The sequence below is a fragment of the Collinsella sp. TF08-11AT genome (assembly GCF_003437035.1).
Lineage (GTDB): Bacteria > Actinomycetota > Coriobacteriia > Coriobacteriales > Coriobacteriaceae > Collinsella.
The window spans coordinates 230,686-271,071 of sequence record NZ_QSRL01000002.1 but is presented as its reverse complement, the minus strand read 5'-3'; the positions used below and the strand labels follow the sequence as shown (position 1 = coordinate 271,071).

Sequence of the window (40,386 nt, the reverse complement as noted above, 5' to 3'; positions counted from 1 at the left end):
CGGGTCGAGCGTGCAGGTGAACACCTTCCCGTAGGTGGCGCTGCCCTCGCGCAGGTCGACCCATGCGCCGAAGACCGAGCCGCGCGCCACGGAGATGAACTTGTCCCAGGGCTCGGCGTGGATGCCGCGGGTGACGCCGCGGCTGTCGTTGTAGGAGATGTTGTTCTGGACGACGCGGAGGTCCGGGATGCCCAGGGCGCACATCTTGGCGCGCTGCCAGTTCTCCTTGAACCAGCCGCGCGAGTCGCCGTGGACGGCCAGGTCGACGACCTTGAGGCCCGCGATGCCGGTCTCGGCGACGGAGAGGTCCTTCTCGAATGCGATGTCTGCCATAGTTCTATCCCCTCCTACTGGCCCTGGGCGCGGTAGCGCGCCTCGGTGGCCTCCTTGGCCGGGCGCCACCAGGGCTCGTTGGCGACGTACCAGTCGATGGTGGCCTTGAGGCCCCCGGCGAAGTCGGTGTGGGCCGGCCTCCAGCCGAGCTCGCGCTGGAGCTTGGTCGAGTCGATGGCGTAGCGGCGGTCGTGGCCGGGGCGGTCGGCGACCCAGTCGAAGTCCTCGGGGTCCTTCCCCATCGCCTCGAGGATCATGCGCAGGACCGTGATGTTGTCCCTCTCGCCGTCGGCGCCGATGAGGTAGGTCTCCCCCGTGCGGCCCTTCGTGAGGATGTCCCAGACGGCCGAGGAGTGGTCCTCGGTGTGGATCCAGTCGCGGACGTTCTCGCCGCGGCCGTAGAGCTTGGGGCGGACGCCGTCGACTATGTTGGTGATCTGGCGCGGGATGAACTTCTCCACGTGCTGGTAGGGGCCGTAGTTGTTGGAGCAGTTGGAGATCGTGGTGCGAAGCCCGTAGGTGCGGGTCCAGGCGCGCACGAGCATGTCGGAGCTCGCCTTGGTGCTCGAGTACGGCGAGGACGGCTTATAGGGCGTCTCCTCGGTGAACTTGGCCGGGTCGTCGAGCGCCAGGTCGCCGTAGACCTCGTCGGTGGAGACGTGGTGGTAGCGGACGCCGTGCTTCCTCACGGCCTCCAGCAGGCGGAAGGTGCCCTCGACGTTGGTGCGCAGGAACGGCTCCGGGTCGGCGATGGAGTTGTCGTTGTGGGACTCCGCGGCGTAGTGCACGATCGCGTCGTGGCCCGGGACGATGCGTTCCAGCAGCTCGGCGTCGCAGATGTCGCCCACGACGAGCTCGACGCGGTCGGAGGGCAGCCCGGCGATGTTCTCGGGGTTGCCGGCGTAGGTCAGCTTGTCCAGGACGGTCACGTGCACCTCGGGGTGGTTGTCCACGACGTAGTGCACGAAGTTGCTGCCGATGAAGCCGCAGCCGCCCGTGACGATGATGTTCTTCGGTTCGAAGAGCTCTTCAGACATGTTTCTATCTCCCATTGGATCGGATTAGTACTCGCGCGGGCTGTTGACGATCTCGCCGGCGGCGACCTTCTTCAGGTGCCGCCCGTAGACCGACTTGCCGTAGGCCTTCGCTGCCTCCTCCAGCTCGGCGGTCGTGATCCAGCCGTTCTCCCAGGCGATCTCCTCGGGAACGGACACGGGAAGGTCCTGGGAGTGCTCGACGGCGCGGACGAACTCGGCGGCCTCGTGCAGGCTCTCCATGGTGCCGGTGTCCAGCCACGCGTAGCCGCGGCCCAGGGTCACCACGGACAGCGTCCCCTCCTCCAGGTACATCTGGTTGAGCGTGGTGATCTCCAGCTCGCCGCGGGCCGAGGGCTCGACCTCGTGGGCCTTGGCGGCCACGTCGCCCGGGTAGAAGTACAGGCCGGTGACGGCGTAGGAGCTCTTGGGCTCGGCGGGCTTCTCCTCGATGGACACGGCCCTCCCCTGCGCGTCGAACTCCACGACGCCGAAGCGCTCGGGGTCGTCCACGTGGTAGCCGAACACCGTGGCGCGGCCCGACTCGGCGTTCTGGACGGCGCGCGTCAGGTGGCGGCTGAGGCCGTTGCCGTAGAAGATGTTGTCGCCGAGCACGAGGGCGCACGGCTCGCCGGCGATGAACCCCTCGCCGATGGTGAAGGCCTGCGCCAGGCCGTCCGGCGAGGGCTGCTCGGCGTAGGAGAGGTCCACGCCGTAGCGCGAGCCGTCCCCGAGCAGGCGCTCGAAGTTGGGGAGGTCCGTCGGCGTGGAGATGACAAGGATGTCCCGGATGCCCGCCAGCATGAGGGTGGACAGCGGGTAGTAGATCATGGGCTTGTCGTAGACCGGCAGCAGCTGCTTGGAGGTCACGAGCGTGAGCGGGTACAGGCGCGTGCCGGACCCGCCGGCGAGGATGATGCCTTTCATAAATAATTCTCCAAAGAAATCACTAACAAGGCTCTAGATTGACTATAAACACCCTATCAAAAATAGAAGCCGAAGAAATAACTCATCTGAATACTTCTCTCGAAGCCTCGATGGAAACACTGCCTTTCTGATTCTAGGCCCAGAATTGAATAACTGGAGCACCTTAAGCTTATCAGGGTCCATCCGCATACCGTACAACCGTTCGAGCTTTCTAAGTTGCGATGAAATCATATGAAGGTTTCCGGATCCAAAAAAATATTCATACCTATATTTTAGTAGAGAAAGGAAGCCAGCCCCAGTAGGGCTAACGTTGTTTCCGGTCCTCCGATAATCAAGACAACAGTAGTCATCAAAAATAACTGAACCAATAGAATATGCAATCAAGGCTATCCACCAATCATGCCAGGTAACGTCATCACAACCAGAAGCCAAATACTCATTCAGAAGCATTTTATTGATAACAAGCGTATTGCCCGAAGTTTTATTTTCAAAGAGAGTTCTTTGAAAGCTAAGGTGGCCGTCATTTAAACGAGAAATACAAGTTGGATTAAGCTCCCCGTCGCAGAAACGGTATTCGGAACAATAGGCGATTGGTTCACGCCTATTCTTATATGACTCCAATCGTGTAACCGCGCGCTCGATTTTATGGGGATACCACACATCGTCCTGATCACAGAAAGCGAGATAATCACAATCAGCGGCAGCAATTTGAGCGGCGGTATAAAACGACTGTACGACACCTAGATTCTCGCCGAACTCACATTGGACACGCATGTCATCTTTGTAAGTAGCCAGAAGGTCACGCGTTCCATCAGTAGAGCCGTCGTCGCGAACTAGAAGACGGATACCGGGATAGGTTTGGCTAAGAACGCTGTCAATTTGATTTTTGAGATGGTCAAGTCCATTAAATGTGGATAAAACAACGACTACATTCGGACAATCAGCATCATAAATCATATAACTACCACTTGATATCAACGTGCAATTTATTAATCATAAAATTATAAATTGTAAAAAACAGCGGCATCATCTGAATTTTAAATAACGCATTGACTACCAATAATTTGAAATAGGAATTACCGTGCTGAACAGCATAAGGGAAATTGATATAGGGTGAATTCCTCCAAGTTGTAAATTCTTGATCCAAGAATTTAGTAATCGACCTTAAATAATCGGATAAAACTGAAGAGTTAGACGAGGAGGCAATGCGAAATGCAAAAGACACTCCTAGGTGAAGAAATGCAATAGCGTCCAGCGCCTCAATATAACTAGGCGATTCGGTTACATATCTCGTTTTAATCTCCAAAAAGGAGTTCTTGATTGCGTCAATTTGAGAAACTTTCACTGAATTAATAATTGAACCGGGGCGCACCATATAGCAAACAAGAGACTTCGGAACAAAGGTAACCTTTCCTTTCATTTTGTTATATGCAATTAGATGAAAGCATAGGTCATCTAGAACCGCCGGGGGGTCGGAAAGATCTTTAAGAGATTTCAAAATTCCAGCCCTAAAACATTTATTCCATGGCGCCCCGTTTAGCTCGACAAGTCGTCCAGGCTCGTCTTCAATTCTAAAATCACTCCTATTGGAGCACATCTCCCTCGACAGAACCTTTTGTGAATCCAAATCAATGCGATCGAACCCACAAACGGCCACATCTGCATCTGAGCAGGACGCCGAGTTATACAGGTCCTCAGCAAACGTAGGGAGCGCATAGTCATCGCTATCCAAAAAACCAATATACTCGCCATTGGCTATATTAATGGCATCCCAACGCCCAGCCCAGACACCCTCATTTTTCTTATCTATAATTACAATCTTTGAGGCGTACTCCTTTTGGTAAGACTTTAAAATAGATAAACAATTATCTGGCGAGCCATCATTGATGAAAATAAGCTCTATATTATCAAGTGTCTGATTAACCAGAGATTCGATACATCGCGGAAGGTATTCTTCAACTTTATAGCAAGGAACTATTATGCTCATAGCGATACGTGAACTCACAAACAAACCTTTCATATCGAATATTTAGTTCAGTTTAATAGATAATCGATAACAGGCTAAGGTTACACAGATAAAGGATATAGGGATGATAGAATGTCTAGACCATTAGTTCAGATTGTTATGGCTGTTTTTAACGGTGAAAACTATCTAAATGAACAAATCAAATCAATCCAAAATCAATCATTTAAAAACTGGGAATTATTAATTTCTGATGACAACTCTACCGACCGCTCTTTAGAAATAGCGACTGCCGCCGCAGTGAATGACCACAGAATAAAAATAGTTCTAAATGGACGGTCGTTCGGATGTGCTAGAGATCATTTTTTGGCGCTTACGCAATTAGCAAATGCACCATATCTTATGTATTCTGACCAAGACGATATATGGGACTCCAATAAAATAGAAATCACCTTGGCCGCAATGAAGGAGGCCGAAACAGGAACGAGCTGCAAGCCAATCCTTGTTTCAACCGATTTACGAGTTGTTGACTCTAAGTTAAATGTAATTGATCAATCTTTTTTATCGCTTTCGGGAATGAAAGCCGACAAGCGAGACTTCGGTTACTTTCTATCGTCATGCCTCGTGACCGGTTGCACCATGATGATCAACGAACCGCTGAAGAAACTCGCAGCAAGGCCCGTATTAAACGCTGATAGGATAATAATGCATGATTGGTGGCTTTCTTTGATCGCATCAGCATTTGGCGAATGCATCTATGTTCCTCAAAGCACAATTTCCTATCGTCAGCATGGTAATAATTCAGTCGGAGCACAAAAAAGATCGATATTCAGAGCATTACTCTCTTTAAAACAAATGAATAAACACATGTTAGACACTTTAGAACAAGCGGAAGAGTTTAAAGCGACTTTCTACCAAGATTTGAATCCCACTTATCGAAACAATCTTGATTCATATTTACAGCTTAAAGAGTGCAAACGAAGTCAAATAGTCAGAAAAATTTCCGAAGCAAACGCATGGAGGAACGACGCCATAGGTAACCTGGGAATGATAATTGCATTAATGATTTAATCATGCAAAACCGAGCAAAGTGCAGTAGCGTAATTCTACACTTTGCTCGGTATACGCTACTTCAAGCGTCTACTGACTTGCCGCCTGCCGTCTCTCACACCGTTGAAAATTGCCACGATTTTGTGGACTTTATCTTCCTCAAACAACATGATAACAATCAAATCGTAAAACAGCTTTTTGTAAAAAGAAAAGCCGGAAAAATCATTGATTAGATGATGATAAAAATAATCGTTTCTATAAATATAGAAACGTCTAAATGATGAGTAATTCATGCAAACAAAAGAATGCCCAAAAAAGGAACGTGTTGTTGTATAGCCAAGAGAGTGCTTTAAATAAGCTCCGTCAGAAATATAAGTTGACCAGCCGTTCTCTTGAAGATCGAAACAAAATACATTATCAACTCTATCAATAAACAGCCAAGTCCTAAAGCCCCCAATTGATTTCCATGCCTCGTATCTCAAAACAGAACCTGATGTAATACACCACTCGCTATACCCAGAGGACCCGTATATCTGGCCAGTATTGCTATCAAAAAAGCGGCAACCAACAATGCCAATATTAGAGGATTCAGGAACAGAGGAAAACAGGCTACTGAGGTAGTCATCGACAACATCCGAGTCCTGATCCAGCGTAAGAACCCAATCCTTGTTATAGTCATGCGCAATTTCAACAATGCTGTTCAGTGCGGACGCAATACCCAGATTTTTTAAATTTGGTCTATAGATAACTCTACTAGTATCTAGCTCAACCAACTCATCGGCATGACTATCGGCTGAATTGTCAACTAATATAATCAAGTCAACTTGATTTGAAAGATGAGCGATCGTACGGTTTACGAAGGAATAATCTGGATTAAACAACACTATCCCAGCTGCAAAATGCGATTTTATGTATTCCATAGTTACCGCCTTGTAATAGCTAGTGAATGAAATGATAGAAGCTTTCACAGTAATAGACGAGGCAATACAAACGAAGTTTGACCATAATGGAAATTATTGCAAAAGCATATGAGTCAATTTTGCAGTTCTTAAATAAATGCTGAAAAGGGGGCGCAGTAAGTATTTTTTTTACATATGCAGATTTTGATTCTCCTGTTATAGAAACAAAATCAGACGCAGAGGCCCTAAAAATACTAAAATTCAAGGCCTGCTTATAGCATTCATATAAACCCAAGGATACGCTGTGCAGTAAATAACTGCTAGCGTTAGCCGAATGATCCAGAAAGGCTTGCGCCGTATTAGCTAGTTCGATGGCAGCGTTTGGTCGCAACCTCATGGACGAAGACGACTCGTTTTGATAGTATCGATACCAAACCTGCCCAGAGAGAGCAATACATTCGACATTATCAAAAACACTCCAGTTAAAAAGTCGATCCTCTGAAATAACGATGTCTTCGCTAAATCTAATGCCTGTTATTGAAGAAGCTCTATAAAGTGCCGAGCAATTGCTTACGTACATCGCAGGCGATAAACCAATATCGACTAAAGCCAATCGATCGAAAAGCGATGCGCGCAATACATCAACTTTATCCTTTTCTATTAAAATGTAATCGTTTTCACTATTAAAGAATTGACATTGCTCATAGCAGACGCTTCTATCAGCCATTATGTGCTCAAGTCCACCGAAAACTGCATCGATCTCGGTATTTTCAAGGATTTTAATTGCGTCTGATAGAAAATTGAGCTTAAGTTCATCGTCTGCATCAAGGAAAGCTATGAATTCGCCTTGGGCGTATTCAAGTCCAACGTTTCGAGCACTCGAAACGCCACCGTTAGATTTATGAATAACTGTCACATTTTGAAGATGCGCAAAGTTATCATCGAGATAAGAAGCTGTTATATCATTCGAGCCATCGTCAACAACCAGAATCTCGAGAGGAGCCGATTGAAATATGGCGCTACGAATCGATCTGTCGAGCGCATCAACACTAGTATTAAAAACGGGAATTATAATTGAGGTAGTATTTTTAATCATTTTAATCCAGCTTTTAAATTCAATAATAGTTTCTCGATATAGCTATTATTCAGTCTGTTTGAAATCATGATACCCAATACAAGATAAAACAGAAGGCAGCCAATAACATTTACTATCAACTTGATCAGAATGGAATCAACGAAACAAGCAACGAGGTAGCAAACGCCAGCAGAAAAAAGTATAGTCATTAACGATACAAAGGCATATTCAAGCAAATACGCAAAAAACTTAATTGAATCAATATTTTTTGAAACAAACCTCCACTCAACAATTAAAACAATAGCTTCAGCAAGTACTGTGCTAATTGATGCGCCAAGACCCCCTAGCAATCGAATAGATACAAAATTCAAAGCTAAATCAACAAATGCACCGCAATATACAGCTTTGGTATAAATATTATCGAACCCTTTAGGAAGAAGAAACTGGTTACCAAGTACATACGTCACACCCAAAATGGGAATGCGTAAGGACAAAACTCTTAAGGCAGGGACACATGCTAAATATTCAATACCGAGGAATAAAGGAACCAGGGTGTCGGCACAAACGAACAATCCGGTAAATAGCCCCCATGAAATGGCTTGCATGATCCAGAGAGAATAATCAAGCAATTTAAAAGCATCATCATCACGCCGACTCGAATACAGTTCAGTCATTGTAGGAAGTAAAACCGTGCAGAAAGCAGCTAAAACAGCGGTAATAATTGAAACAAGCTTATCTGCATACGTATATAAGCCATTTTCAGCCATGCCTGATAACTGGCCAAGCATGACTTTATCAATTGATGTGTAGACATTAACCGCAATTGCCGGAATAAAGAGACCGAATGATTTTTTCAGCTCAAAACAGATCGCCGAAATAGAAACGATTTTAATCCTCACATTATTAAAAACGCAAAATGCTATTAATAAAGCGGAAGCAAATGAGGAAATGGAACTGATCATGATATAACAACCCACATCATGCATTGTTCTAACAAATACAAAAATAGATATGGTTGTGATAAGTTGGACCAAATAATTAATCAAAGTTGGGATTCGGAACTCGCCAGTTCCGAATAAATACCATGAACAATCAAAAGCACCGGAGATAAGCAGGGGCAACCATAGGTAGTACTCGATATCGGCAGAAGTAAGCGGACCAATCAATAAATAGACAGATAATGACGCAACCGCCATGATCAATTGTCCAAGGTATAGGCTCCAAAATTTAGCGTACAGTTTATCCTTTGCTTGATGGGAAACAGCAGCTATCGCCCTCACTCCATGAGTGGAAATGCCAAGCATCGCAAATAACAAAAAATAAGAAGCAATTGCATTTGTGTATGAAAATAATCCCACGCCTTTAGCCCCGAGCACTCGCGAAATATAGGGCGCTGTAACTAGAGGTAGGACAAGCTGAAAAACCCTGTACGAAACGTTATAAAAAATATTTTGTTTAATATTAGCCAATGTGTCTCCATGAGAAAAGAAAGCCTAAAGGACCTAACAACCCGTCAAGTGAATAGCCTATGCGAGTAGATAAAAAATGGAACTGGAAGAAGGATTTGCAGTAGCCACCGCAAGCACAATACAAAACGAATAAATACCTTATTATCCACTGCAAGGAAATTAACCTTATTTTGCAACAGAGGGTGACATACAAACAGAATGGGGCATTTGGTTCATAAGTTCATCTGAACACCGTCTGCAATCAAACAGAAAGACTCTTCACCTTAAACCGAACGCCAGGCAATTCAGGTGAATCGACCATTCCCAACGACGCGGAAGAGCCAGAAGCACAGAGATACTGCCCTGTAGCCGCGTTTTGCAGAGCGATCTTGCCGCCAGACAATGTACTGCGCCACCGCTGAGAATCCGCACCGCTAGATGTCAGCTGGACCAGCTTTCCCCCATCAGTCAGAGAGAGCACTTTTCCAGAGCCGATGCACTTAATCTCGTATTCGTTGTCCAGCCCAGCAATCTTGCTCACATACCATTTTTGAGCGAACGTACCGTTTGATGCGTATAGCTGGACCGCAGCGCCGTCCCTCATAGATCCGCCGGAAACATTCAGGACTTTTGAACTCGTGTCCGACTCGAAAGAATAGGCACCTTCATCCAAAAACTCACTGACCCGATGAAGCGAGAACTTTTGAGCGGCGGTTCCATTGGGAAGATAAGCGTCCAGATTTGCCTGATTGGAATCAGAGGCTCCAACAATATCCAAAGCCAAGCCAGTTGACTTGCTCACAAAAGAGTACGTGCCGTCGCCATTATCGATCGCAGCAAACAGCCTATTGGCATTATCGGAATCGCAGGCCCACTGCTGAACATTGGTGCCAGGAATAAGATTGCCGCTATCAACATCGAGCGCCTTTTGAGACTTTGCATTACGGATAACATAGTAGCCATCATAATATTCGAAGCTAAACAGCTGAGCAAGCGTTCCGTTGCTGCTGTAAAGCTGGACATTTGCCCCATTGGAGTTTGAGCCGCCGGCAACGTCAATGACCTTACCGGTGGAGCTACAAGCGGGACTGAGCGTGAAATAACCCTTCGGGAGGATGTCATCACATTTTGCGACCGACGGGGACGTACCCAACAGGGCGAAGTGAGAGGCGCCCTCATTAGAGCTTAGCTCAACGTTTACACCATTAGACGCGCCGGATCCTCTCGATCCAAGATATAAACCGGGCCTCAGAGCGCTCTCAATGAGATACGTACCATTAGACTGCTTGGCGGCAATCCACTTTTGAGCATACGTGCCGTTGGGGGCGTACTGGGCAATGTTTGTTCCAGCGGAAGCGTTTCCTCCGGCAACATCAATCACCTTATGAGAGCCAACATTCGTAAACGTAACATAGCCCTTGTCGTCATGTGAAACAACCCAGCGCTGCGCATTGGTCATGTTCGGCCTGTACAGCTGGATATTGGCGCTATTGCCTTTCGAGCCGCCAGCAACATCCAAGACAAACGAGCAGTTCTTGCTGGAGCTTACGAGATACTCGCCGCCTGCCAAATCGGATACGTGTGCCTTGGCCTTAGCGTCTTGCTCGGAGCGCAAGCATTTAAAGCTAGAAGGTGCAAATGCAACCGAAAGCTCACAGGAATCGCCTCTGGAAACCGTGACCAGCTTACCGAAGGCGTTTACGCCTAGAGCACAGCCAGAACCAGCGTTGGCGATACGATACGAGCCATTACCGGCGTCTTCGATAGCCCAGTAATAATTAGACGACGAGGGCGAGCCACTCCCCTGCTTAACAGCAGCGCCGGGAACTATATCCCCGTCCTGGGCATAAAGATAACGATAGGATTTTGCAGACTTGATTGCGTAAAGACCCTTGCCGGCATCGTATTCAAAGCCAAATCCCTGTGCAATAGTCCCGTTAGGGCTATATAGCTGAATAGCGGCACCGCTATCCATGCTACCGCTGGTCACATCAAAGACGCGGCCATCAGGAGCCGTTACGATAGCAGACTGTGAATCAATTGTTTGACCCTTAGAAACATCTCCGGCTGTATACAGGCGGAATCGCTGGGCATCGGTGCCGTTATCATCATAAACTTGAGCATTTGCTCCATTCGAAGTGGCCCCACCGGCAAGGTCCAAGACAAAATCGGTCTTAAGCGCGGAACAGATCTTAACCGAGCCGTCACCGCAATTTACAAGGATCCACTTCTGAGCCCAAGTACCGTTAGACGCATATTGCTGAACATTGGCGCCGGCTTTCTTACTGCCGCCGGAGACGTCTAAAACCTTGCGCGACCCCACATTGGTAATGGTTACATAACCATTCTTGTCATACGTAAACGTCCAGCGCTGAGCCGGTGTAGCGTTAGATGCATACACCTGCAGATTTGCACCGGAATTCGCAGATCCGCCGGAAATATCAAGGACCTGACGCTCGGATAAAGAACCGATGGCGTATTCAGCGTCCTCCTTTACAAGCCCCCTGCTAGAAGCGGCAAGATCGTCAAGCTGCTGACGAACGGTGCGTGCCGAAGCGAGCGTCCATTTTTGCGCATCAGATCCGTTATAGGTATAAATTTGCAGCGCGGATCCACTCACGCCATTGGCGCTAGGAACGTCAATAGCTTTGCCGGACTTAGAATTTATGAATGAATACTTGCCATTACCGCAGTCGATAACAGACCAATGCTGCGCACTGGTGCCGTTAGAAGAGTATTGAGAGATGGCGCCACCGTTGGAAACGGAGCCTCCTTGAGCCTCAAAAGGCTTACCCGAGTTAACGTTTACGATTTCGTATAAGCCATTACCGACCTGCTTAAAGGTAAACATCTGTGCTTGGCTATTGTTGGCAGTGTAAATCTGGAGACGCGCACGATCGTCAGAAGACCCACCGTTGATATCCATGACCAGCTGCGAATTGAGCGCACTCTTAATAACGAAAGCCTTGTCGGTCTCTACGGTCGAGGAAGAGGCAAAAGTAAAACGCTGAGCATCCGATTTGTTCGGAGCCCAAATCCTAACCGAAGTGCCATCCTCAGTGCTACCGTTGCAAAGATCGAGCGCCCAGTTTCCCAGGGCAGACTGGATATAAAAACCACTATCGGCAACACGAATATGCCAAAGCTGACGATTGTCTTGAGCATAAGCGGCTTGAATAACCGAAGAGCCACTTTGCGCTTTGTCGCCCTCAACGGATAGATATTGTCCAGTAGATTCGCTCTTAATTCGATAGGCCCCGGAACCAGCCGACTCAAGACGAAAGCGCTGATTTGAAGACCCTTGAGCATGGAACAAAGAAAGCTGCCCGTCATCACCAACAGTAACGCTCGAGGAATCCTGCGCTATCGAATCGATATAGTAGGTCCCGTCTGCGAAAGCATAATCGGGCAGATTAACTACGTTGACAAAATCAGCCGAGGAAAAAGCATTCATGTCAACAGTATTGGCAGTGATGCCATCAAGTCGCTCCGACGAAGTGTACTGCCATCCGTACTGTCCGGCGCAACTAAACGAAGTTCTGAGCTTGGGGCCGTATTCCGCGATCCAAGACACACGGGGACGCACGCTTGCTGCCTTTAGATAGGTATCCGCGTACCAGCGACCAGAATAAATGGATACGTTGTTAATGCCAAAACCAGAAAGCGTATTAAAATACGCGTTCACAATGCCCTCGTACGCCGATGCGCTATTAGGAGATATTGCATTACCTTTGCTGTCGTAGAACGACTCCAAATCGTAAAAAATCGGCAGCGATAGATCGTATAGGCTGTATTTACTTACGATCTGTTGGGTAAAGTACGCCTCGCTTGCGGCATCATTCGAATTCTGAGCGGTACTAAAGATATACACACCAAAAGGAATTCCCAAGCGGCGAACCTCACGCAAATTGCGCTCAAACTGTTTATCAAAATGGCTCGTCGAATAACCAAAACGCAAAATTACAGCATCAACGCCAGAATTGTTAACCTTATTCCAGTCAATCGACCCCTGCCACTCAGAAACGTCAATGACCTTTAGCGCCGGAGACGCAAACACCTCGCCATACCCGTTATAGAACACTTTGGAGGCGTTCGTGCCGCCCCAATAGGGAGACCCGCTTGCAGAACGATCGTCGAGCGCGGCGGCAAGCGGCTCATCCTCCATCGAGCTGCCAGCGGTATAGTCGTTGGAATCATCCGCGGGATGCGCCTCACCATAGGCAAGCCGCTCCTCGAGAGATGCATCGACCGGGAGCGAACCATCGTCGGCAAAAACAGGGGTTGCCCCCAGGCTGCAAAGCAGACCGAGGGCAACCAATAGCGACGATGCGAGACAAGTTTTCTTGCGCATAACCATCAACCTAAATCCAAACTAACAAAGGGCGATATTGCGATACCAACCCCAAAGCGGCGTATACGTGGTTCCATAATAATTGACCCAGTCATTAAGCCCGCGAACGTTAACTCGACCAATGTTCTCAATAACTTTGCCATCGCCAATATAGATTGCAATATGGCCCCAAATGGACCCTGCCCACGTATTGGAGTGAGACGGAACAGCAATAATCATAACAACTATCCAATTGGTTCGATCACCATCCTGCCAACATGCCCAAAACCTGTCTCAGGCATATACCTCGATTTACGAAAAGAGAATTACACAAACGGACGAGCAGCACCGATCGGGTTGCCGCGCTCGTAAACGCCGTGAACACCGACACCCTGCTTGGGCCAAGAGTCAATCATGCGCCCGCCGCCCAAATAGATGGCAATATGGCCGCGGTAGTAAATGACGTCGCCGCGTTGCATGTTACCAACGCTTACGGGCATAAACGTTCCGTTGTTATACCAATTCATAGAGTTGTACGTCTGCCATGCAAGCCAACGATGGTTATAGGGGTTGTAGATACCCATATCCATACCCGTGGCATAGAGGCACTGCAGCACGAAACCAGAGCAATCGACGGCACCGCCAGGCGCGGTAGAGTAGGGCTCGATATACCTCGTACCAACATACTCATACGCACGCTGGATAAAGGCATTGACGCAGTCGTCTCGTGTGGCATCGATCGCAATACGAGACGGCGTTACATAGGTGAACTCGCCTGTACAATAACTTGGAAGCCTTACCGTCAAGCTACTTACCTGGGGGTAGTTCGCAGGGTTCTGATAACCAATCTTCGCAGGACGTTCGGCAGTAAGAGCGCGCCAAGACTGAGCAGCGGAGCCAGTATAAGACCAGAGCTGGACATTGGCTCCATTCGCGGTGGCCCCGTCGCTTACCTCCAGGACCTTATTTCCGCAAGCGGAAACAATCTTGATTCCACTCTTCCCCATTTCGAAACGCCACTTTTGCGCGTTCGACCCATTCCACTGCCACTGCTGAACGTTCGCTCCATCCGAATCAGAACAGCTATAGACGTCAAGAGGATAGGCGGAACAACAAGCCGTAAGCGAATACCAGCCGTCGCCGACGCCACGAACCCACATACGCTGGCTCAGCGTACTGTTAGAAGCATAAATCTGAACGTTTGCACCATTCGAGCGAGAGCCATTGGCGACATCGAGCCGCTGGTCGGTAGCATGCATGGGAGCAAACTCATAGAAACCGTCAGAAATAAGAGGGACAGACGCGATGGTCCATCCTTGCGCCGCGGACCCATTCTCGTCGACGCAGACAACTGATCCACCAGAACCAGAGATGGACAGCACCTTACCGGTCTTTTTGTTCTTAAGCTCAATCCCCTTCCCAAAGCAGATCTCAATCGACCATTTGGCCTCGTCGGCTTCATTATCAGAGATTTGAAGAATGGCACCGTCGGACTCTCGAGCCGAAAGATACTTGGCAGAATTGGCACATTGGAAGGAATAGCAGCCCTGGTCATCCTTACGAGCCCAGAATTTCTGAGCCAGGGTACCGTTTCCCGTATAAACCTGCAGTGGAGCTTCGTCTGCATAGGAACCACCGGTAACGTCGAGATATTTACCCGTAGAATCCGAACAGATGGAGTAGCAGCCTTCATCGAGCGAAACGGTAAAGACTTCGAAAGTCCAATGTTGTGCAGCACTGCCGGACTCATAGGCAGTCGTCAAGGAACCATCAGGTTTACGTTCCAGCACCAGATTGCTCGCAACGGAACGGATTACACAGCTATCTCCATCGGGCTCAATACGCCACTGCTGATTTGAGCCAAGGCCGGGGAAATCCCACTGTTGAACTTTTGCGCCCGGGAAAATGTCGCCACTATCAAGATCAAGTCCCTTGGTAGACTTCGCCGAACAAATCGAGTAGAAACCCGTAGCGGAATCGAACGAGAGCTTAAAACACTGAGCCATGGTGCCATTTGTGGCATACGTTTGAATACGGGCGCCGTTGGAGACGGAACCGCCCGCCACGTCAAGGCATGTGGAAGGATCGGAAACGGAATTAATCTGATACATGCCATCCGCAACCGATTGGGTGCCTGCCCCGACATGAGGATGCGCATCGATGGCAATGAAACGCTGCGCCGCAGAGCCATTTGCTGTCCAAATTTGAACATTTGCGCCATTAGAGACGCTTCCGCCGCTTACGTCTAAAACAAGGTTTCGTCCAAGGCCGGAATAAAACACGAATGACCCATTTGTCTGCTTAACAGGAATCCAACGCTGCGCGGCGGTGTCATTCACGGCATATTGCTGAATGTTGTTGCCGGACTTTTTACCACCACCCGTGACATCGAGGGCTGAAGAGGTCCCCGCATGAGCAATCGTCACATAGCCGGTAGGCTGACCATTTGAGTCGAGCGCATTCTTGATAACCCAGCGTTGAGCTGCGGTGTTGTTGGAGGCATAGATTTGGATGTTGGCACCATTCGAAGCAGAATCACCAGAAACATCGACAACACTTCGCGGTGATGAGTCCATACCGAGGGCATAAGTTCCATCGGGGATCTGCAAGCCCTGCGCAGCAGCAAAGGCGTCGATATCAGCCTGCGTCCAGGTAAAGCCCTTCGTCTGCGTCAAAGTCCAGGTCGCAGCATCAGTAGAGGTAACGGCAACGCCACTTTCGAACGAAAGATATAACCCATTAGCAGCGTTTTTAATGGTAAATCCCTCACCAGAAGGCTCGAGGATCCAAAAACGATTCTTTGTATATGAACCAGCGTCATCAAGAGATCCGTAGAGGTGGGCGGCGCCGCGGGGTACGACGCTACCGTAATCGGCGTCAATCAACTTGCCCGAAACAAGCGAAGCGATCGTGTAATAGCCGGATGCGCTGTTATACGTAAGACGGAACGCCTGCGCGACGGTACCGTTCTTTGCATACGACTGAAGAGTCGCACCGGACTCAGCAGAAGCGCCTTTCACATCGAGCACCAACCCGGCAGATTCAAAACAATAAACACCGTCGGCGACGTTCTGTCCTAAAGAGTCAACGACCGGATTGGAGTCGATTGCAAAAAACAGCTGTGCGGCGGTCTGATTGGCCTTATATAATTGGAGGTTAGCTCCATCAGCAGGGCTACCGCCCGCGATATCGAGCACGTAATCAAAGTTAAGGGCGGAATGTATCGTCAAGCCTCCATCGGCGTCCTTAACGGCAATCCACTTTTGTGCGCGCGTACCGTTAGCCACATACTGCTGAACGTTACGGCCCGATTCGGCTATACCACCAGAAACATCAAGCACCAAACCGGAACCGGTGTTTTCGAACGTTAAAAACCCGTTCTCGTCCTCATGTACCAACCAGCGCTGAGCTTTAGTCATATTCGAGTTGTACATCTGAACATTAGCGCCATTTGAGGAAGATCCGCCCGCAACGTCCCACACCTTGCGCGAGGCATTGCTGCAAGCAAAAACATAGGTAGCACCGTCAGAAAGCGTCCCCTTGTTTTTAACGGCTAAGTACTCAACGCTCTCAGCATCTTGAGGCGTCGTACCATCGGCCGATTCGACGGCAGATGTCGACGAGTCTTCAGATCGCCCCTCACTAGATAGCACAGTCGAGATATTCGGAGCGAAGCTACCGTCACCGTCATCGGCAGCACCCAATTCGATTACTCGATTAGCATCGGATCCGTTCGTGGACACTTCATCGGCAAATAACGGAGACACTCCAACGGAGGAAACAAAAAGACCCGCAGCCAAAGCCACTACCGAAATAGCAGCTAGGCCGCGGGTATATCGGCTGGAACTCATATCAGACCCCCGATTCAAATTAACACTGAATCTATAATAGTTGATACGAGCCGCAATATTGTTGCAATTGGTTACTTAATAACGACCGCTTGCGCACCTCGTTGCTGGTAGACCCAAGCAATCCAATCTCGATCGCAGGTGGTATAGCCATCGATGGTATCGGAGATCATGACCTTATTTGTTTGAGGGTTATAACCCTTAAGAACAACCGTATGCGAGTTAGCGCAAGCAAAATATCCACCCTGTCGGGCATAGATATTTCCAACGTTGCCCTGATGAACGGTAGTCCAAATAATGACCGGATGTCCATCATCAAGATAATTACAGAGGTCATACAGAGAGGTTCCTGACACGTCGTACGAACGCAGGCTGCTCCCCCTGCTTGCCAGGAAATTATTGGCAGCCCTATTGAGTCCAGGAGCGCAGATCTCGTTACCGTTGTTATAGCTGTGGGGATCTCCCCAGAAGCACCAGACAAAGTCCCAGGAGCTACGGGGAATCCATCGATCGGCCATCTCGCACGGACCAACACCAAAACCGTAATAGTTAAGGACGTTGGTCAGAGCCGCCGATTCGCAGCCGTTGGGAAGACCAACGGAGTACTGATTGTAAACTGGGACAGCCAGATCTACCGCCTCAGGCGTATAGCTCGTCTGGGCAAAGTAGAATCCCTGCGCGTCGGAGCCATTAGCAGCGTAAATCTGGATATTGGCTCCATCATTAAGCGCACCTCCGTTCACGTCCAAAACGAGTGAGTCGTTAAGCGCAGAACGAATGACAAAGGAACCGCCGCCTACGTAGTCAACACGCCAGCGCTGAGCGGAGCTTCCATTCCCCTGCCACTGCTGAACGTTAGCGCCCGAAGCACCCTGAGCATTCAGGACATCAAGATATTTTTTGCTTCGGCAGTTTTGAATCGAAATGGTCCCATCCAAGTTAACGCTGACGTTCCATTTTTGAGCACCAGAATCATTGGAAGACCAAAGCTGCACATTAGCACCGTTTGAACGAGAGCCACTCGCCACGTCTAGCACCTTTGAACGGTTAGAAGCAGCGGCAATAACATAGGTACCCGAATCAACTAACGAGCAGGCAGACAACTTGAAAGACTGTGCCAAGGTGCCGTTAGAATCATACAACCTGATATTAGTTCCGTTGCTTGTTGAGCCACCTGCGGCATCGAGGACCTTACCGGTTGCAACGTTAACGAAGTTGATACCGCCCTTGTCAATCTGTGCGGTCCAAAGCCGAGCATCACCATTATCAAAAGATCGGACGCAGACGTTGCCATCTTCATCTGCCGTTAAGACCTTGCCAGACACCAGGCTTTCAACGGTATACGTATTATCACGGTCGGCAACCTTGGCAACTTTCCATTTCTGAGCAATCGACTTGTTGCTTCCATAGAGCTGAACGTTAGCGCCATCACTGGCAGAGCCGCTCGCAACGTCCAAAACAACAGAGGAGGATGCGGAGTTCGAAATGGTAAAGAAGCCCTCGGGCAAAAGCGAAGTCAGCTTTGTAAAGGCAAGACGCTGCGACGCGGAATCAGACGGGATGTCTCCGTACACATTAGAGTTGGCAACGCTTAGGACTAATCCGGTTGCTTTATTCGTTACTGTATAGGAACCGTCATCGTTACGAACAATGGAAAACAGCTGATTTGCGTTATTGCCGTCACTGCTCCATTGGTGGACATTTGTCCCAGGGCACACATTGCCACCATCGACATCGAGAGCCTTGCCAGACTGGGCGTTCACGATTCGATAGTAGCCATGCTCATATACAAATTTAAAGACCTGAGCAAACGTGCCATTAGCAGCATAAGTCTGGACGTTTGCCCCGTTAGAAGAGGACCCTCCGGAGATATCAAACACACGAGAGGAATCCGATGCCAACGAAATAGTGAACCAGCCGTCCAAACCAAAATCGTCGGACGGGGCTACATTGGGAACGGCCGATACAAAACGAACGTTTTGGGCGGAGGTACCGTTGCTCGCATATGTTTGAATATTGGCGCCATTCGAGGAAGATCCGCCTGCAACATCTAGAACAAGATCGGGCAGAACCGCGGACTGCAACCGGAAGGAGCCACCAGGCACCGAGGGAACGGCGATCCAGCGCTGGGCACGCGATCCATTGGATGAATACTGTTGAATATTGGTACCCAACGTACAAGAACCGCCCGCAATGTCGAGCACCTTGCCAGAGGAAACGTTTTTGATAATCAAATAACCGAGTTCATCATGCGAAATGTCCCACTGTTGAGCCGCTGTCATATTCGACACATACGACTGAACGTTGCCGCCGTTGACTTTAGAGCCACCGTTCACGTCCAGAACCTTAGCTCCTCCGACGCCGAGCGCCAAGACATAGCGTCCATCAGCAATATTGTCAGCATTTTGCTGGGCAAGTGCATCCAGTTGTTCGCGCTGAACGTCTAAATTGAAAAATGTCCAACGTTGAGCAATCGTGCCATTATCCGACCAAGTTCGCACGTTCGTGCCGTTACTTGTATTACCGCCGGCGATATCAAGGCAGATCGACGGATCAAGCGCGGACACCAGCTTGATGGAGCCCCCATCCTTAACGGCAATCCATTTTTGCGCCGCAGAACCATTAGACGCGTATTGCTGGACGTTCGTTCCAGATTGAGCGCTTCTACCAGAAACATCAAGAACAAGACCGGAACCACTGTTGGTTAATGTGACAAAGCCATTTTGGTCATGAGAAACGGTCCACGTTTGTGCACCTGTGGCGTTGAGAGCATATATTTGGACATTCGCACCCGATGATCTAGATCCACCCGCAACATCAAGCGTCTGCCAGGAACTTTTTGCCGAGCGAATATAGTAGGTGCCGTCAGCGAGGTCGGAGGCGTGGGCGGCAGCAAGCTCAGCGAGGATGCCAGCCTTGGGCTTCTCGAGCGTAAACGTCTGAGCAACGGATTCATTGAATTGATAGAGACGGATTTCTATTCCGTTGGAATCGCTGGCGCCAGCGATGTCGATGGCAAAATCATCATCGACGACAGGCGAAAAGACAAATCCGCCGCCAACCTGTCGAGCATGCCATGCAAAGCCCCAAGCGCCATCATTACCACTATTCTGTGTAAGACGCGGATGGTCCGTGAAACGAGAGGCGTCGTTTGGGTAGCAAAGGTACAACCCCGACTTAATGTTCTTAAAAGCGTATTGACGGCTGCCAAGATCAACAAGGACAAACTGCTGTGCAGCCGTCTCATTTCTCCCATATAACTGTATCGCAGCGCCGGCACTCACCGAACCGCCCGGAACATCGAGCACTCGATGCCCCGACAAAGTCGAGGTAAGAAAATAGGTACCCTCGTCAAGGGTCGCATATTTTGTCAGATCAACGCCCTCAGTGGAGTCCTCGGATACACTGTCGAGGTTCTCGTCGCTCGACTCACCCTCCTGGGCAGTATCGCTTGAAAGTGAATCCGAAACAGAGCCGGCGGCATCCTCGGTTTGCTCAGTATCTTCGGCGGGAAGCCCAATCGAAGAAATCTCGGCAAATGCCGTTGAACCCGAATTGAGCCCGATGGGCAGCGCCAGAAGCAGCGCCAGCAAACATCCCACTTGCAATAATGTGCAAGCACGTTTTATATGACGCATGACATCCCCCAGAAGGTCTCGCCAACACCTACGACATAGTGCATCCCCCACGAGTTCGTATTGCTTAAGCATCGCATCATGCAATCCAACATGTGGTAAAAATGCCTATACTTTTGCTTCATTTAATCGCGGTTTAGCGCAATATGCAACTCTTTGCGTCAAAAGAAGGCGGCTCGCCAAACGCGAGCCGCCTTCTACCTTAGTAGTTAACTACCTTCGTTCCGTAGGGGATGTTGTCATAAATCCATTTAGCGTGGTCGGTTGTAAGCCTAATGCACCCAGCCGACGCGCGATGACCCATTGTGTGATCCTTCACATTAAACGTTCCCGTATAACAAGGCTGCGAATGGAATAGATAGTCTCCATAAAACTGCGTGTAGTACCAGCAGGTATATCCATGTCCAAACGAAATGCCCTTTCCGTAAACAGAGAACTCGCCCAATACCGTTGGTGATCCATTTTTGCCCGGAGCACACTGCCAGAAGGACCAGAGCCTCCAATTACCACGAGAGCCCCTAAAAATACCCGTACGGCATCCAACGGTATCAGTCAAAATTAGCCATTCCGTGTTGCTGTTATACCACTGCGCACGGTTATACATAGCTTGTTGATCGGCAGGCAGCGGATGCACGTACGTAGTAGCTCCGAAGGTAAACCGCTGCGCCCTTGAATCGTTACTTGCATGCAGAGCAACGTTCGTCCCGTTTGCGCTGTTGCCTCCAGAGACATCGATTACGAACGCTCCATTCAGAGCGGAAGACAGCTTAAATCCACCGGGTACATAATCGATAAACCAATGCTGGGCAGCACTGCCATTCCTAGACCATTGTTGGATATTGGTTCCAGAAGATGCAGCCCCATCTTTTACGTCAAGAGCCTTGCCACTGGCGGCATTTACGATGTTGTATGAGCCATCACCGTTACGAGAGAAGTTCCATTTTTGAGCACCCGAATCGTTGTTCTGCCAAATCTGAATGTTTGCACCGTCCAAGTGCGATCCGCCAGAAACATCTAAGACCGAACCCGCACGAGAAGCCATTCGGATGAAATACGTACCATTGGCGATGGTTGCCGAAGTGGCACGCAGGCGGAATCTCTGCGCAGCGGAACCATTGGAGGAGTGGACTTGAATGTTGGAAATCGATGCAAAATTACCGCCCTTCACATCAAGCGAAAGGTCTTGGTCATCCGCAGACACAAACTCAATACCATTGCTATCGATTCGCGCCACCCATTGCTGCGCCTTCACACCTGCCGGTGCCATCGTGCAAACATTGGTACCGGAAACAGCAAGTCTGTTAGTTGAGCAAACGGATTCAAACGTATAGGTATTCTTCGCTCCATCCACCTTTTTAAGCAGCCATTTTTGGGCGAAGGAACCATTGCCGGCATAGAGCTGAACGTTGGCGCCGGAGTCAACAGATGCACCCGCGGCATCAAGCACATAGGAGGAATTAGCAGACGGATAGATTTCATAAAGGCCTTCGCTCAGCAGGTCTTCTTGCTCAGCAAAAACAAACGACGTCTGGACGGAATCTCCCGCCGTAGCAGCAACCAGATTTGAACCGGATACCGCGAGCATGAGCCCTGTACCCTTATTGATGAACGAATAGCTTCCGTCTTCATTGGCAACGACGCTAAACAGCTGGTTGTCGTTGGGGCTTTCATCCCACTGCTGAACGTTCGTCCCGGGGACAACGTCGCCCGCTGTAACATCGAGCACCTTACCGGAGCCAGCATTACGAAGAACATAATAACCGTCTCGGTACTCAGCCTTAAATAGCTGGGACAGCGTGCCGTTGCAGGAATATGTCTGAACGTTGCCCCCGTTCTTCAATGATCCACCGGCAACGTCAAAGGCAACAGAGCCATTTGAGGAGGGCGAAATAACGCACCAACCCTTGTCTTTCAAAATGTCATCGCACGGGTCAACTGACGCAGGGCTTGCGGCAATAAAAGTGAAGCGCTGCGCGGCAGTTCCATTCGAAGCATAGAGCTGCACGTTTGTCCGAGAGTTCAGAGAGCCGCCGGCAACGTCAAGCGTGCGCTGTTGCCAAACAGCAGAAAGAAGTCGAACGCTTCCGTCGCCATTCGGTACCGCAATCCACTTTTGCGCATGGTTCGCGTCACCGCAAGCCGTGTATTGCTGGACGTTCGTTCCCAAAGAAGTTGAACCCGCGGAAACATCAAGTACTTTGCCAGACTTTACATTCGTTATCGTGAGATAGCCGTCATCGTCATGCGAAACACGCCAACGTTGAGCGGCAGTCGTATTCGATTGATAGATCTACACGTTTGCACCGCTAGAAGCAGAGCCGCCGACAACATCGAGAACCATTCGAGACAAATCCGGACCGGCAGCTATCGCATAGTCCCCGTCTTTGACAACTTCTCGGTTATCGGAAGCGAGCTTATCGAGCTCGGAACGCACAGCCGTCGGATCCACAAAATAGAAGGCTTGGGCAGCCGTTCCATTTGCACTATACAGCTGAAGTCCGGCACCAGATGCTATAGAACCACCGGGGATGTCTGCGACCTTTTGCCCGTTTAAGCCCGACACAATTCGATAGCGCTCGCCGTCTTTCTCGATGATCCACTTTTGGGCCTTGGTTCCATTGGCGGCATAGGTCTGCAGCTTCGTGCCGTTGGCGTCATTGCCGCCCGCCGCATCCAGAACCGCCCCAGCATCATGAATCGCAATGGTACGATACCCGTCCGACGTAGTTGAGACACCAAACGTTTGAATACCTGAATATCCGAACTTATCAAAAGACAGTGATCCGCCGCCTGCGATCAGAGCAAACGAATCGTTCGAAGCCAACATAGCATACGTTCCGTCGGGAAGGTCAGCGAGATGTGCCGCTGCTCGATCATCGAGTTGCTGTTGCTCAGTTTTGGCAGGCGTTAGCACCCATCGCTGAGCTGCCGTACCATTTGCCTCATACAACTGCACGGCAGAGCCATTTGCGGCAACACCACCCGCCACGTCAATGGCAAACGACTGATTGAGCGCCGAAATAAAGGTGTAGCTGCCATCGGCCTCTTTAATTGCAATCCAACGCTGCGCAAGGGTGCCGTTATCGGACCAAAGCTGAACGGGATTTCTATTGCTCGCGCTGCCGCCGGGGACATCAAGCGTGCAACCCTTGACAGAAGCAATAACAACAAGGCCATTCTGATCGTGAGACACTCGCCAGACCTGAGCATTTGTCTTGTTTCCACTGTACAACTGCAGCTTTCTGCCCGCAGACGCCGTACCACTAGGAACATCAAGTACAAAATTGCTGTTAACCGATGAGCCAAAAGTGTACAATCCATCCGCAAGGTCATCGACGTGCTCGGAAGCAAGACCATAGACAGACTTGGGCTTTTCCGGTTTCACAGCATCAGTCGAATCCGATGCATTAGAATCGGACGTACTGTCCACAGACATAGCTTCGTTGGTAACGAGCTCGGACTCGTTCAACTGGTCTGCAGTCATGGAGGCGTTTGCATCTTGACCGGTAGCCACGTTGTCTTCAGCAAATGCGGGAACGAGACAAATTCCCAACAGAAGCACGATAAACACCGAAGCAAACATAGCCTTTCGATTGCCCATGTCTGTCCCCTTTCATACGGTTGCTTACACTCTATGCCAAGAAGCGCGCCCCATTGACGAGAGATTCGTGGGCAGCGGCAGCTTAACCCCGAAAGGCTAATCAGGTTAAAAGCATGTTGCTATGGCACAATCGCGAAATCTCTGTTGCAAAGTCACCATGGATCGGCGCCCAACCAAGCTCGCGGCGGAGCTTGCTAGCGTCTATGGCGTACCGCCGATCATGGCCGGGACGGTCCTTAACCCAATCAATAAAGTCTTCGTCTTTGCCCGTTGCTTGAAGAATGATCTTGAGTACTTCGAGATTGCTGCGCTCGCAATTGGCTCCGACAAGATAGGCCTCCCCGATCCTCCCTTTGGTCAAAATGAGCCAAACAGCACGAGCGTGATCATCAACATGAATCCAATCGCGTACGTTTAGACTGTCCCCGTACAATTTAGGACGCTCCCCGCGCCGGACGCATGCAATCGAATGCGGAATGAACTTCTCGGGGTGCTGATATGGACCATAGTTATTACAGCAATTAGAAATAGTTGCTTGGAGGCCATATGTGCGAATCCAAGCTCTCACAAGCATGTCCGCTGCCGCTTTGGAGCTTGAATAGGGACTACTCGGTCGATAGGGAAAATCCTCAGTAAACTTGACGGGGTCATCAAGCGCTAGGTCTCCAAACACTTCATCAGTCGAAATGTGATGAAACCTAACTTGATGCTTACGAGCAGCCGCTAGGAGCTGATACGTGCCTTCAATGTTCGTCTTTACAAAAGGCTCTGGATCAATAATCGAATTGTCGTTGTGTGACTCTGCAGCATAATGAACGATTGCATCGTGCCCGGGAACCAATTGATCAAGCAAATCCGAATCGCAGATGTCACCAACAACAAGCTTTACCCTGTCCTCCGGAAGCCCAGCAATGCTGTCAGGATTAGCAGCATAGGTCAGCTTATCCAAGATGGTGACACGCACATTCGGAACGCTGTCCACAACATAGCGGACAAACGCCGAACCGCAAAAACCACAACCGCCCGTAACCAAGATATTGCCGTATTTTCGCTCCATGCGCATCGCCCCCATTTAGCTATGGCTTGTACCATTTTCCCATAATCTGCTTAAAGAGAGTGAAGCAACCCTTTCCGTTGCCTTCACCTAAATGCAACTAAAACCGTTGCTAACGCAATTAGGTATAATTCTTCCAAATCGCCTAGAGAAAGTGTTTGAATGCTGACCGTAATCGTGCCTACTTACAATGCCGAGCCGTATCTTTCTCAGGCTATAGGCAGCCTATTAAACAAAAAGAATATCGTACTGGAAATCCTCGCCATCAACGACGGATCCACCGACAACTCGCTCGCCATTATGCAAGATTTCGCCGCGTGTGACTCACGCGTTCGAGTGATCGATAAGGCAAACCAGGGTTACGGCGCAACCTGCAATCTGGGCATTCGCGAGGCAAAGGGCGACTGGATTGCCATCCTCGAGCCCGATGACTGGATCGAGCCCGGAATGTACTCCGACATGCTTGCCTTTGCCAAGCGCGAATTTGGCGATCCGAACAAGCTCGATATTATTGAGACCCCGTATTGGATCATTCGCAACCCCGATACCCCCCAAGAGGTCAAACTGCATTGCGCATATCGCGGTCGCATTAAACCGCCTCGGCAACCGTTCACCATTCACGACGCTCCACATCTGCTGGCCCATCATCCGTCCATTTGGTCGGCAATCTATCGTCGCGACTTCCTGATGCAAAACAATATTTGCTTTAAGGAAATCCCCGGTGCAGGCTGGGCCGACAATCCATTCCTTGTCGAAACGCTCTGCCAGGCAAAGGCGATCGCTTACTGGCCCAAGCCGTATTACTGCTACCGCGAGGAAACACCCGAAAAAGCGGCAGCTCTGGCCAAGCGTGACCCCTTGATGCCGTTTAATCGCTGGAATGACATGGTCGATATTCTTGAGCGGCTCAACGTCACCGACTCCGCCGTCTGGACACCGCAAATCACACGCGGCTTCACCTATATGGGCATCATGATTGAGCACACCGGAATTGAGGGGCACCCCGAAATCGAGCGGGCAATCCACAAGATGTTCGAACGCATGCCGCAAGAGCTGGTATTTGCCAATCCTCGCGTTACCCCTGCGGCCAAAAAGCTCTATGCCGAGTATATGGGCATCGCCAACCCTAAAATCAGCTACTGCGCATACGCCAAGGACCTCATGGGAGAGGGCCTGTATAACGTATGGAACAAGGGGCCAAGGCAGACTCTAAAAATGATCACATCGCACTTCGGTTCATACAACGCGCGCGCTGGAAAATAGTCTGATGGGCAGAAAAGCAAGCAGAAATACCTCCATCGAGGCGCTGCGCTTGGTCGCGGTCGCCGGGATTGCGATATTCCACACGTTTCAATGGACCTTCCAAGCCGTCTGCACCGGCGTGCCGGAATACGCATCGCTTGCGGCTTTCCCCTATTCGGGACTACTGGGATTCATTAACCTGCTGGGCTGTTGGGCCAACGAGGTCTTCTTTATGATCTCGGGGTACTTCCTTATTCCCTCGGCGGTACGCGCCCTTCAAAACGGGTCTTCCGCGCAGTGCCTCGTTTATAAATCGTTTACACGGTTAAAGAAAATCGTCTTACCCACGCTCTTTTATTGCACCGCGTGCCTGTTTGTTTCAATGTACGTCTATCCCCTACCCGAAATCTCGCTGCACGAGATTGGCTGGCTTACGTTGGGCATCGAGTTTATCTGGGTCTACGCCGCCTCCGTATTGCTTGTACCGATGATTGCGCTGGCAAGGCAGCGAATCGGCAGCAAAAGGGCCCCGTTTGTCGTAGCACTTCTAGTGTTCGCAACATTTGGAATCAACTGCTACATCGCGGCGACGGCAAACGAAGTTGCCGGTGTCGTTTTATGGCGCAAGCTCATGAGCGCTGTTACCTACCTGGTCGCGTTTATTGCGGCTGGAGAAATGCGCTTTGTCCTCGAACACCACGGCAACGCATCCGGCGCTCAAAAATCCAAGATCGCACTAATCGGACTCGTTGCCGCCACCATCGCGCTCGAGCTTCTGCTATCGGCAAATAGCCAGTACGACGCGCTCTGGAAGCTCTCCTACAAGTCCACTTCCGTCATATCCTTTATCTTGGCCGCCGCATCCGTTGCCGCCGCAGCGCTCCATCAGCCGCGCCACGAAGTCCCAGCTGCAGACAAGACAATCATGTCCCTCGCCGCAGGAACGCTCGCTTTCTACGCCGTACAGTCGTTTACCTGCAATGTCTGGCGACCCATCTTTGACAAAGCAATCTACACCATGGCGACAGGCATCCAAACGGGAGAGCCCCATCCAGCCGGCGCCATTTTGCTCGGAATCCTAATGAGCCTTTGCCTCGCGCTTGCCCTGCTCCTCGTGGATATCGTACGCAGGGCCGTGGTCGACGCCATCAAGGCTCGCATGAACAGCTAAGCAGCCTTCCGACTCCGCAGACCACGAAGCGCGCTAACACCCGAAGCAAATAGAATCGCAAAGACAATCGCCCAGTTCTTGCAGCCAAATACCGGAATATGAACGATCGCATGGTCATGCATAACAACGAAATAACCCAAAATGACAACCAGGGGCAGTGCCATGAGCAGCGACTGGATCAACACTTTACGACGACCCTCTTGCGCTCCGCCCCGTATCGAGCAAACGAGCACGGCAATCCAAATCGCCAATACGGCAGCAAACGAAACAAGACAAACGACGTTCGAGATCATCGCATAACCAGCAGTTGAGCAAATGGCGAACAGCTGCGGGCTCATGCAATAAAACTCCTTCAAAATCTGAGGCCAGTCAGCTTGGGGCAACAGTGACGAAGTCCCATGCGCAGACCAAAGACCCATCTCGCCCAGAACGTTCGAAAAGACCTCGTTCCAACCCAGTACAAATGCCGCGACAACCCATTTCATCGCCCAGGTAAACACAAACGAAAGCCCAAACCCAAAGAGCGCCTGCATCATCGTGACGACGCAGCGCTTGGGGCGCTCACCCTCGGGGAGCGCAATGAAGGCAAAAAAGCAATGCAGGGCGACAACTGCGGCAGGAATCGTTAAAAAGTCAAGAAACGAAAACACGGCGCCCGTCGCTATCGACCAAAGGACGAGGCGGCTTGTAAAAGCCCGTGCGTTCGGAGCCGATTCCAAACGAAGGCTCATGCAAGACATCATGATGAGCGCCACAAAGAACGAGATGCACAGCAGTAGATCGCCGATAACATTGAAAAACAGATTTGTCGAGAACAACAGGATTGCAAGGAAACCCAACGTCAATGGCTTTGAAAATCGCTTCCGCAAGGCAACGTAAGCGCAAGCGGAGCCGGCAATCGCCAGGGCAGCCGCAGGCACCACAACAACATCGATACCGCCAATAAACAGGCAGACATTCGTAAGTAGCTGCCATCCATGCCAATACCGGTAGTACTGCTGATGCGTAATCCCGCCGGCTTTCGTAACGTCATCAATCTCGGCAACAGTCATCGTCTTAAACGGAGAACCTTGGTCCTTTTGCCGTGCGACTTCAATGATAAAACGATTGTTATCAAAGCAAACAGGACCAGCTGCAACACGGTGGTCGTAGACATACATGTTAGACAACAGGGCCGAGGACTCCGAACCCTGCGCATGCGACTCGATAACGGGCCTCGGCAGGCAATTCGCCGCGGTATTGCTCAGGACAAATGCGACCTGAAGAACCAAAAACAGAAACATGACCTTGAAGGGAAGGCTATCTGCAAAGGAGGTTAAACGAGTTTTATTCACAGGGCATCCAAACACAAAGATCGCGTCCACAGGAATCGGCACCTATGTAATACCACAATGCGCGCTTGCAACCTCGCCACGCTCACACGTCAACAAGGCTTGTAGCAAACGTTCTTGGTGATTAGCGGGACATTACCCGCGGGTGCCCGCCTACGCTTACAATAGTCGTGTCCCATGGGACACATTGTTTATTCCGCAGGGCCGATATGCTGCCCACGCGAAAGGATATTCTCGTTCATGACTTCAACCCTTCCCGCCTCCATCGATAAGCTCGCCATCGTTGTCGTTACGTACAAGCGCCAGGAACTCCTGGCCAACTTGTTCGACTCCATGACCGAGCTCACGGCAACGCCCTGGCGCATCGTGATTGTCGATAACGAGAATTCGCGCGAGACCGAGGCCATGTGCACCGCATTCAACGAGCGTCTGGCCAACCTGTGGGGCATCGACACCGAGCAGCCCGACGCGCAGGGCGGCACCGACCGTGTCATCTACGCCCCGCAGCTCGAAAACGGCGGCGGTGCGGGTGGCTTCTCCGCTGGCACTAAATGCGCCTACGATCTGGGAGCCCAGTGGTTCTGGGTCATGGACGACGACGTGCTCGTCATCCCCGAAGGCATCGAGCGCTTGGCCAAGTGGACCGACCGCTACGATGTTATCCAGGGTTCGCGCCTGGACTTTGACGGCGGCGCCTTCTTTTGGCAGTACCAGCTCATCCTTTCGCTCGGCATCCCTAACCCCATCGCCAAGTGGGATCTGGGTCCCGAGGGCTACCGCACCATGAACCAACTGTGCTTTGAGGGCGGCATGTTCTCGCGCCGTGTGGTCGACAAGATTGGCCTGCCCGACGCGCGCTTCTTTATCTACGGCGACGATGCCTGCTACGGCTACGTAGCCAGCCAGCACTTCCCTGCCGCCGTGGTCGCCGACGTGGTGCTCAAGCGCGCCCGCGCCGTCTCTAACTGGGATATCGCCGGCAAACGACAGCTCAACTCCACGAGCGACACCAACCGCTACTACATCATGCGCAACCGAGGCTTCCTCGCTCGCTATATGCAGATCTACGGTGACTACCACCCCATGCTGTTCCGCCTGGGCAATGCCGCGACCTTCTGCAAGGAATTCATTCGTCTGGCAGCAGTCGACAAATGCTTTAAGACCGGCATTCCGGCGCTGCGCCGTGGCATGAAGGACGCCCGCAAGATCGTAAAGGATCCCAACTGGAAGCCCATGCCGCCCATGAAGGATACCGAGTAACGGAAGACGGAAACACCTCGGCGCTTAAAGCCGTTGGCACACCGCAGCCACATGCTGCCCGTCAAATCCAAACCCCCAGCGCATGCGACCCACGCCGGGTCGCGGCACACGGATTTCGTCGATGCCGTCGCGCTCTATGTCGAGCAGCGCCTGAACCGCCAACAGTTCCAGGCCCAGGGCATCGACGCCAGGGTCGTACAACATGTTGACCGTAATGAGCGGTCGCTCATCGAGCATGCCGAGCGTGTCGGCCACGTCAAACACCCGACCGGTGGGAATCACCTGGATATCCCAGCGATCCGAGACGCCACTTCGCTTGGAGCTGGGATTGCAATAGCCGGGCAGTCCAAAGCAGAGCCCCTGAAGCGCCAGATGATAGGCTGTCGGCACATCTGATTGGCCCACATCGATGCCCAGATCGCCGATAGCACAGCTCAAAGCTTGCTTTACAGTGTCCTCGTCTCCTCGGCACAGCCCGTCATGGAACGAGTCGATAACTCCAACGTCCTCAACGGCGCACTCAAACCATTCCAGAATTGCAAGACGAAGCGCCTGACGCACTTCGTTATTAGGCAGACGCAGGGAACGAAGGCACGCGCCGTCCTCCGAATGCCCCGTCATATCCGTCGTAAGGAATCCAGACAGATACAGCGCAGTCCAGATATCTTCGGGCTTGGCGGCATCGACCTCCTCGGCATGCATATGCACTGGCGCCTCAATAAACCCATGCGGCTCAACCAAATCGAACAATGTGGACAGGCGAATGAGATTCCAGTCGCCGACGCATGCGCCCAGACAGTCGGCGTAACAATACAGATCCGCCCGAACGGGCGCGACGCAATCGCGATGTGCGTAGTCCACCACGCGCTCCGGGCTCGAGCAATAAAAACCACCAAACAGATAGCCCTCGAGCCACTCACGCGCGTCATCCAGACAGCCGTTGCGACCGATGCAATCCAACAACACTTGGACTTCGTCGTCCGAAAAACCGAACCATCGATCACACCAACTCGACAACGCTGTCGCCGACCGATAGGAAACCCCACGTTGGGACAACGCAAACTCGGCATGACCGGGGCGTTCGCACATCAGACACGTCAATCGCAACGAGTCGCCGGCATCGGCAATGGTGTCGAACAACATTCGGCTGAGCGACTCTAGGGAATCCACGCTACCGTCGTCCTTAGCGTCCAAACGCTTTGGACATACCGCGTCGTAGTCGTCTATCAGAAGAACAACCTGCTCATCGAAAGCTGCCTGGAGCAGCTTGATAAGCACGCCAAGCGCCGCATCGATCTCCTTATCGCTGGCCACCCCACGCGCCGCCCTCTCGATAAGACGGACCTCACGTCTTGACAGATCAGGTGCGGCAAGCAGCGGCAGCAATCGGGCGCACTCGTTCGCGACAGCGCTGCGAATAGCCGCCGCAGCATCGGCGTCGCGCCTCGCAGCGGCAGCAGAAAAATCGAGCAAGATGACGGGATAGCACGCGTACTCATCACGAAAGCGACCACCGCCCGCCTGCCAAATCTGGGTGCCGACGAACGGGCTTCGATCCGGCCGTCGGTGATCAGATCGTTCCAAATAGCATTTGAGCATCGATAGATTCATGCTCTTGCCAAAACCCTTGGGCCGACAACAAAGCGCAACAGGTGCTTCGCTGTCCAATATATCGGCAATAAACATAGTCTTATCGACGAGTAAACACCAATTGATTGCATCAGAAAAGTCGTGCACTTCAACCGGCAGAGCTGCGTTATCCGCATAACTGAGCAACCGTGCGCCAAACGCATGAGCAACACCATAATTCGCCTGTTCAGACACCGTAAACTCTCCTTCTAACGCAGCACGATGCCCATTGTAGCGAGCGGGTAGAGCGCAACAATATCGACATGCAAACGTTTCGGGCAACGGTAGCAGCAGACCCCCGAGGGGGCATAACAAATCGTTGCACAACAAAAACGGGGCCCGATGCCGCCGCACCGGACCCCGTCCCAAACTCTTATAGAAAACGATCTAGAAGATTACTCCTCCGAGCCGTCCTCCCCAGAAGCCTTCTTCTGCTGATCGAGCTTATGCTTACCACTTACGATAGACGTAGCGCCCAGTGTGGCCAAGCTCGCGCTGGCAAGGCTCGCCATCACAATCAGATCGCCCGTCTTGGGCATGTTGCCGCCCGAGGACTTGGTAGTTGTAGTCGTCGTGGTCGTGGTGGTCACCGTTTTGGAGTCATTTTGCTCTTGGACCTGGTTGTCAGCACCGCTCTTGTCGTCGTCTTCGGACTGTTTCTTTTCGCCCTCGGCCTTGCTCTTGTCCTTCTCCTCAGATTCAGACTTCTTATCCTCGTCCTTCTTCTGTTCGGACTTGTCGCTCTTCTCCTCAGAGCTAGAACCCTTATCGGATTCGGTCTTCTCAGAAGCCTTGTCCTTGGAGTCGCCCTTTGCGGCTTCGATCTTTTCCGTGGAAACCTGATCAGAGTTGCCCTTGTTCTGGGTCGAGCCGTTATTGACGCCAGCCATCAGCGAAGAGCCCAGCGTAGAGCCAAGCTGCTCGGAGAAAGAAGGCTTCTTGTCCGGCGAAGCAACGGGAACGTCCGGCGCCTTATTCGAGTCATCCTTGGAAGCATCGGAACCAGGGGTTGCGTCAGAGCCGGAGCCGTTGTTAGAGCCGGTGCCAACGGACGAATCGCTCGAGCCGGTGGATGAGTTAGAGGTGCCAGCGCCGGTCGAACCAGAAGCGTCGCTGTCCGTATTGCCGGCAGAGCTTGAAGACGAATCGCCCGCAGCAGAGCCGTTTGAATCGGAACCGTTCGAGGTAGAGCCGTTGTTGGTAGTGCCACCAGCAGAGCCATCACCGTCAGCATCGGTCGAGGGCGCATCCATCCTGTCATCGTTAGCATCGCCACGCGAGCCGTCATTCGAATCAGGCGTCGGCGAGGGCGCCGGCGCGGGCTCGGGCTGCACGGGCGTCGCAGCGGCAGCGGCCTCGTCCTCGGCGATATAAACCAAGCAGTCCTTCAGCTCATTGCGGTAGCGGTTCTTCCAGCCCTCATGATACTGGGGCTGGCTCGAATACTTGGTCGCCACGTTATTGACCACACTGTTGGAAAGCGCCGTCACAAACTCGCGGTCGGACATATCGTTGGAGAGATTCGCCCAACGGAAGAAGTCCCTGCAGCCACCGGTGCCGCACATGTTGGTGATGCTCCACACCATGCCCTTAACGCAATCGGCACGGCCCGAAATATCAATGCCCAGGCCACTCTTGAGCCACGCCTCGGTCACCGCATAGTACGAGTTGTACGCATAGGCATCTTGAAGAGCTGAGAACTCAACAGGATCGATGTTATAAGCGCCCTGGAAGGCCTCCTGCGCAATACGGCCCAACTCGGTGAGCTGGCCGTTCTCGTACATGGCATTGCTCATGTTGGAAATCTCGCTGCCGCGATCAATCGCATCCTTGAGCATGCTGTATTTTTCGGGGTTGTAGTTGTAGGCCTGCTTCATAAACGGAATGAGCGACCAACGACGGTCGAACTGGTAATAACCCAGCGCGTTATAACCGTCACCGTACGAAAAGCCCTGGTTATAGTTGCCGTGACTCTCATATTTGGTGAAGTACTTCATCTCGGGAGTCACGTTAACAAACGAAACGCCCTGGACCGACCTCAGCACGCCCGAAAAGGACTGCTGGGTATAGAGACCCTTATCGATATCGGTCGCATCCGAGGCAACGCCCGGCGTGGGCTCCTCGGCAGCGGCGGGTGCCGGCGCGGAAACGGCGCCAAACGAAAGCGCCAGCGTCAGGCCCGCGACAATCGCAGAATGCTTGGGCTGCATAAGATCCTCCCTGCATTGGTGTAGTTAAAGTGCAGTTTGCAAAGATAAGAATAAGTATTGCAGCTCGCCCGTTGTTGCACAACAACCCCTCGGTAAACGGCAACAACCCTCCGCGAAATCTAAAGGAATTAAACAAACTGGTCGTCGGGCACCAGAAGAAGATCGCCGTAGCGTCCCATCAGCCCGTCTCTCAACTGACAGAAAGCGGGGATATAGACGTTCAAGATACGCTGAATCAAATCTTGAGCGAGCTTGTTGTCATAGATATGGACGTTCGTATTGCGGTCTCTGAGCATATCTAGCCATGCCGCCTCATCAATAAAGTCATAGAATCGGTAGGCTTCCTTCAAGATGGCACGAGGAGACCCCGATGCAGCAAGCGTGGCGCCCTCATACTCGAGCAGACGTTTAAGGAGCTTCCAGCTCAGTTCAAACTGAAGGTTGAACTTATTAATCAATCCACTCTGAACAAAATCATTGCTAAGATCCTGATTGGGTGCATCCTCAAGATTCGCCAAGGCGCTGGCAAAGTTCTCATATTTTTTCATACAGAATCACACCATCCCTGGCAATTTCATCGAGCAATTGCTGCGATAAGGACTCATCCAGATTGACGACGTCTATATCTAAAAGAGTATCAAGACGCTCCTCTATCAGATATGAGAAACGGTCGAAATCCCGGCAACCTGCTACAGCAATATCAATATCGCTCTTAGGCAGGTTGTCACCTCGAGCGCGAGAACCAAACAACACAACCTTCTCGGCGTCACATTCCCGAGCAAAAACTTCGATTTGCTTGTATACCTTGTCGAGAGATGCCATTTGCAGCCCTACAGTTTAATGTCAAAGTTGATCTCGGGGACGGCGGCCAGGTCTGCCAGGGTCACACCGTCGACGTACTTTTCGATGACCTCGTCCAGACCGCGCCAGAATTTGACGGTCGAGCAAAGATCACTGCGGGCGCAGCTGTTGTCGATGCCATCGCACGCCACCGGAGCCGTGCTGCCCTCGACGGCGCGCAGGATGTCGCCGGCACGCACCTCGGCCGGGTCCTTGGCCATCATGTAGCCGCCGCCCTTGCCGCGCACGCTCTTAAGTAGGCCCGCCTTCATGAGCGGACGAACCAGCTGTTCCAGATACTTCTGCGAAATGCGCTCGCGGTCGGCAACCTCGCGCAGAGCAATCTTGCCCTCGGCGTCACCGAGCGCCGCGATATAGATCATCAGACGGAGGGCATAGCGGCCCTTAGAAGAAATGAGCATACCTACCCTCCCATCGTTACTGGGACAACATAACCAGGTTTGTTTGTCCCAAATCTTAAGTAAGTGGGACAAACACAACAGGTTATTTTGTCCCACATCTAGAAAAGTCGAGTGGATTAGTCGGGTTTTCCCTTGACTAACGCCGAACCCATAGTAACTTTATTCCGAGAAGATTCCTAGGGTTTAGCACACCTATGAGTACACCATATACAGAGAGGGACAGCATGAGCGCAAATCCGCTGCTTTCCATCGAAGGTCTGACCGCCTCCGTGGACGAGAAGACCATCCTCCACAACGTCAACCTCAACGTCGCCGCCGGCGAGACCCACGTGCTGATGGGCCCCAACGGCGCCGGCAAGTCCACCCTCGGCCACCTGGTCATGGGCGACCCCGTCTACACGGTCAACGACGGACGTATCGTCTTTGACGGCCAGGACATCATCGAGCTCACCACCGACAAGCGTTCGCGCGCCGGCCTGTTTCTGAGCTTCCAGGCCCCGGTCGAGATCCCGGGCGTGCCGCTGTCGAGCTTTTTGCGCGCCAGCATCGCCGGCCGCCCCGGCCTGGAGATGAAGGGCAAGGAGTTCCGACGTCGCGTCAAGGAGCTCGCGGCCGAGCTTAACATGGATACCTCCTACCTCAACCGTGAGCTGGGCGTGGGCTTCTCGGGCGGCGAGAAAAAGAAGGTCGAGATGCTCCAGCTTCTGCTGCTGCAGCCCAAGCTCGCCATCCTAGACGAGACCGACTCCGGCCTGGACGTCGACGCGCTTTCCACCGTCAGCCACGGCATGGACGCCTACCGCAAGAGCTGCGACGGCTCCATGCTCATCATCACGCACAACACGCGCATCCTGGAGCACTTGGATGTCGACCGCGTCCACGTTATGGTCAAGGGTCACATCGTGCGCGAGGACGACGCCTCGCTCATCCCCTGGATCGACAAGAACGGCTTTGAGACCTTTGAGCGCGAGGCCGCCGAGCAGCGCGCCCAGGCCGAGGCCGCCGCTGCCGAGCAGCAGGCGTAAAGGGGCGACGTAATGACCAAGAACCGCACCGAGGTCGCGGACATCGACCGCAGCCTCTACGACTTCACCTATGGCGAGGAGGGATTCGAGCGCCTCGACGCCGGCATCACGCCCGACATCGTGCGCGAGATCAGCGCCAAGAAGGACGAACCGCAGTGGATGCTCGACCTGCGCCTCAAGTCCCTCGAGATCTTCAACCGCTTCCCCGATCCGACGTGGGGCCCCTCCATCGAGGGCCTGGACATGGACAACATCGTCACCTACGTCAAGCCCAACACCGACCAAAAGCACGACTGGGAGTCGGTGCCCGACGACATCAAGAACACCTTTGAGCGCCTGGGCATCCCCGAGGCCGAGCGCAGCTACCTGGCGGGCGTCGGCGCGCAGTACGACTCCGAGCTGGTCTACCACAACATGCAGGACACCGCGTCCAAGATGGGTATCGTCTATTCCGGCATCGAGGAGGCCCTGCACGACCCGCAGTGGGAGCCGCTCATCCACGAGAAGTTTATGACGCTCATCCCGCCCACCGACCACAAGTTTGCGGCCCTGCACGGCGCCGTATGGTCGGGCGGCTCGTTTGTCTACGTGCCCAAGGGCACCAAGTTGGACTTCCCGCTGCAGAGCTACTTCCGCCTTAACGCCAAGGGCGCCGGCCAGTTTGAGCACACGCTCATCATCGTCGAGGACGACGCCGACCTGCACTTCATCGAGGGTTGCTCCGCGCCCAAGTACAACGTTGCCAACCTCCACGCCGGCGCCGTCGAGCTCTTTGTGGGCAAGCGTGCGCACCTGCGCTACTCGACCATCGAGAACTGGTCCAAAAACATGTACAACCTCAACACCAAGCGTGCGCGCGTGGACGAGGATGGCGACATAGAGTGGATCAGTGGCTCCTTCGGCAGCCACGTGGGCTACCTCTACCCCATGAGCGTGCTCAACGGCCGCCGCGCCCGGTCGAGCTTTACCGGCATCACCTTTGCCGGCGCCGGGCAGAATCTCGACACCGGCTGCAAGGTCGTGCTCAACGCCCCCGAGACCTCGGCGACCGTCGAGACCAAGGGCATCTCCAAGAGCGGCGGCATCCAGACGTTCCGCAGCTCTATTGTGGCGACACCCAAGGCCGAGGGTTCCAAGGCAACCGTGAGCTGCCAGTCGCTGATGCTCGACGACCAGAGCCGCTCCGACACCATCCCCGCCATGGACATCCGCGCCAAGAACGTCGACATCGGCCACGAGGCCACCATCGGCCGCATCGGCGACGACAAGGTGTTCTACCTGATGAGCCGCGGCATCTCGGAGGAAGAGGCCCGCACCATGATCGTCAACGGCTTTGCCAACCCGGTCTCCAAGGAGCTGCCGCTGGAGTACGCCGTCGAGATGAACAACCTGATCAAGCTCGAGATGGAAGGAGCGATCGGATAATGAAACAGGAAACCAACACCGCTGCTACCACACTCGAGCAGGTCAACGCGATGCCCGCAGCAACCTGGGGCTGGTTGAAAATGAACCAGACCAAGCTCGAGCTCTCTGACGAGCTTGTCGCCGCTCCCGCCGATGCCGTTGAGGTCGAAGGCTTGGGCGAACAGTTTATTGGCGTGACAGACGCGTTCGACGCCGCCATGGAAGCCATGGCCGAGCGCTTCCCCGAGCGCCGTACCGCTGCCCCCGGTGATGCCGCCGACCGCGCCCGCATCACGCCCGAGACCGAGCTCGACGTGCCCGCCACCTCTGTCTACCAGGCCGGCGCCATCAAGCTCGAGGAGGAGCTCTCCCCTGCCGAGGCCTTCGAGACCGGCATGGGCGAGGCTGCCTATGCGTATCTGACCGAGCACGCCACCAAGCGCATCGTCATCGATGTTCCCGCCTACCAGCACGCCGCCGTTACCGTGCGCGTGAGTGGCGTCGACGCAGCGGCTGCGATTGCCGCCATCGACGTCGTCGCCCGCCCGCAGGCAACGCTCGACCTCGCCCTAGCCCTGGACTCCCCCGTTGCCGGCGAGGGCGTCGTGGGCTCCGTGCTGCGTGTGTGCGCCCACGAGTACGCCACCGTCAACGTGACCTGCACGCAGACACTCGACGACAGCTGGATCGCACTCGACGACACCGGCCTGTTCCTAGACGAGGGCGCGCGCGTCAACGTGCAACACACCGTCCTGGGTGCCGGCGCCAGCGCCACCGGCCTTGCCGGCGACCTGCTGGGCGATACCGCCAAGGTCACCATCGATACTGACTACCTGGGCGCCCGCGAGCAGGTACGCGACTTTAACTACGAGCTGCGCCACCGCGGTCGCAAGACCGAGTGCGAAATCGACGCCAACGGCGTGCTGACCGGCACGTCCAAGAAGGTCTACCGCGGCACCATCGACCTCGTGCACGGCTGCAAGGGTGCAACCGGCACCGAGCGCGAGACGGTGCTTTTGGCCAACAAGGGCGTCGACAACAAGACCGTTCCCGTCATCCTCTGCGACGAGGACGACGTCGCCGGCAACCACGGCGCCACCATCGGTCACGTCCGCGACGAGCAGCTGTTCTACCTCGCCTGCCGCGGCCTTGACCAAAACGCCGCCGAGGACCTGTTCATCCGCGCCAAGCTGGAGGACGCCGCGCTTTCCGCCACCGACGAGCGCACCCGCGCCGCCGTCGTCCGCCTGGGCAACAACCTGATCGACAACTTTGAAGAGGAGCTCGCATGATCGACACCGAGCACGTTAAATGCGACACCTGCACCGCCCCCGAGCCCATGGAGCTCGACGCCAGCGACGAGGCTTCGCGCGGCTGGCCCACCGTAGATATCGAGACCAACCCCTACAAGGGCCAGTTCCCGCTGTTCCAGCAGCACCCCGAGATCGCCTTCCTCGATAGCGCCGCCACCGCGCAGCGCCCTGCCTGTGTGCTCGACGCCGAACGCGACTTCTACCAGCGCATGAACGCCAACCCCCTGCGCGGCCTGTACTCGCTGTCCGTCGAGGCCACCGACGCCATCGCGAAGGTCCGCCAACAGATCGCCGATCTCATCGGCGCCCCCAGCGCCAACGAGATCGTCTTCACCCGCAACACGAGCGAGTCGCTCAACCTGGTCGCCAAGAGCTTTGCGTCCACAGTGCTCGAACCGGGCGACGAGGTCGTCATCACCATCATGGAGCACCACTCCAACCTGATTCCGTGGCAGCAGGTCTGCCGCGAGACCGGTGCCAAGCTCGTCTACCTCTACCCCACCAAGACCGGCCAGCTCACGACCGAGGAGGTTCTGGCCAAGGTGGGCCCCAAGACCAAGATCCTGGCCGTGGGTCAGGTCTCTAACGTCCTGGGCGTCGAGAATCCGGTCAAGAACCTCGGCAAGCTCGTGCACAAGTACGGCGGCTATCTGGTCGTCGACGGCGCACAGTCGCTGCCGCACATGCCAGTCAATGTGGCCGATCTGGGCGCCGACTTCTTTGCCTTTAGCGCGCACAAGGCCATGGGCCCCATGGGCATCGGCGTGCTGTGGGGCAAGATGGACCTGCTCAACGCCATGCCGCCCATGCTTACCGGCGGTGAGATGATCGACTCGGTTACCGAGCAGGACGCCGTCTGGGCGCCCGTTCCCGAGAAGTTCGAGGCCGGCACGCAGGACGCCGCCGGCATCTTCGCCACGGGCGCGGCGCTTGACTACCTGGTCAACACGGTAGGCTACGAAAACATCCAGGCACGCGAGCAGGCACTCGTCCACTACCTGATGGGCGAGCTCATGCAGCTCGACTTTGTCCAGATCATCGGCTCAATCTATTGGGATAACCACCACGGCGTCGTGAGCTTTAATGTCAAGGGCATCCACCCGCACGATGTCGCGAGCATCATGGACATGGACGGCGTCTGCATCCGCGCCGGTCACCACTGCGCGCAGCCGCTGCTCACCTGGCTGGGCGTCGAGAACCTCGCCTGCTGCCGCGCCAGCGTGGCCTTCTACAACGACAAGGCCGATATCGACAAGTTCATCGCCGGCCTGCATCACGTTTGGAGCACGTTCAATGGGTAATCTGTACACCTCCACCACATTTATGGAGCACAACTCGCACC

At 52.8% G+C, this 40,386-nt stretch carries 29 protein-coding genes (1 of these 29 only partly in view); 9 read left to right on the top strand and 20 right to left on the bottom strand.

The annotated features are described in order from the left end of the window. The 5 genes from DXC79_RS03055 to DXC79_RS03035 all read right to left on the bottom strand — a co-directional run. The coding region (locus tag DXC79_RS03055; protein WP_147327473.1) for a dTDP-4-dehydrorhamnose 3,5-epimerase family protein at nucleotides 1-333 on the bottom strand (333 nt) is incomplete at its 3' end. Nucleotides 334-347: 14 nt separating this feature from the next. Then, the gene (gene rfbB / locus DXC79_RS03050) at nucleotides 348-1,370 is read right to left on the bottom strand and encodes a dTDP-glucose 4,6-dehydratase (protein ID WP_117635080.1); all 1,023 of its coding nucleotides are present in this window, start codon (nucleotides 1,368-1,370) and stop codon (nucleotides 348-350) included. A 24-nt stretch (nucleotides 1,371-1,394) separates the two neighbouring features. Then, nucleotides 1,395-2,294, bottom strand: coding sequence for a glucose-1-phosphate thymidylyltransferase RfbA (gene rfbA, locus DXC79_RS03045; protein WP_117635079.1), 900 nt, complete (start codon nucleotides 2,292-2,294; stop codon nucleotides 1,395-1,397). Between the two features lie 42 nt (nucleotides 2,295-2,336). Next, nucleotides 2,337-3,251 (bottom strand): glycosyltransferase, encoded by a 915-nt coding sequence (locus DXC79_RS03040; RefSeq protein WP_117635078.1) that lies wholly within the window; start codon nucleotides 3,249-3,251, stop codon nucleotides 2,337-2,339. Nucleotides 3,252-3,255: 4 nt separating this feature from the next. Beyond that, nucleotides 3,256-4,299: a glycosyltransferase gene (locus DXC79_RS03035; protein WP_158550953.1), complete on the bottom strand. Its 1,044-nt coding sequence runs from the start codon at nucleotides 4,297-4,299 to the stop codon at nucleotides 3,256-3,258. Nucleotides 4,300-4,392: 93 nt separating this feature from the next. On the opposite strand from DXC79_RS03035, the gene DXC79_RS03030 reads away from it, so the two are divergent. After that, on the top strand, nucleotides 4,393-5,328 hold the full coding sequence (locus tag DXC79_RS03030) for a glycosyltransferase family 2 protein (protein ID WP_117635076.1): 936 nt from the start codon (nucleotides 4,393-4,395) through the stop codon (nucleotides 5,326-5,328). 56 nt (nucleotides 5,329-5,384) lie between these two features. Here the strand turns inward: DXC79_RS03030 and DXC79_RS03025 are convergent, their stop codons facing one another. The 9 genes from DXC79_RS03025 to rfbB (DXC79_RS02985) form a co-directional block, all read right to left on the bottom strand. Beyond that, nucleotides 5,385-6,227: a glycosyltransferase gene (locus DXC79_RS03025; protein ID WP_117635075.1), complete on the bottom strand. Its 843-nt coding sequence runs from the start codon at nucleotides 6,225-6,227 to the stop codon at nucleotides 5,385-5,387. Between the two features lie 19 nt (nucleotides 6,228-6,246). Then, nucleotides 6,247-7,302: a glycosyltransferase family 2 protein gene (locus DXC79_RS03020; protein ID WP_117635074.1), complete on the bottom strand. Its 1,056-nt coding sequence runs from the start codon at nucleotides 7,300-7,302 to the stop codon at nucleotides 6,247-6,249. Next, the gene (locus DXC79_RS03015) at nucleotides 7,299-8,750 is read right to left on the bottom strand and encodes an oligosaccharide flippase family protein (RefSeq protein ID WP_117635073.1); all 1,452 of its coding nucleotides are present in this window, start codon (nucleotides 8,748-8,750) and stop codon (nucleotides 7,299-7,301) included. The genes DXC79_RS03020 and DXC79_RS03015 overlap by 4 nt, the downstream gene beginning before the upstream one ends. Before the next feature lie 241 nt (nucleotides 8,751-8,991). Then, nucleotides 8,992-13,080: an RICIN domain-containing protein gene (locus DXC79_RS03010; RefSeq protein ID WP_158550952.1), complete on the bottom strand. Its 4,089-nt coding sequence runs from the start codon at nucleotides 13,078-13,080 to the stop codon at nucleotides 8,992-8,994. A gap of 305 nt (nucleotides 13,081-13,385) precedes the next feature. Beyond that, the gene (locus DXC79_RS03005; protein ID WP_117635071.1) at nucleotides 13,386-16,910 is read right to left on the bottom strand and encodes an RICIN domain-containing protein; all 3,525 of its coding nucleotides are present in this window, start codon (nucleotides 16,908-16,910) and stop codon (nucleotides 13,386-13,388) included. Nucleotides 16,911-16,981: 71 nt separating this feature from the next. After that, nucleotides 16,982-20,545, bottom strand: a complete 3,564-nt coding sequence (locus DXC79_RS03000) for an RICIN domain-containing protein (RefSeq protein ID WP_158550951.1) — start codon at nucleotides 20,543-20,545, stop codon at nucleotides 16,982-16,984. Nucleotides 20,546-20,744: 199 nt separating this feature from the next. After that, nucleotides 20,745-22,832 carry an RICIN domain-containing protein gene (locus tag DXC79_RS02995; RefSeq protein WP_255413264.1) on the bottom strand — a complete coding sequence of 696 codons (2,088 nt, stop codon included), beginning with the start codon at nucleotides 22,830-22,832 and terminating at the stop codon, nucleotides 20,745-20,747. Beyond that, complete coding sequence (locus DXC79_RS02990; RefSeq protein WP_117635068.1) at nucleotides 22,833-24,143, bottom strand: RICIN domain-containing protein; 1,311 nt, start codon at nucleotides 24,141-24,143, stop codon at nucleotides 22,833-22,835. A gap of 100 nt (nucleotides 24,144-24,243) precedes the next feature. Further along, a complete protein-coding gene (rfbB, locus tag DXC79_RS02985) occupies nucleotides 24,244-25,200 on the bottom strand; it encodes a dTDP-glucose 4,6-dehydratase (RefSeq protein WP_199408631.1) in 957 nt (318 codons plus the stop codon). A gap of 159 nt (nucleotides 25,201-25,359) precedes the next feature. On the opposite strand from rfbB (DXC79_RS02985), the gene DXC79_RS02980 reads away from it, so the two are divergent. Beyond that, nucleotides 25,360-26,460: a glycosyltransferase gene (locus DXC79_RS02980; RefSeq protein ID WP_117635066.1), complete on the top strand. Its 1,101-nt coding sequence runs from the start codon at nucleotides 25,360-25,362 to the stop codon at nucleotides 26,458-26,460. Nucleotides 26,461-26,464: 4 nt separating this feature from the next. Then, the gene (locus DXC79_RS02975; protein WP_117635065.1) at nucleotides 26,465-27,610 is read left to right on the top strand and encodes an acyltransferase family protein; all 1,146 of its coding nucleotides are present in this window, start codon (nucleotides 26,465-26,467) and stop codon (nucleotides 27,608-27,610) included. Here DXC79_RS02975 and DXC79_RS02970 read toward each other — a convergent pair. Next, nucleotides 27,607-28,974 carry a hypothetical protein gene (locus tag DXC79_RS02970; RefSeq protein ID WP_117635064.1) on the bottom strand — a complete coding sequence of 456 codons (1,368 nt, stop codon included), beginning with the start codon at nucleotides 28,972-28,974 and terminating at the stop codon, nucleotides 27,607-27,609. The two genes, DXC79_RS02975 and DXC79_RS02970, sit on opposite strands and share 4 nt — an antisense overlap. Before the next feature lie 207 nt (nucleotides 28,975-29,181). Here DXC79_RS02970 and DXC79_RS02965 point away from each other — a divergent pair, with 207 nt between their 5' ends. Further along, nucleotides 29,182-30,201 carry a glycosyltransferase gene (locus DXC79_RS02965; RefSeq protein ID WP_117635063.1) on the top strand — a complete coding sequence of 340 codons (1,020 nt, stop codon included), beginning with the start codon at nucleotides 29,182-29,184 and terminating at the stop codon, nucleotides 30,199-30,201. A gap of 24 nt (nucleotides 30,202-30,225) precedes the next feature. Here the strand turns inward: DXC79_RS02965 and DXC79_RS02960 are convergent, their stop codons facing one another. The 5 genes from DXC79_RS02960 to DXC79_RS02940 form a co-directional block, all read right to left on the bottom strand. After that, nucleotides 30,226-31,938: an AAA family ATPase gene (locus tag DXC79_RS02960; RefSeq protein WP_255413263.1), complete on the bottom strand. Its 1,713-nt coding sequence runs from the start codon at nucleotides 31,936-31,938 to the stop codon at nucleotides 30,226-30,228. Between the two features lie 287 nt (nucleotides 31,939-32,225). Beyond that, nucleotides 32,226-34,040 (bottom strand): hypothetical protein, encoded by a 1,815-nt coding sequence (locus DXC79_RS10045; protein ID WP_158550949.1) that lies wholly within the window; start codon nucleotides 34,038-34,040, stop codon nucleotides 32,226-32,228. Between the two features lie 128 nt (nucleotides 34,041-34,168). Then, entirely contained in the window at nucleotides 34,169-34,588 is a 420-nt protein-coding gene (locus DXC79_RS02950) for an HI0074 family nucleotidyltransferase substrate-binding subunit (RefSeq protein ID WP_117635061.1), read from the bottom strand. Continuing rightward, complete coding sequence (locus DXC79_RS02945; protein WP_117635060.1) at nucleotides 34,575-34,862, bottom strand: nucleotidyltransferase family protein; 288 nt, start codon at nucleotides 34,860-34,862, stop codon at nucleotides 34,575-34,577. The genes DXC79_RS02950 and DXC79_RS02945 overlap by 14 nt, the downstream gene beginning before the upstream one ends. Before the next feature lie 8 nt (nucleotides 34,863-34,870). Beyond that, entirely contained in the window at nucleotides 34,871-35,302 is a 432-nt protein-coding gene (locus DXC79_RS02940) for an Rrf2 family transcriptional regulator (RefSeq protein WP_117635059.1), read from the bottom strand. A 224-nt stretch (nucleotides 35,303-35,526) separates the two neighbouring features. Between DXC79_RS02940 and sufC the strand changes: the two genes are divergently transcribed. The 5 genes in view from sufC to sufU are tightly spaced (at most 12 nt apart) and all read left to right on the top strand, a layout consistent with a single transcriptional unit that may run on beyond the window. Continuing rightward, nucleotides 35,527-36,327 (top strand): Fe-S cluster assembly ATPase SufC, encoded by an 801-nt coding sequence (gene sufC, locus DXC79_RS02935; RefSeq protein WP_117635058.1) that lies wholly within the window; start codon nucleotides 35,527-35,529, stop codon nucleotides 36,325-36,327. Nucleotides 36,328-36,339: 12 nt separating this feature from the next. Further along, the gene (gene sufB, locus DXC79_RS02930; RefSeq protein ID WP_022094821.1) at nucleotides 36,340-37,752 is read left to right on the top strand and encodes a Fe-S cluster assembly protein SufB; all 1,413 of its coding nucleotides are present in this window, start codon (nucleotides 36,340-36,342) and stop codon (nucleotides 37,750-37,752) included. Continuing rightward, complete coding sequence (locus tag DXC79_RS02925; RefSeq protein WP_117635057.1) at nucleotides 37,752-39,023, top strand: SufD family Fe-S cluster assembly protein; 1,272 nt, start codon at nucleotides 37,752-37,754, stop codon at nucleotides 39,021-39,023. The genes sufB and DXC79_RS02925 overlap by 1 nt, the downstream gene beginning before the upstream one ends. Continuing rightward, a complete protein-coding gene (locus DXC79_RS02920; protein ID WP_199408630.1) occupies nucleotides 39,020-40,345 on the top strand; it encodes an aminotransferase class V-fold PLP-dependent enzyme in 1,326 nt (441 codons plus the stop codon). The genes DXC79_RS02925 and DXC79_RS02920 overlap by 4 nt, the downstream gene beginning before the upstream one ends. Beyond that, nucleotides 40,338-40,386, top strand: partial view of a Fe-S cluster assembly sulfur transfer protein SufU gene (gene sufU / locus DXC79_RS02915; protein WP_117635056.1) — the 5' end (the start) only. It continues 386 nt past the right edge of the window; 49 of the gene's 435 nt are visible here — the first part of the coding sequence; its start codon is at nucleotides 40,338-40,340; the stop codon falls past the right edge of the window. Before DXC79_RS02920 ends, sufU begins: the two co-directional genes overlap by 8 nt.

What these genes read in the sequence shown, in the direction of transcription:
- DXC79_RS02950 (WP_117635061.1), bottom strand. Translation starts at nt 34,588, where the DNA reads ATGAAAAAATATGAGAACTTTGCCAGCGCCTTGGCGAATCTTGAGGAT.
- rfbA (WP_117635079.1), bottom strand. Translation starts at nt 2,294, where the DNA reads ATGAAAGGCATCATCCTCGCCGGCGGGTCCGGCACGCGCCTGTACCCG.
- DXC79_RS02940 (WP_117635059.1), bottom strand. Translation starts at nt 35,302, where the DNA reads ATGCTCATTTCTTCTAAGGGCCGCTATGCCCTCCGTCTGATGATCTAT.
- DXC79_RS10045 (WP_158550949.1), bottom strand. Translation starts at nt 34,040, where the DNA reads ATGCAGCCCAAGCATTCTGCGATTGTCGCGGGCCTGACGCTGGCGCTT.
- DXC79_RS02925 (WP_117635057.1), top strand. Translation starts at nt 37,752, where the DNA reads ATGAAACAGGAAACCAACACCGCTGCTACCACACTCGAGCAGGTCAAC.
- DXC79_RS02920 (WP_199408630.1), top strand. Translation starts at nt 39,020, where the DNA reads ATGATCGACACCGAGCACGTTAAATGCGACACCTGCACCGCCCCCGAG.
- DXC79_RS02990 (WP_117635068.1), bottom strand. Translation starts at nt 24,143, where the DNA reads ATGGGCAATCGAAAGGCTATGTTTGCTTCGGTGTTTATCGTGCTTCTG.
- DXC79_RS03030 (WP_117635076.1), top strand. Translation starts at nt 4,393, where the DNA reads ATGTCTAGACCATTAGTTCAGATTGTTATGGCTGTTTTTAACGGTGAA.
- DXC79_RS03040 (WP_117635078.1), bottom strand. Translation starts at nt 3,251, where the DNA reads ATGATTTATGATGCTGATTGTCCGAATGTAGTCGTTGTTTTATCCACA.
- DXC79_RS03025 (WP_117635075.1), bottom strand. Translation starts at nt 6,227, where the DNA reads ATGGAATACATAAAATCGCATTTTGCAGCTGGGATAGTGTTGTTTAAT.
- DXC79_RS02980 (WP_117635066.1), top strand. Translation starts at nt 25,360, where the DNA reads ATGCTGACCGTAATCGTGCCTACTTACAATGCCGAGCCGTATCTTTCT.
- DXC79_RS03020 (WP_117635074.1), bottom strand. Translation starts at nt 7,302, where the DNA reads ATGATTAAAAATACTACCTCAATTATAATTCCCGTTTTTAATACTAGT.
- DXC79_RS03010 (WP_158550952.1), bottom strand. Translation starts at nt 13,080, where the DNA reads ATGCGCAAGAAAACTTGTCTCGCATCGTCGCTATTGGTTGCCCTCGGT.
- DXC79_RS02965 (WP_117635063.1), top strand. Translation starts at nt 29,182, where the DNA reads ATGACTTCAACCCTTCCCGCCTCCATCGATAAGCTCGCCATCGTTGTC.
- DXC79_RS02945 (WP_117635060.1), bottom strand. Translation starts at nt 34,862, where the DNA reads ATGGCATCTCTCGACAAGGTATACAAGCAAATCGAAGTTTTTGCTCGG.
- rfbB (WP_199408631.1), bottom strand. Translation starts at nt 25,200, where the DNA reads ATGGAGCGAAAATACGGCAATATCTTGGTTACGGGCGGTTGTGGTTTT.
- DXC79_RS02975 (WP_117635065.1), top strand. Translation starts at nt 26,465, where the DNA reads ATGGGCAGAAAAGCAAGCAGAAATACCTCCATCGAGGCGCTGCGCTTG.
- DXC79_RS03000 (WP_158550951.1), bottom strand. Translation starts at nt 20,545, where the DNA reads ATGCGTCATATAAAACGTGCTTGCACATTATTGCAAGTGGGATGTTTG.
- DXC79_RS03005 (WP_117635071.1), bottom strand. Translation starts at nt 16,910, where the DNA reads ATGAGTTCCAGCCGATATACCCGCGGCCTAGCTGCTATTTCGGTAGTG.
- rfbB (WP_117635080.1), bottom strand. Translation starts at nt 1,370, where the DNA reads ATGTCTGAAGAGCTCTTCGAACCGAAGAACATCATCGTCACGGGCGGC.
- sufC (WP_117635058.1), top strand. Translation starts at nt 35,527, where the DNA reads ATGAGCGCAAATCCGCTGCTTTCCATCGAAGGTCTGACCGCCTCCGTG.
- sufB (WP_022094821.1), top strand. Translation starts at nt 36,340, where the DNA reads ATGACCAAGAACCGCACCGAGGTCGCGGACATCGACCGCAGCCTCTAC.